This is a genomic window from Microcoleus sp. S1D4, assembly GCF_036700765.1.
Lineage (GTDB): Bacteria > Cyanobacteriota > Cyanobacteriia > Cyanobacteriales > Microcoleaceae > Microcoleus.
In genome coordinates this window covers 1-57,315 of sequence record NZ_JAUBPP010000009.1, presented here as the reverse complement: position 1 = coordinate 57,315, position 57,315 = coordinate 1, and the positions used below count along the sequence as shown (strand labels likewise).

The 57,315-nt window shown below is 45.3% G+C and carries 56 protein-coding genes and 1 pseudogene (1 of these 57 only partly in view); 26 read left to right on the top strand and 31 right to left on the bottom strand.

The features are described from left to right. On the bottom strand, positions 1–237 hold the 5' end (the start) of the coding sequence (locus QT998_RS11605; RefSeq protein ID WP_333117522.1) for a metal ABC transporter solute-binding protein, Zn/Mn family. Its footprint begins 786 nt before the window's first position; 237 of the gene's 1,023 nt are visible here — the first part of the coding sequence; the start codon lies at positions 235–237; its stop codon lies beyond the left edge, outside the window. Positions 238–326: 89 nt separating this feature from the next. On the opposite strand from QT998_RS11605, the gene QT998_RS11600 reads away from it, so the two are divergent. Beyond that, positions 327–1,046, top strand: coding sequence for a metal ABC transporter ATP-binding protein (locus tag QT998_RS11600; protein ID WP_333117524.1), 720 nt, complete (start codon positions 327–329; stop codon positions 1,044–1,046). Between the two features lie 134 nt (positions 1,047–1,180). Further along, the gene (locus QT998_RS11595; protein WP_333117525.1) at positions 1,181–2,020 is read left to right on the top strand and encodes a metal ABC transporter permease; all 840 of its coding nucleotides are present in this window, start codon (positions 1,181–1,183) and stop codon (positions 2,018–2,020) included. 460 nt (positions 2,021–2,480) lie between these two features. Here QT998_RS11595 and QT998_RS11590 read toward each other — a convergent pair whose 3' ends face one another. From QT998_RS11590 to QT998_RS11565, 6 genes are all read right to left on the bottom strand, one after another. Then, positions 2,481–4,400, bottom strand: a complete 1,920-nt coding sequence (locus QT998_RS11590) for a globin domain-containing protein (RefSeq protein WP_333117527.1) — start codon at positions 4,398–4,400, stop codon at positions 2,481–2,483. Positions 4,401–4,533: 133 nt separating this feature from the next. Beyond that, positions 4,534–4,695 (bottom strand): hypothetical protein, encoded by a 162-nt coding sequence (locus QT998_RS11585; protein ID WP_333091412.1) that lies wholly within the window; start codon positions 4,693–4,695, stop codon positions 4,534–4,536. A 554-nt stretch (positions 4,696–5,249) separates the two neighbouring features. Beyond that, entirely contained in the window at positions 5,250–5,819 is a 570-nt protein-coding gene (locus tag QT998_RS11580; protein ID WP_333218006.1) for a hypothetical protein, read from the bottom strand. Between the two features lie 183 nt (positions 5,820–6,002). Further along, a complete protein-coding gene (locus QT998_RS11575) occupies positions 6,003–6,335 on the bottom strand; it encodes a hypothetical protein (protein WP_333195062.1) in 333 nt (110 codons plus the stop codon). Positions 6,336–6,762: 427 nt separating this feature from the next. Then, positions 6,763–7,047 carry a mechanosensitive ion channel family protein gene (locus QT998_RS11570; RefSeq protein WP_333091408.1) on the bottom strand — a complete coding sequence of 95 codons (285 nt, stop codon included), beginning with the start codon at positions 7,045–7,047 and terminating at the stop codon, positions 6,763–6,765. A gap of 210 nt (positions 7,048–7,257) precedes the next feature. After that, a complete protein-coding gene (locus tag QT998_RS11565) occupies positions 7,258–9,348 on the bottom strand; it encodes a histidine phosphatase family protein (RefSeq protein ID WP_333117529.1) in 2,091 nt (696 codons plus the stop codon). A gap of 707 nt (positions 9,349–10,055) precedes the next feature. Here QT998_RS11565 and QT998_RS11560 point away from each other — a divergent pair. The 4 genes from QT998_RS11560 to QT998_RS11545 all read left to right on the top strand — a co-directional run bounded on the left by QT998_RS11560 (position 10,056) and on the right by QT998_RS11545 (position 14,393). Further along, a complete protein-coding gene (locus tag QT998_RS11560) occupies positions 10,056–12,533 on the top strand; it encodes an ATP-dependent Clp protease ATP-binding subunit (RefSeq protein ID WP_194069564.1) in 2,478 nt (825 codons plus the stop codon). Between the two features lie 477 nt (positions 12,534–13,010). After that, a complete protein-coding gene (gene lepB, locus QT998_RS11555) occupies positions 13,011–13,604 on the top strand; it encodes a signal peptidase I (RefSeq protein WP_194069566.1) in 594 nt (197 codons plus the stop codon). A 111-nt stretch (positions 13,605–13,715) separates the two neighbouring features. Next, positions 13,716–13,841 carry a hypothetical protein gene (locus QT998_RS11550; RefSeq protein ID WP_333117531.1) on the top strand — a complete coding sequence of 42 codons (126 nt, stop codon included), beginning with the start codon at positions 13,716–13,718 and terminating at the stop codon, positions 13,839–13,841. Between the two features lie 228 nt (positions 13,842–14,069). After that, positions 14,070–14,393: a DUF1825 family protein gene (locus QT998_RS11545; protein WP_194065282.1), complete on the top strand. Its 324-nt coding sequence runs from the start codon at positions 14,070–14,072 to the stop codon at positions 14,391–14,393. A 247-nt stretch (positions 14,394–14,640) separates the two neighbouring features. On the opposite strand, the gene QT998_RS11540 is transcribed toward QT998_RS11545, so the two are convergent. Further along, on the bottom strand, positions 14,641–16,560 hold the full coding sequence (locus QT998_RS11540) for a transglycosylase domain-containing protein (RefSeq protein ID WP_333091402.1): 1,920 nt from the start codon (positions 16,558–16,560) through the stop codon (positions 14,641–14,643). A 334-nt stretch (positions 16,561–16,894) separates the two neighbouring features. Here QT998_RS11540 and tyrS point away from each other — a divergent pair, with 334 nt between their 5' ends. From tyrS to QT998_RS11525, 3 genes are read left to right on the top strand one after another with little or no spacing between them, the layout of a single operon-like run. Further along, entirely contained in the window at positions 16,895–18,106 is a 1,212-nt protein-coding gene (gene tyrS / locus QT998_RS11535; protein WP_333117533.1) for a tyrosine--tRNA ligase, read from the top strand. Positions 18,107–18,148: 42 nt separating this feature from the next. Then, a complete protein-coding gene (pyrF, locus tag QT998_RS11530) occupies positions 18,149–18,859 on the top strand; it encodes an orotidine-5'-phosphate decarboxylase (protein WP_333117535.1) in 711 nt (236 codons plus the stop codon). Positions 18,860–18,865: 6 nt separating this feature from the next. Beyond that, positions 18,866–19,450 (top strand): hypothetical protein, encoded by a 585-nt coding sequence (locus tag QT998_RS11525; protein ID WP_333117537.1) that lies wholly within the window; start codon positions 18,866–18,868, stop codon positions 19,448–19,450. A 107-nt stretch (positions 19,451–19,557) separates the two neighbouring features. On the opposite strand, the gene QT998_RS11520 is transcribed toward QT998_RS11525, so the two are convergent. Continuing rightward, positions 19,558–20,235, bottom strand: coding sequence for a uracil-DNA glycosylase (locus QT998_RS11520; protein ID WP_333091394.1), 678 nt, complete (start codon positions 20,233–20,235; stop codon positions 19,558–19,560). A gap of 260 nt (positions 20,236–20,495) precedes the next feature. Between QT998_RS11520 and QT998_RS11515 the strand changes: the two genes are divergently transcribed. Continuing rightward, positions 20,496–21,167: a phosphoribosyltransferase gene (locus tag QT998_RS11515; protein ID WP_333091393.1), complete on the top strand. Its 672-nt coding sequence runs from the start codon at positions 20,496–20,498 to the stop codon at positions 21,165–21,167. Positions 21,168–21,243: 76 nt separating this feature from the next. Beyond that, complete coding sequence (locus QT998_RS11510) at positions 21,244–21,504, top strand: hypothetical protein (RefSeq protein ID WP_333117539.1); 261 nt, start codon at positions 21,244–21,246, stop codon at positions 21,502–21,504. 123 nt (positions 21,505–21,627) lie between these two features. Here the strand turns inward: QT998_RS11510 and QT998_RS11505 are convergent, their stop codons facing one another. Both QT998_RS11505 and QT998_RS11500 read right to left on the bottom strand, forming a co-directional pair. Continuing rightward, a complete protein-coding gene (locus QT998_RS11505; protein ID WP_194068767.1) occupies positions 21,628–21,999 on the bottom strand; it encodes a VOC family protein in 372 nt (123 codons plus the stop codon). Between the two features lie 54 nt (positions 22,000–22,053). Further along, positions 22,054–22,674: a histidine phosphatase family protein gene (locus tag QT998_RS11500; protein ID WP_194068766.1), complete on the bottom strand. Its 621-nt coding sequence runs from the start codon at positions 22,672–22,674 to the stop codon at positions 22,054–22,056. Positions 22,675–22,729: 55 nt separating this feature from the next. On the opposite strand from QT998_RS11500, the gene QT998_RS11495 reads away from it, so the two are divergent. Next, positions 22,730–23,194: a hypothetical protein gene (locus tag QT998_RS11495; RefSeq protein ID WP_194068764.1), complete on the top strand. Its 465-nt coding sequence runs from the start codon at positions 22,730–22,732 to the stop codon at positions 23,192–23,194. 319 nt (positions 23,195–23,513) lie between these two features. Here QT998_RS11495 and QT998_RS11490 read toward each other — a convergent pair whose 3' ends face one another. Beyond that, complete coding sequence (locus tag QT998_RS11490) at positions 23,514–23,840, bottom strand: hypothetical protein (RefSeq protein WP_194068762.1); 327 nt, start codon at positions 23,838–23,840, stop codon at positions 23,514–23,516. A 191-nt stretch (positions 23,841–24,031) separates the two neighbouring features. On the opposite strand from QT998_RS11490, the gene QT998_RS11485 reads away from it, so the two are divergent. The 4 genes from QT998_RS11485 to QT998_RS11470 all read left to right on the top strand — a co-directional run bounded on the left by QT998_RS11485 (position 24,032) and on the right by QT998_RS11470 (position 26,265). Further along, entirely contained in the window at positions 24,032–24,193 is a 162-nt protein-coding gene (locus QT998_RS11485; protein WP_194068761.1) for a hypothetical protein, read from the top strand. 130 nt (positions 24,194–24,323) lie between these two features. After that, a complete protein-coding gene (locus QT998_RS11480; RefSeq protein WP_194011298.1) occupies positions 24,324–24,605 on the top strand; it encodes a hypothetical protein in 282 nt (93 codons plus the stop codon). 350 nt (positions 24,606–24,955) lie between these two features. Beyond that, positions 24,956–25,792: a PHP domain-containing protein gene (locus QT998_RS11475; protein ID WP_333117541.1), complete on the top strand. Its 837-nt coding sequence runs from the start codon at positions 24,956–24,958 to the stop codon at positions 25,790–25,792. Positions 25,793–26,055: 263 nt separating this feature from the next. Beyond that, entirely contained in the window at positions 26,056–26,265 is a 210-nt protein-coding gene (locus QT998_RS11470; RefSeq protein WP_106149015.1) for a CsbD family protein, read from the top strand. A gap of 423 nt (positions 26,266–26,688) precedes the next feature. On the opposite strand, the gene xseB is transcribed toward QT998_RS11470, so the two are convergent. Continuing rightward, the gene (xseB, locus tag QT998_RS11465) at positions 26,689–26,916 is read right to left on the bottom strand and encodes an exodeoxyribonuclease VII small subunit (protein WP_106149016.1); all 228 of its coding nucleotides are present in this window, start codon (positions 26,914–26,916) and stop codon (positions 26,689–26,691) included. Positions 26,917–26,921: 5 nt separating this feature from the next. Then, on the bottom strand, positions 26,922–28,082 hold the full coding sequence (xseA, locus tag QT998_RS11460) for an exodeoxyribonuclease VII large subunit (RefSeq protein ID WP_333117543.1): 1,161 nt from the start codon (positions 28,080–28,082) through the stop codon (positions 26,922–26,924). Between the two features lie 106 nt (positions 28,083–28,188). Between xseA and QT998_RS11455 the strand changes: the two genes are divergently transcribed. Next, positions 28,189–28,923: a hypothetical protein gene (locus tag QT998_RS11455; RefSeq protein ID WP_228042135.1), complete on the top strand. Its 735-nt coding sequence runs from the start codon at positions 28,189–28,191 to the stop codon at positions 28,921–28,923. Between the two features lie 140 nt (positions 28,924–29,063). Here the strand turns inward: QT998_RS11455 and gmk are convergent, their stop codons facing one another. The 4 genes from gmk to QT998_RS11435 all read right to left on the bottom strand — a co-directional run bounded on the left by gmk (position 29,064) and on the right by QT998_RS11435 (position 33,994). Beyond that, the gene (gene gmk, locus QT998_RS11450; protein WP_194011294.1) at positions 29,064–29,627 is read right to left on the bottom strand and encodes a guanylate kinase; all 564 of its coding nucleotides are present in this window, start codon (positions 29,625–29,627) and stop codon (positions 29,064–29,066) included. Positions 29,628–29,705: 78 nt separating this feature from the next. Continuing rightward, positions 29,706–29,972: an extracellular matrix/biofilm regulator RemA gene (gene remA, locus QT998_RS11445; protein WP_194011293.1), complete on the bottom strand. Its 267-nt coding sequence runs from the start codon at positions 29,970–29,972 to the stop codon at positions 29,706–29,708. 755 nt (positions 29,973–30,727) lie between these two features. Further along, positions 30,728–32,830, bottom strand: a complete 2,103-nt coding sequence (locus QT998_RS11440) for a M3 family metallopeptidase (RefSeq protein WP_333091380.1) — start codon at positions 32,828–32,830, stop codon at positions 30,728–30,730. A 288-nt stretch (positions 32,831–33,118) separates the two neighbouring features. Further along, positions 33,119–33,994, bottom strand: coding sequence for a hypothetical protein (locus tag QT998_RS11435; RefSeq protein WP_333091378.1), 876 nt, complete (start codon positions 33,992–33,994; stop codon positions 33,119–33,121). A gap of 376 nt (positions 33,995–34,370) precedes the next feature. Here QT998_RS11435 and QT998_RS11430 point away from each other — a divergent pair, with 376 nt between their 5' ends. Then, positions 34,371–34,505, top strand: a complete 135-nt coding sequence (locus QT998_RS11430) for a hypothetical protein (protein ID WP_255512998.1) — start codon at positions 34,371–34,373, stop codon at positions 34,503–34,505. 100 nt (positions 34,506–34,605) lie between these two features. On the opposite strand, the gene QT998_RS11425 is transcribed toward QT998_RS11430, so the two are convergent. Further along, the gene (locus QT998_RS11425) at positions 34,606–34,899 is read right to left on the bottom strand and encodes a TIGR03792 family protein (protein WP_333091375.1); all 294 of its coding nucleotides are present in this window, start codon (positions 34,897–34,899) and stop codon (positions 34,606–34,608) included. 41 nt (positions 34,900–34,940) lie between these two features. Here QT998_RS11425 and QT998_RS11420 point away from each other — a divergent pair, with 41 nt between their 5' ends. Further along, a complete protein-coding gene (locus tag QT998_RS11420) occupies positions 34,941–35,075 on the top strand; it encodes a hypothetical protein (protein ID WP_333117545.1) in 135 nt (44 codons plus the stop codon). Positions 35,076–35,279: 204 nt separating this feature from the next. Here the strand turns inward: QT998_RS11420 and QT998_RS11415 are convergent, their stop codons facing one another. The 4 genes from QT998_RS11415 to QT998_RS11400 all read right to left on the bottom strand — a co-directional run bounded on the left by QT998_RS11415 (position 35,280) and on the right by QT998_RS11400 (position 40,814). Next, entirely contained in the window at positions 35,280–37,490 is a 2,211-nt protein-coding gene (locus tag QT998_RS11415; RefSeq protein ID WP_333117547.1) for a PAS domain-containing sensor histidine kinase, read from the bottom strand. A gap of 396 nt (positions 37,491–37,886) precedes the next feature. After that, entirely contained in the window at positions 37,887–39,095 is a 1,209-nt protein-coding gene (locus tag QT998_RS11410) for an AAA family ATPase (RefSeq protein WP_333091371.1), read from the bottom strand. A gap of 70 nt (positions 39,096–39,165) precedes the next feature. Continuing rightward, a complete protein-coding gene (locus QT998_RS11405) occupies positions 39,166–39,711 on the bottom strand; it encodes an RNA 2'-phosphotransferase (RefSeq protein ID WP_333091370.1) in 546 nt (181 codons plus the stop codon). A 419-nt stretch (positions 39,712–40,130) separates the two neighbouring features. Continuing rightward, positions 40,131–40,814, bottom strand: a complete 684-nt coding sequence (locus QT998_RS11400) for a class I SAM-dependent methyltransferase (RefSeq protein ID WP_333117549.1) — start codon at positions 40,812–40,814, stop codon at positions 40,131–40,133. Positions 40,815–41,262: 448 nt separating this feature from the next. On the opposite strand from QT998_RS11400, the gene QT998_RS11395 reads away from it, so the two are divergent. Next, positions 41,263–44,085: a diguanylate cyclase gene (locus tag QT998_RS11395; protein WP_333117551.1), complete on the top strand. Its 2,823-nt coding sequence runs from the start codon at positions 41,263–41,265 to the stop codon at positions 44,083–44,085. 295 nt (positions 44,086–44,380) lie between these two features. Here the strand turns inward: QT998_RS11395 and QT998_RS27485 are convergent, their stop codons facing one another. The 3 genes and pseudogenes from QT998_RS27485 to QT998_RS11390 all read right to left on the bottom strand — a co-directional run bounded on the left by QT998_RS27485 (position 44,381) and on the right by QT998_RS11390 (position 46,282). Continuing rightward, positions 44,381–44,539 (bottom strand): transposase, encoded by a 159-nt coding sequence (locus tag QT998_RS27485; RefSeq protein ID WP_442921559.1) that lies wholly within the window; start codon positions 44,537–44,539, stop codon positions 44,381–44,383. Between the two features lie 305 nt (positions 44,540–44,844). Next, positions 44,845–45,099 (bottom strand): annotated as a pseudogene (locus tag QT998_RS27480) (transposase). 964 nt (positions 45,100–46,063) lie between these two features. Then, positions 46,064–46,282, bottom strand: a complete 219-nt coding sequence (locus QT998_RS11390) for a helix-turn-helix domain-containing protein (protein WP_194070913.1) — start codon at positions 46,280–46,282, stop codon at positions 46,064–46,066. A gap of 281 nt (positions 46,283–46,563) precedes the next feature. Here QT998_RS11390 and QT998_RS11385 point away from each other — a divergent pair, with 281 nt between their 5' ends. Next, a complete protein-coding gene (locus QT998_RS11385; RefSeq protein WP_194011320.1) occupies positions 46,564–47,034 on the top strand; it encodes a hypothetical protein in 471 nt (156 codons plus the stop codon). A gap of 166 nt (positions 47,035–47,200) precedes the next feature. Here QT998_RS11385 and QT998_RS11380 read toward each other — a convergent pair whose 3' ends face one another. Continuing rightward, complete coding sequence (locus QT998_RS11380; protein WP_333091365.1) at positions 47,201–48,589, bottom strand: UDP-glucose dehydrogenase family protein; 1,389 nt, start codon at positions 48,587–48,589, stop codon at positions 47,201–47,203. Positions 48,590–48,621: 32 nt separating this feature from the next. On the opposite strand from QT998_RS11380, the gene QT998_RS11375 reads away from it, so the two are divergent. Next, the gene (locus tag QT998_RS11375) at positions 48,622–48,816 is read left to right on the top strand and encodes a hypothetical protein (protein ID WP_333117555.1); all 195 of its coding nucleotides are present in this window, start codon (positions 48,622–48,624) and stop codon (positions 48,814–48,816) included. A 104-nt stretch (positions 48,817–48,920) separates the two neighbouring features. Here the strand turns inward: QT998_RS11375 and QT998_RS11370 are convergent, their stop codons facing one another. The 3 genes from QT998_RS11370 to lepA form a co-directional block, all read right to left on the bottom strand. After that, positions 48,921–49,859, bottom strand: a complete 939-nt coding sequence (locus QT998_RS11370) for a UDP-glucuronic acid decarboxylase family protein (protein ID WP_333091362.1) — start codon at positions 49,857–49,859, stop codon at positions 48,921–48,923. Between the two features lie 403 nt (positions 49,860–50,262). Then, positions 50,263–50,439, bottom strand: a complete 177-nt coding sequence (locus QT998_RS11365; RefSeq protein WP_333091361.1) for a hypothetical protein — start codon at positions 50,437–50,439, stop codon at positions 50,263–50,265. Positions 50,440–50,557: 118 nt separating this feature from the next. Then, positions 50,558–52,372, bottom strand: coding sequence for a translation elongation factor 4 (lepA, locus tag QT998_RS11360; RefSeq protein WP_333091360.1), 1,815 nt, complete (start codon positions 52,370–52,372; stop codon positions 50,558–50,560). On the opposite strand from lepA, the gene QT998_RS11355 reads away from it, so the two are divergent. Further along, positions 52,347–52,709 (top strand): hypothetical protein, encoded by a 363-nt coding sequence (locus QT998_RS11355; protein WP_333091359.1) that lies wholly within the window; start codon positions 52,347–52,349, stop codon positions 52,707–52,709. The genes lepA and QT998_RS11355 overlap by 26 nt on opposite strands. A 25-nt stretch (positions 52,710–52,734) precedes the next feature. Next, positions 52,735–52,962, top strand: a complete 228-nt coding sequence (locus QT998_RS11350) for a hypothetical protein (protein WP_194011332.1) — start codon at positions 52,735–52,737, stop codon at positions 52,960–52,962. 573 nt (positions 52,963–53,535) lie between these two features. On the opposite strand, the gene QT998_RS11345 is transcribed toward QT998_RS11350, so the two are convergent. Next, on the bottom strand, positions 53,536–53,859 hold the full coding sequence (locus QT998_RS11345) for a hypothetical protein (protein ID WP_333117557.1): 324 nt from the start codon (positions 53,857–53,859) through the stop codon (positions 53,536–53,538). 109 nt (positions 53,860–53,968) lie between these two features. On the opposite strand from QT998_RS11345, the gene QT998_RS11340 reads away from it, so the two are divergent. Together QT998_RS11340 and QT998_RS11335 are read left to right on the top strand one after the other, a co-directional pair. Beyond that, a complete protein-coding gene (locus tag QT998_RS11340) occupies positions 53,969–55,864 on the top strand; it encodes an ATP-binding protein (protein ID WP_194070920.1) in 1,896 nt (631 codons plus the stop codon). Positions 55,865–56,880: 1,016 nt separating this feature from the next. Continuing rightward, positions 56,881–57,228 carry a GAF domain-containing protein gene (locus QT998_RS11335; protein WP_228050361.1) on the top strand — a complete coding sequence of 116 codons (348 nt, stop codon included), beginning with the start codon at positions 56,881–56,883 and terminating at the stop codon, positions 57,226–57,228. Positions 57,229–57,315: the final 87 nt, after the last annotated feature.

Here is a 57,315-nt window from a genome sequence, read left to right as displayed (position 1 = left end):
GGGGTCTTCTCCGGGCTTGATGAGACAGGTGGTGTCGATCGAACTTTGGGCTATTTCCTTGGTTATATCGCAGATAACGCCAGTGGTGGCGACGACTTTCGGCAAGTTGACGTCTTTACTTTGGGGGGTGGAATTGCTGGCTTGGGGGCCCAAACTGCACCCAACCAGCCCGAAACCCATTGCCAAAACCGCCACACTGCACAATCTGCGGGTTTTTCCGGTCAATTTTTGTAACATTTTTAGCTCTGGAATGATAATCGTTATTACTTTTAGAGTTATCCTATTCTAGTAGCTACGAACAAGAATCGTTCTCAAAATCTGGAATTATGTTAGAAGTGCAAGATTTGGCTGTGAATTATCGAGGAATTTCGGCCCTCAACAGCGTGAATTTCGAGTTAGAACCCGGACAGTTAACGGGGGTGTTCGGCCCCAACGGCGCGGGGAAAAGCACGATGGTGAAAGCGATGCTGGGATTGATCCCGACCTGTCGGGGTTTGGTAAAATATCAGGGGCGGTTGTTGAAGGAACAGTTGTCGCGGGTGGCTTATGTGCCGCAGCGATCGCAAATTGACTGGGATTATCCGATTACTGTGCAAAATGCGGTGATGATGGCGCGGACTGTCCAGACTGGTTGGTTTCGCAGTTTCTCGAAGCAGTCGCAGGAATTGGTGAAAACTGCTTTGCTGCGAGTGGGAATGTGGGATTTGCGCGATCGGCAAATTGGCGAACTCTCCGGGGGACAGCAGCAGCGGATTTTCTTAGCAAGGGCGATCGCCCAACAAGCCGATTTATTCTTCTTCGACGAACCATTTAATGCGATCGACAAAGCAACAGAAGAAATTATTTTCGATATTTTTGCCGAACTCAAAGCCGAAAATAAAACATTGCTAGTAATCAGTCACGATTTAGGCGAAACCTTAAAACAATACGATAATTTATTGTTACTCAACAAACGATTAATTGCCGCTGGTTCCAGCCGGGAAGTCCTCACCGCAACCAATATTCAAAAAGCCTATGGATACGATTTCAGCTTAGTTGCAGCGTGAGACAAAGGGGAAGTCCCTTCTTCCTTCTTCCTTGGTGTCCTAGCGCTGACGCGCGGCTTCGCCTAAAGCGTCTTCGCGGTTCAATCATCTTCCATCATCCGTTAAATCCGTTGCCGAACTTCCTTCTTCTATAAATGTTAAATTTGCTGATTGAGCCATTAAAATTCGAGTTCATGCGAAACGCGATCGCCGTCGGCATTTTGCTAGGAATACTCTGCGCCGTAGTCGGCTCCTACTTAATTGTACAACAAATGGGAATGATGGTAGACATGATCGCCCATTCAGTATTAGCAGGATTGCCCGTTGCTTTTTCTTTAGGATTCAATATTTCCATCGGCGCTTTTATATCGGGAATTATCAGCGCCGTAATCATGGCGTGGATTCAATCGCAATCGCGCATAAAAATTGATGCTATCATGGCATTAATTTTGTCTACATTTCTAGCAATTAGCGTCACCTTAATTAGCATACTACGAACAACAAAACTAGACTTAGACGGATTTTTGTTCGGGAATATCTTATCAGTTGCACCCGCTGACGTGCAGCAGACTTTTATCATAACTATGATAATTTTGGCGGCGGTTAAAATCTTTTACAAAGAACTTCTATTCTATACCTTTGACCCTTTGGGAGCGCAAGCGTCAGGTTTGCCCGTAAACTGGATTTACCTGGGGATGATTTCGGCGATTACCCTGACAATTGTCGCGAGTTTGCAAACTGTGGGGGCGCTGTTAGTAATTTCGCTATTAATCGGGCCGGGAATTACGGCGTATTTGTTGGTAAAAGAGTTACATTTAATGATGGGATTGGGAGCGCTTATTGGAATTGTAGCTAGCGTGGCTGGGATGTATTTTAGCTATTATTTGAATATGCCGTCTGGTGCGGCAATTGTATTAGTTGTGTTTGGATTATTTTTGGTTGCTTTGGTGTTCAGTCCCAGTCAAGGAATTTTGACGAGAAAGAAAGGATCATAGTCCGATTTTAGATTTTAGAATTAATTATGACTAAAACTCTTGTATAAATCTTGGATTGATAGGTTAACCGTAGATGTATAGCCTTTTTCAGAAAGATGAGGTACTATGTGGCATAGGGCATAGGGCATACCTCACGACGCTTGATAACCGCTATAATACCAATTCCGGTTGCACTCATACATGATGTTAACAGTCAACAGTGAATTTAGGCGTTGCTGATTTACGGTATGAAAGGCTAAATATGCAAGTTATAGAAACCAGAATCCACAAAACTTCTGAATGGGAGCATCTCACTTTTGCGGCCCAGCTAACAATTGGAGGTAGGAGACAGGAGACAGGAGGAAAGAGGAAGAAAGAAGGAGTCAAAAGAAGTATTTTTACAAATATGAGATGCTCCCAGGGGTCGTCACCATTTTACTAGAAAAGCAGACCTCAAAGTCATAAAAAAGTTGGCATCAATTTATTCATTTGTGACCCCATCTTCCAGAGAATTATACTTCGATCCATCAGGCATAATAGCACCTATGAGCAAAGCACCACTCAGGTCAGAAATACTAACTTTAGCACCTTTTAGATTTGCACCACTTAGGTAGGTACTATTCAGATTAGCACCACTCAAACTCGCATTTCTCAAATTGACACCGCTCATATTTGCGTTACTCAAGTCCGCACAAATTAAATTAGCGCCACTGAGGTTGGCATTACTGAGATTAACCTGACTCAAGCGAGCAAAACTCAGGTTGGCATCACTGAGATTAGCACCCGCAAGTTTAGCTTGACTGAGGTTAGCATTATCGAGGTTGGCATGGCTCAAATTTGCATTACTGAGATCCGTCTTACTCAAATTGGCTGCACTCAGATTGGCCTGAGAGAGATTAATAGCTATTAACTCTGCATCAGGAGAATCCAAACCTCTCAGAGAAACACCATCTGAGTTCAAATCTTGGAGTGCCAGAATTCTTGCATAGCTAACTTTTACGCTGTGTGCTGCATCAACTGTACTCCAAGCTTGGTAGTGAAATTGCTTCCGGCGATCGGGAGCTTCCTTAATGAATAAAACTAAAGCAACGACAAGACTGAGAGCATCAGCACTCTCCAAAATCTCTGCCAGCAGAGAATTTTCCGCCGCGTTTACATAAATTATGATGAACAAAACGGCTGAAACGCTAGCCACTAACCAGGCGGGTTGTGTCCAAAAATTATCAATGAATTTTCCTAAAATTCCTTTAAGAACTTCACCCAATCGCTGAACCAATGATTGACCCTGAAATTGCTGATAACTATCAGTTATTTTCAAGAGTATTTTTTGGATAATTTCACCATCCAACTGAATTGGTACTAAAGGCTTTTTCTGTTCCTCGGTTGGCGGCGCGATCGGCTTAGATTCGTTCAGTAATTGTGTCTTTGATTCTTTTGGCTGATTGTGGGTGACATCTTTTTCATGTGGGACAACCTTTGGTGTAGAAACTGCACCTGCGCCTTTTAACATCAAATCAGTAATTGCTCTGTAGGCATCTGTCCACGCCAGCTTTACTTCGGGAGTCCAATCTTGCTGGAGAGACTGCTCAAAAGCCATCAGCAGTGCTTCTCCAACTGGACCATAATATTTAGGAATTACCCCATAGCCGATGTGTCTGCCTCCCAAGGCGTTCAGAACTGGGCCTAAAGCCTCGGGAGAGCGGAGATTTTCTACTACCAATACCAAAGCATTTATGAGCTTCTTCTGTTGTTTTTCAATAGCGATATTGGCAAACAGCGGTTTAAATTCTGGGTGAGCGATGAAGAGGTTTTCGTAGAAGTTAGCGGCAAATTCATCAGCACGAGGTTTGATTTTCTCGAAACTGCTTTCCAGTATATCTACGGCAAATTTTGGCTCTTTTTCTGGAATTAATTCTAGTTGGTGATTAGCTGGTACAGTCACCGATTTTTCTGGAATTACCTCTGTTTCTAATTTAACTTTTTCAGGTGAAGAAACTACACCTGCGCCTTTTAACATCAAATCAGTAATTGCTCTGTAGGCATCTGTCCACGCCAGCTTTACTTCGGGAGTCCAATTTTGCTGGAGAGACTGCTCAAAAGCACTCAGTAGTGCTTCTCCAACTGGACTGTAATATTTAGGAATTACTCCATAACCGATGTGTCTGCCTCCCAAGGCATTTAGAACAGGCTCCAAAGCTTCTGGAGAGCGGAGATTTTCTACTACTAAAACCAGAGCCTTAATCAGCTTCTTCTTTTGCTTTTCCATATCAGTTGTAGCAAACAGCGGTTTCAACTCTGGGTGAGTTGTAAACAATTTTTCGTAGAAGGTAGCGGCAAATTCATCAGCACGAGGTTTGATTTTTTCGAAACTTTGCTCTAAAAGTTCAACATTTAAAGACATATTTTTCTTTCTCTCTTGAAAGTTGACGATCCCTTGTCTAAAGACAGGGTTTTTTAACTATCCGGCTGTGATGAATGCTTTTGATAGAGTGTTTGGAACCTGACAGTTTCTTGGCTGACCCCAGGGCCAGATATTACAAACTCAAATTTTCCAACTCTTGCGACAGGGCAGCCATAAAGTCTTCTGCATCCTTGATGCCCATCTCCCCTAAAGCTTTCCACTCCTCGGTACTGTAATCTAAATCGAGTCCCATCACGTCTTGCGTCCAATAAGGCAAATTAGATGGGTTTTCCATTAGCTCACAGGTGATCCTTAAGATTTCTGTTCCGGTTGTATTTTTTCTAACCTTTGTCGCCAAACAAAAGGAGAGTAACTTCGCCAAATTACTTTCGGGTGGCATGGATATTAGAAATGCCATATTTTGTGCTAGTACAAACTTGTCTAACTTCATTGGGATATTTTCCTTTTTCTAGTTTTAAGGTACTCACGTAAGTATTTTTTGGGTTCTCTCGTAGTTTCGGTTTTGAGCAAATAAATTAACGGGGTTTTCCGCCTAAATGCAGCGGTTTAAGGCGTAATTTTCAGATTTGCCAAATTCCACTCAAATTACAGATAACGCCATAGAAACCATAGCATAGGACAGGGCAGCGATCGCAAACGTAACGAATGATGTTGTACTGTAACGAACCTGGTCGATCGCCCATAACTTCTGCCGGGAACCAACCTATTTTTTGAGAGTCGGCTTCAGTAATGAAACCGATGCGATCCACCTCGTATTTGCAATATACATTTTGGCAGTTTTTGACCCTTCTTTTCTCAAGCTTTGTGAGAAAAAAAGGGTCTAGAACCCTAAAGTTCGTCCAGCTTCAGATCGTCAATATAAAGCAAGAAGAAACCGCCAAACACTGATAGTACAGCACGCAAAAATGGTTGCATCGGAATTTTGTAAAAGAAACCCCAGACACCGCACCAACATAAGATGATGGCAATGAGAGTATAAATAGTAGACAAGCTGGGATACTTATTTTTGAAGTTATGAAATACTTTCTCCCTAAAATTCATAGCCTCGAAAGGTTTTTCTGAAGGAGTTTTTCTCCCAAATAGCAACTCCTTCAAGGATAGGTCGTCTAAGAGAAGCATTATCAGGCCAAGCGCTAACAAACTAAGATAGTGCAGAATAACTTCAGGAGAAAATTCAGGGGCGCGTGTTTCTAACAAATTTTCTCCACCAGCCCATGAGTCAACTATAGTGAAAGAGCCAGTCCAGATAGCAATGATGTTGAAAAAAACGTAGAAAATGTGAAAATTGGGATATTTTTCCTTGAGGACACCGAAAAACTTCTGTCGCCTGCCGGAACGACGAGAATGCTTTTTTTGCAAGTCTTCAACGGCGGCTTGAACGGGTTTTTGAGGTTGCATATTAGGTTCCATGATTGCTCCTTTGTAAGTAAAGATTTAAGATGTTGCCGAAGGTAATATTCAAGTGAAATTAGAGAGCGTCTCAAATGGTTATAATGGTTATTCCGTACTTGTAGTGAAAAACAGCCTATTAGTAATTTGAGTTAAGCATAAGCTTAGTTGATCGCTAGGCGTGACATTGCCTTAACTGAGTGACTTCAGCCACTCGTGAAGGGCATCAGTTGTCAAGCCAAGCTGCAAAGTTTCTGCAACTGTTTCCATTGCTTTGATTTCTTCGGGTTTAAGTTGCCGATCGGCTAAAGCTACCCGTCCCATCAACTCAAAAATTTCTTGACGACTAAATAAATTGAGCGCTCCAAGATTAGCCAGGTCTAAGGCTTGCGCTAAAATGGTCTTGAACTCTTCCCACCAAGGCAGATATTCCCATTGCGGTACAAACTCTGCTTTGTGTGTGCGGATCTTTATCAGAAAAAATTGTTGACAGATCCTACAAATCTCGTCCTGGACCGCACCCAATATCTAAAATTGATGTCGGCGAGCGTTGGAGGTAGCGATCGGACATACGTTTAGATACCTCAGCGTTGCAATCTTTATACACTTGTTCATAAAATGCAGGATCGCGATACAACATATTCTGAATAAATGCAGCCTGATTCAGTTCTTACTTAAACGGTTGCTCATCGGTCGGTAACATCATTTAATCCTGGATTTGTGAATAACGCTGGAAAATTTACATGATTCTTAGTCACCCCGACTCCTATCGACAAGAGACAAAGTTAATAAGCTCGGTATGCTTGCAGATAATCATAGCAGGGATATTGACAAATATAGCAACCGCCTTGGGGGTTATGGCATAAACTGGAAGTAGTCCCTTTTGCTGCAAGCGATCGCTGTCCGATCTTTCAACTATCGCATTTAATTTGAGAGACCAACCTACCAGATGTCAATCTCTAAGGCTTTCCGAAACCGCTCCTGCTTTCCGATACACGGACGTTTCCGAAACGAGATGGGAAATTTTGCCATTACTATCATCTTCTCGTCCGATTTCAATACCTTTGGGAATAGCAGCAAGTTTGATGCCTTCAGAGTCGAACCGTCCCTGAATCATGCGGATAACGTCTGAGTGAACTGTCCAAAAATCTTCTTTTTTCACCCACCCATCTGCCTTCAAACTGATGTAATAGTCTTCAATGCTCCACAGTTGGGTGCTGGGGGCCGGCTCTGCCAAAACGCCAAAACGCCAAAACTTTGGGGTGCGATTTCAGAATTTCTACGAGCAATTGCTCCACCTTCGCGAGGTTTTCTTCAAAGTCAATATCGAAATTGACGAAAAGTGGCTCAAATGAATCTATAAATTGCTCCTCTATTGAACTTGGAGCTGACAGAATTTACAAAAATTATGTCAGCTCCATTAGTATCAATTCCGGGCGATCGCCACTTATGCTCCAACTGGGGATGCAGTAGCAGAGACGACGTTCAGGTTAGCAACCAACCCATAGGTTGATACGTACTCTTCTAATTCTGCTAAATCGACAGTGCCATTGCCATCGCTGTCAAGAATGTTGAACAGATAATCAGTGACGTAGCTTCTGACTTCTTCAGAGCTACGTTCGCCTGTTGTCATATCTTCTATTAGCCCTAACAACTCCGTAATTTCGGCTCGATCGAGCGACTTACTTCCATCCGTATCTAATTGCAGGAACAGCTTTTTGATATCTTCTGTTGCCACTCTCGAAGAACGCAGTGTTTCTCTCAGTATGTCATTGCCAAATGAATTCATGAACAATATCTGTTCGATGAGTGGGATGCAGAAAAAGCCCAGCGAGGCCCAAAAAACTGCATACTTCACCTCCGAAGTAGTTGCACTAACACCGATAAAAAGAGCTGCCCAAAGGAAAAAGTTTGGGTTCACAAGCAAGATATAAGCATCGCGAGCTTCTGCCTTACTTAGCTTGCCCTTTGTAAACACTGAGGTTAATGTAGCTACTACCCGCATCGAGACAAAGACCAAAGTTGCAATTGCCAGTTGTTGCAGACAAGCTAGCGATCGCGCTGTATCCGTTGAGGAAAATATATCGCTGAGGAATGTTGCCGGAGTAAACTGAAACCCGGTTGCCAAAGCCATTAATGCAACAGCCAGCACACCGATAAATTTCCAGTTTTTACTGTGGTGGTTTGATTCTACAGGAGATTTGTCGCGCCAAAACTGGGCGATCGCTCCCGGTATTGCCAGACCTAAAATTAAAATGATGCCGAAAAAGATCAGGCTGTCAACGTTAATGGGTAAATTGGCAACCTTCAATGTAGCCAGAAGCGCCAGTGGAGCAACGATTGATAGCGTTCTTGACAAGAGAGCCGACGGATAAAGATTACCGCCCCAAAGCACCGATAAAACTGGGGAAGTCAGGGCTGGCGGAACCATCCAAAACAGCACCCACAAAACTTTGTACAAATCGGCTTCGCTCTGATATAAAAATCCAGAAAATATTAAAAATAGACCAACTGCCCATCTCACTGCCATCCACCCGTAAACTAGATACTTCACAGTTGAAGTTACTTTGCGTTTACTGGCGGCAAAGTCAATGTCCAGGTAGGTATAAAATGTTGAAGCGGCAAGACACGCAACAATTATCGATCGAAATAGCGCTGACGGAATCCCTCCAGCTCCGCCACTGATTGCCCCTACCAAACTTCCCAGTAAGAAGGCGGTGGCATAGATCAAAATCGCCCACATAATTGAAAGATCGTTGATCTCTTTCCGCAGGGAAGCAGCACTGCCGGATTCCTTATCGCGAAACTTGACGAGATCGACACCGCTGAGAGCTTTACCGTTGGGGAGTTTCAGGTGTTTGTAAGCTGTAGGGGGTAAGCCGCTTAAATAAAGTGCTAGAGGCTCCAGTACATATTGGTGGCACACTACTAGAACTGTTTCTCCCCGTTCCAAGTGCGGTACAACTTTGTCCTCGTAGAAACGGGCAGCGCGAAAGTAAACTTGGGCAATCTTTTCGCCAGCCGGAGGTGCTTCGTTGTGCGAGTGCAACATTTCCTCGAAGCCTTCGTAGCCCAGGGCTAGACGCAGCAAATTTAGGTTGCGACCCGCAAAAATGCCAAAGGATTTTTCGCTAATGCGGTGGTCTATCTGAACGGGGATATCGGGCGACTTTAGTGCCTGACTTTCAGCAAGGGCGATTTCACAGGTTTGCCGCGCCCGTCTCATGTGAGAGACATATACTGCGTCAAACTTTGTACCTTTTTTCTTGAGGTCAACACCTGCTTGACGCGCTTGCAATCTACCAAATCCTGTCAGGTCAACATCCAAAACTCCTGCAAAAATGTTGCGTTCGTTACTGGTACTTTCACCGTGCCGAATAAAGTAGACACGTCCTAGCTCTTCTGCATTGAATTCTGTATTGAATTCTGTTTTTGAAGCGGCGGAAGTAGTGGCGGTTACATTCTGGGATGTACCTGGAACTTTGATCGATCCATTTTCGGTACTTTGTACCTGGTCATCTAACTTTCTAGTATTCACAATTTACTTTACTACCCCTTAAACAGGATTTAGATTGTTTTGTAAAGTTGAAGTTTCCGACTTTCAAGTCAGATATGCTAACGACAAAAAGCACTCTGCTACGAAAGCAAGGTCTTTGACCGTGCTGAGTATAGTCTGAGCTAAACCTTTGGGAGTGTAGCAACACTCACTAATTGATGCAGGAGCGATCGCACAACACACAACATCAAGACTAGCCTAATTCCCAACGGATCTGGGGCAAAATTTTAGATAAAGAAAGCCCAGCTCGCCCTCGCCCTCCCAACCAACAAATTCTTGAGATAGGCTGTTACTTAAGGATGTGTTTAGGGGATCGATCGCCCATCTAACTAATAACTTTTGTAAAAAAAACGGCCCGACACTTTGAGAAATATCAATTTTGCACCTGCGCGAGACCAAAAAAGATTGTGCTAGAATCCTCAATACATAGTCAGTCGTAGGTTGGGCGCGGGCCGAGGAGAGCAATCTTCTTGCAGTCTAGGGGAGGTTGTAGGTCAGCCACCATTTGGGTCTTCCCAGTTGAAAGCCACCCTGCAACATGAGCCTAGAATCTGCAACCGCAGCCGCCGAGTGCGGCCCAGCGGTGCGAGTGTCGCGCTAGAATTGGCATTACGAGTTAACACTCGAACAAAAACGCTCGTTGTGCGAGCGTGACCTCAAAACGGGCACATAGCAGGTGGGAATAAACCATGTTTGAACGCTTCACAGAAAAAGCAATAAAAGTAATCATGTTGGCCCAGGAAGAAGCTCGCCGCCTGGGTCACAACTTCGTAGGGACAGAACAGATCCTTCTGGGTCTGATCGGAGAAGGAACCGGAGTGGCGGCAAAAGTCCTCAAATCAATGGGAGTTAATCTCAAAGATGCTCGGATTGAGGTCGAAAAAATCATCGGGCGCGGTTCGGGCTTCGTAGCAGTCGAAATTCCGTTCACCCCTCGCGCCAAGCGGGTTCTAGAACTGTCCCTCGAAGAAGCCCGCCAACTCGGACACAACTACATCGGCACCGAACACCTGCTGCTAGGCTTGATTCGCGAAGGTGAAGGAGTCGCGGCCAGAGTCCTGGAAAATCTGGGAGTAGACTTGTCGAAAGTCCGCACCCAAGTGATTAGGATGCTGGGAGAAACCGCAGAAGTCGCAGCCACTGGCGGGGGCGCTCGCACCAAAACGCCAACCCTCGACGAATTTGGCTCGAACCTGACTCAAATGGCCGTCGATGGTAAGCTTGACCCGGTAGTCGGTCGGCAAAAAGAAATCGAACGGGTAATTCAAATCCTCGGTCGCCGCACCAAAAATAACCCGGTGCTCATCGGGGAACCCGGAGTCGGTAAAACTGCGATCGCCGAAGGTCTGGCCCAGCGCATCGCTAACAACGATATCCCAGACATCCTCGAAGAAAAGCGGGTAGTCACTCTCGACATCGGCCTGCTGGTCGCCGGTACAAAATACCGGGGTGAATTCGAGGAACGTCTCAAAAAAATCATGGATGAAATCCGCACAGCCGGTAACGTGATTTTGGTGATTGACGAAGTGCACACTTTGATCGGTGCAGGTGCGGCAGAAGGGGCGATCGACGCAGCGAACATTCTCAAGCCAGCTTTGGCTAGAGGCGAACTCCAGTGTATCGGCGCTACAACCCTCGATGAGTACCGCAAGCACATCGAGCGCGATGCAGCCCTAGAGCGGCGCTTCCAACCGGTGATGGTCGGCGAACCTACCGTTGACGAGACGATCGAGATTCTCTTCGGTTTGCGGGAACGCTACGAACAGCACCACAAGCTGAAAATCTTGGACACCGCCTTAGAAGCAGCAGCCAAACTCTCTCACCGTTACATCTCCGACCGCTTCCTCCCAGACAAAGCAATTGACTTGGTAGACGAAGCAGGTTCCAGAGTACGCCTGATCAATTCTCAACTTCCCCCCGCAGCTAAAGAACTTGACAAGGAACTCCGCCAAGTCCTGAAAGATAAAGACGAAGCGGTGCGTTCTCAAGACTTTGACAAAGCTGGGGAATTGCGCGATCGAGAAATGACCATCAAAGCCGAAATTCGCGCTATTTCCCAAGCCAAAAAAACCGACTCGGCGGCCCGTGGCGACACCGACCCATCGCCAGTAGTTACCGAAGAAGATATCGCTCAAATCGTCGCAAGCTGGACGGGCGTCCCGGTCAACAAACTGACCGAATCCGAATCCGAAAAGCTGCTGCACATGGAAGATACCTTGCACCAGCGCTTGATCGGCCAGGAAGAAGCAGTGAAAGCCGTTTCCCGCGCCATCCGTCGCGCTCGCGTTGGCTTGAAAAATCCCAATCGCCCGATCGCCAGTTTCATCTTCTCCGGGCCCACAGGCGTCGGTAAAACCGAACTCACCAAAGCCCTTGCTTCCTATTTCTTCGGTTCCGAAGAAGCCATGATCCGGCTGGATATGTCCGAATACATGGAACGTCACACCGTCTCCAAACTCATCGGTTCTCCACCCGGGTACGTCGGCTACAACGAAGGCGGCCAACTCACAGAAGCAGTCCGCCGCCGTCCTTACACCGTCGTGCTGTTCGACGAAATCGAAAAAGCCCACCCCGATGTCTTCAATATGCTCCTGCAAATATTGGAAGACGGCCGCTTAACCGATGCCAAAGGTCGCACCGTGGACTTCAAAAACACGCTGCTGATCATGACTTCTAACATCGGTTCTAAGGTCATCGAAAAAGGCGGCGGCGGCCTCGGTTTCGAGTTCAGCGACAACCAAGCCGATGCTAATTACAACCGCATTCGCTCCTTGGTTAACGAAGAACTCAAGAACTACTTCCGCCCAGAATTCCTCAACAGACTTGACGAAATTATCGTCTTCCGTCAGTTGAACAGGGAAGAAGTCAAGGAAATCGCCGTCATCATGCTTAAAGAAGTGTTCGGCCGCTTGACAGAACAAGGAATCACGATGGAAGTGACCGAGAAATTCAAAGAACGGCTGATAGAAGAAGGCTACAACCCCAGCTACGGAGCCCGACCCCTGCGCCGCGCCATCATGCGGTTGTTGGAAGACAGCTTGGCCGAGGAAATTCTTTCCGGTCGCATCAAAGACGGCGACATCGCCCTTGTGGATGTGGGCGATGACGGGATTGTCAAGGTGCTGCAAGGTCAAAAGCGGGAATTGCTACCCCAAGGCGCTGAGTAAGATTGAGTGGAGTGCGGCGAGTAAAGTTGTGAAATAACCAATCTCGCAGTTGCAAATAACTCCAAATCTTCACGTAAAAAAAGGTAGAGAATTAAAATTCTCTACCTTTTTTATGAGTTAATATCAAGAGGATACTTATTATATCGGGTACGGTCGATTGACAACTATAAAATTGGTTCGTAGTGCAGACTAAATTCCACACGCGCGATCCGTTGTTGTTGTGCTAATCGACAGGACATGATATTACGTCAATATTTGATGAATAAGGAAACCACAGACAAACGCAAATAAACGCAGATAATTGTAAGATAGTTTGCATTTGTTGCAATTCCAGTCTAATAATTAACAGCGATATATTTCAAAGGTAAGCTGTAGAGCATTTAAATTGAATATTCGAGGTGATTGTTTCTGGAAATACAATTTGAAGGTCTCTACAACTTATTAGATAATTTGTGGCAATTATATAGCGAGGACTCAATGACATCGGAAAAAAAGAATTTAGCTACAGAAGTAGCAGAAGTGCAGGCTGAAACCTGGTGGCAAAAAGCCTGGAAGTCGCAGCGAGAAAATCTACAAATCGTAATTATTGCTTTGGGTTTAGCAATATTGATTCGAGCGCTGGTGGCGGAACCGCGCTTCATACCGTCAGATTCTATGATACCAACTCTGCACGTGGGCGATCGCGTCGTGGTCGAAAAAATCTCCTACTACCTCGAACCTCCAAAAACTGGCGACATCGTAGTATTTGTCCCGCCGGAAAAGTTGCAAGAACAAGGCTTTACCCAAGACCAAGCATTTATCAAAAGGGTAATTGGTTTACCTGGTCAAACCGTCGCTGTTAAAAAAGGTTTAGTTTACCTCAACGACAAACCCCTCGTCGAAAAATATATTGCCGAACCTCCTAAATACCAGTGGGGGCCTTATCGCGTCCCTGAAAATCAATACTTTGTGATGGGAGATAACCGTAACAACAGCAACGACTCTAGCCGATGGGGATTTTTACCTCAGCAGAATATCATCGGCCGCGCTGTAGTGCGGTTTTGGCCACTAGAACGTATCGGACAAGTTTGAAGTCATTAGTCATTAGTCATTAGTCATTAGTCATTAGTCATTAGTCATTAGTCATTGGTCATTGGTCATTAGTCAACAGTCATTAGTCATTGGTCATTGGTCATGAGGAAGATGGAAGATGGAAGATGGAAGATGGAAGCTCAGCCAACGAACAAGGTACGGGATTTAACGGATGAATGTTGGGGGAATTGGGAATTGGGAATTGGGAATTGGGAATTGGGAATTGGTAATGGGTAATTCTCCCCCTCTCCCAGTCTCCCAGTCTCCCAGTCTCCCAGTCTCCCAGTCTCCCAGTCTCCCAGTCTCCCAGTCTCCCAGTCTCCCCCGTCTGCTGTACGGAAATTTCTACTGATTCTTGTGCCTTGAGGGGTAGGGACTTCCTCCGGCAACTGATAAAATAGTATAAAAAGCAGCGGGATTTTTCGTCTAGATCAAAATTAGTTCATATTAAAAATTAGGAAAGCTATGGGATTTTTTGATTCAGAAATTGTTCAGCAAGAAGCCAAGCTGTTGTTTGAAGACTATCAATCTCTCATCCAACTAGGCGGGAATTACGGCAAATTCGATCGCGAAGGCAAGAAAATGTTTATCGCGCAGATGGAATCCATGATGGAGCGCTACCGGATTTTTATGAAGCGCTTCGAGCTGTCTGAGGACTTCATGGCTCAGATGACTGTAGAGCAGTTAAAAACACAGCTCAATCAATTTGGCATCACGCCCCAGCAGATGTTTGAGCAAATGAACTCAACGCTGGAGCGGATGAAATCTGAGCTGGAAAAACAATCATAGAAAGATGGAAGTTCGGTAACGAGCAATGTACGGGATGTAACGGATGTAACGGATGTAACGGATGTAAGTCCGTCGGAAGATGGAAGATGGAAGATGTAAGAAGGAAGAAGGGAGAATGCTTATAGACCTAGTTTTTGACTCATGTTCAACGGTCAACTGCCAACGGTCAACTGCCAACGGTCAACTGCCAACTACCAACTGCCAACTACCAACTGCCAACTACCAACTACCAACTGCCAACTAATAATTAAGGCCGCTCAAAAGCTGACGCAGGTTTAAAACTTTCTGCGGGAACGCCTTGCAAAGCTTGGCTCATAAAATCTCGCCAAACAGGGGCAACAATCCCACCGCCCGTAGCACCGTAGCTCATCGGTGCGTAATTGTCGTTGCCCATCCAGACTGCAACCGACAACTGCGGCACGTAACCCACAAACCAGATATCCCGTTCTGAGGAAGTTGTACCAGTTTTCCCAGCAGCCGGACGCCCGAGTTGGGCGGCCCTTGCGGTTCCGTTGTTAATCACCCCTTGCAGAGCGCTGTTGACAGATGCTGCGGCCCAGGCGTTGAGAACTGGTTTTGGTTTGGGTGTATTGTCGAGCAAGACGTTGCCGCTGCTGTCAGTGACTTGGACGATAAACGTGGTGTCAGAATGCCAGCCGTTGTTGGCGAAGGTAGCAAAAGCTCCGGCCATTTCTAAGGGAGTCAAGTCAACGGCACCTAGCGGCAAAGAAATCACCGGTTCCATCGGACTTCTGATGCCGAGTGTCCGGCAAATCTCAATGACTTTATTCAATCCTACTTCTTGGCCGAGCTTGACGGCGGGAACGTTGAGCGATGATTCCAAAGCTCTGCGGATGCTGACGGCACCGGAGAAGCCGCCGCCGTAGTTTTGAGGGTAGTAGTAGCCGTCGCCGTCGCGGTAGCCGACAGGGGAGTCGTAGACAATTGAATCGGGGGTGTATTTGCCGCTAGCAAAGGCAGCGTAGTAGACAAAAGGTTTAAAAGAAGATCCGGGCTGGCGGCGTGCTTGAATGGCGCGGTTGAACTGACTCTTTTCGTAATCGACGCCGCCAACCATTGCTTTGACGAAGTGGGTGCGGGGATCGACGGCGGCTAGGGCAATTTGACCTTCCTCGCGGCTGTAAAAAAGTCCTTGGTAAGAAAGTCTATCGTGCCACGCTTTGACGGTTTCTTCGGCTATGCGCTGCATTTTGAGGTCGATCGTGGTTTGAACGCGCATTCCTCCCTTGACGACTGCATCTCGCCCGAAACGCCTGGTCAGTTCCTGGACTACGGCTTGCGTGACGTAAGGAACTTTAGAGCCGCCAAAGGAGGTAATTTTGCCGAGCTTAATTTTTTGCGATCGGGCGGTATCGGCTTCCGCCGCCGTAATCCATTTGAGATCTTTCATCCGGTTTAAAACCGTTTCCTGCCGTTCTTTTGACAACTTGTAATTGACAAAAGGACTGTATTCTTCTGGGGCGGAAATTAAGCCGGCGAGCATGGCTGCTTCTGCAAGGGTCAAATTATTGGCTGACTTGTTGAAATAGCTTCGAGAGGCTGTCTCTACGCCGTATAAGTTGTGACCTAAGTAGATTTGATTCAGGTATAGTTGCAGAATTTGGTCTTTGTTGAGAATTTGCTCCAAGCGGATGGACATTACCGCTTCAGCTATCTTGCGACTAAATTTTGACTGGGGAGAGAGAAACAAGTTTTTGACTAGCTGCATTGTCATAGTCGAGCCGCCTTCAACGGTTCTACCTTTCTCTAGGTTGACTATGAGAGCTCGGGCTATGCCGCCGGGGTTGATGCCTTTGTGGGTGAAGAAGTTGCTATCTTCGATCGCCATTACAGCTCGTTTCAAGTTCGGAGAGATTTGGTCGAGGGGTACGACATCCCGGTTAGCTTCGTCGTGGATGCTGGCTAGGGGCTTACCGTTGATGTCGTAAATGTGGGTAGTTTCTGTAGGAGAGTAGGTTTGCAAGATGCGAACATCTGGCAAATTACGGAAACTGATCGCTAGGCCAACCAGTCCGCCAGCGACTACGGAACTGGCTAGCATTGTGATGCTGAGTATGGTTCCGGCGGTCACTTTGCTGACTGACTGAACAAACTCGAATACAGGGGCTGAGTTTTCCGTATGTTTGCGGACTGCGTTAGTTGACACGTGGATTTCACTTCCTCACTCGATTTTGGGCTTAAGATTTGTAATTTTAGATGCGAACTCTGGAGGCTGTCAGTCGATTTTAGATTTTAGATTTTAGATTTTAGATTTACTTGCTGCAGATGAATTTGGGGGTTTGAACTCTTTGTCTAAAATTTGGGGTTCGCCGCTACTGTTGTCGGGGGCTTGGTAGGTGTTTTTGGGCGGGGTTAGCCAAGAAAAGCTGGGTCGCTTTGGGATTATGGTAGCTTGATAAGTGTGTTTGTATGCGTGAATCAGTGAGTTTAACTGATTCCGCTAAGACCGGCAAAATATTATGGTTTCCGATCGCTCCCCTATGATAACTCCTAACCTTTCAGCGCTTTACCGCGGCATCAGCGAGATTTTTCCCGATCGACCTGATTCTAGCAACCCTGACGAAAATCTGGCCCAATTGCTGGCAAAAGTCGATCGCCCGTTGCGAGTCAAACTCGGAATTGACCCCACAGGGAGCGAAATTCACCTGGGACACAGCATTTGCGTCCGCAAGCTGAGAGCTTTTCAGGACGCAGGACATACAGCGGTACTGCTCATCGGAGATTTTACCGCAAGAATTGGCGATCCGACAGGGAAATCTGAAGTTCGATCGCAGTTGACAGAGGAACAAGTGGCGGAAAATGCCAAGACTTATTTAGACCAAGTGCGTCCGATTCTCGATTTTGACACGCCCGGACGCTTGGAAATTCGCTATAACTCCGAGTGGTTGTCCAAATTGGACTTGGCGAAGATTTTGGAACTGCTGGGGACGATGACAGTGCAGCAGATGCTCGCTAAAGAGGGATTTGACAACAGGATACAGCAGGAAAATGCGATTTACCTGCACGAGTTTCTGTACCCGCTAATGCAGGGTTACGATTCCGTGGCTTTGGAAGCGGATGTGGAGTTGGGGGGAACTGACCAAAAGTTTAATATTGCGGTGGGAAGAGATTTGCAGCGGCATTTTGGGATGAAACCGCAGTTTGGTTTGCTGATGCCGATTTTGCTGGGGACTGACGGCGTACAGAAGATGTCGAAATCCTTGGGCAATTATGTAGGTTTGTCGGAAGACCCGCTGACGATGTATTCTAAGTTGGAGAAAATTGCTGATAGTTCGATCGTCCAGTATTTTGAACTCTTGACAAATTTGCCGCTTGATGAGTTGCCCGAAAATCCGCGCGAAAAACAGAAACTTTTAGCTGTGGAGGTGGTAAGTCAGTATTGGGGGAAAGCAGCGGGCGATCGGGCCCAACAAGATGCGATCGCGCTAATCAAAGGTGCGGCGGGACAAGCTGATGCTGTGGCCGAGTTTTCCTTGGCAAACGTGCAGTTTCCGGCTAAGTTGTTTTATATCCTTAGTGCTAGCGGGCTTTGTAAAAGCAGCGGTGAGGCGCGGAAGTTGATGCAGGGCGGTGGAGTGAAGTTGGAGGGCGACAAAGTTTCGGATGTTAACTTTACCTTTGAATCACCTGCAGAATTATGCGGTAAAGTTTTGCAAGTTGGGAAGAATAAGTTTGTGCGATTGGTGTCTTGAATCTCTTTTTTGACCGCAGATGAATACTGAAGATGAACGCTGATGAACGCTGATAATCGAATTATTGTTGCTTTGGATGTTTCGAGTCAAGAAGAGGCGATCGCCCTTCTGGACAAACTCCCCGATGTATCTTTCTGGAAAGTCGGTTTAGAGCTATTTGTGAGCTCCGGGCCTGGGATTTTGGAAATTTTAAAACAGCGGGAAAAGCGGATTTTTCTCGATTTGAAGTTTCACGATATCCCGAATACTGTGGCTGGTGCTTGTCGGGCTGCTGCTAAGTATAATGTGGATTTATTGACTATCCATTCTACTTGCGGTAAAGATGCTTTGAAAGCGGCACAGTTGGCTTTGACTGAAGGGGCGGCGACTGTGGATAAACCGAGTCCTAAGTTGATTGCAATTACGCTGTTAACAAGTTTGAATTCCAGACAGTTGGCTTTTGAGTTGAAAATACCTTTGGAGTTGCCGGAATATGCTTTACACATGGCATTGTTGGCTAAGGAAACGGGTTTAGCTGGTGCTGTTTGTTCTCCGCAAGAAGTGGAACAGTTAAGAATGAGTTGCGGGGATGATTTTCTGTTAGTTTGTCCCGGTGTGCGTCCGAAATGGGCTGATGGAGGCGATCAAAAGCGATCGATGACTCCAAAAGCGGCATTTAAAGCAGGTGCAGATTATCTGGTGATTGGGCGGCCAATTACTGCTTCCGACGATCCGGTGGCGGCTTTTGCGCGTATTTGTGAAGAGATTAGATAAACACAGATGATCGCAGATCAAATCCCATCAGCGTTCATCTGTGTTTATCTGCTGATATCTGCGGTTGCAACCCCGACTTTGGCAGTTAATTTTGTGACAAATCATGCTAACAGTATAAATGCCAGTCGGTATGGTTTGTTAGCGCGATCGCCCTGTCCCGCTGATTTAGAAACTTTGGTCGATCGCCTGTTGCAAGATTTGCCGAGTTATGCTAATCGCGTAATTGTACGATCGTACTTTTCTCCTAACACTTCTACACCGCCCGGTTACGTGTCCCGTCAAATAATTGTAGCAGGTCGCCCGGAGTTTCAACCGCTACCTTTAAATTTTGAAGATGCGCTTCCTGAAAATACCAATCAAGCTTTTATTACTACTTTAGAAACGCAGTATCTGGGGGGAAAGCGAGTCGAAATTCAGCAATATCACTGGCTGTTTTTAGCTAAAACCCCGAAGGGTTGGGAATTAGTAAAAATTGTTTCTCGGTTTGGTACAGCGGCGGATGTTAGCCCGTTGTTAGCGCCAGAGGGGGAGACAAGCGCAATTGCTGAGGCGATTCGTTTGTGGTTGCGAGATTGTCCTGCAAAGCCATAACTTGAGTTTCAAGCAAAGGGGGCGGGTTTTTGAGATTGTGGGTAAATATCAGAGATTGTTGGTGAAACCCGCCCTTATCAATCAACAACAAAAATTTATTGCTATTGCTATTTTAATTCATCCAATTTAGCCTTTATAGCCTGCATATCTTGCCACATAAACCATTTCGGACTTTCCGGTTCGCGGGAAGGATTTCGTAACAAGTATGAGGGGTGGAAAATCGGCATACACAGCCGTCCTTCCCATTGAATCCATTGACCTCTGATTTTACTAATTGGCCGCTTGTCGCTTAACAATCCTTTGAGGGCTGTTGCACCGGTTAATAAAATGATTTTGGGATCTAAAATGCGAATTTGTTCGAGCAAGTATGGTTTGCAAGCTTCGATTTCTTTGGCTGTGGGAGGGCGGTTTTTGGGTGGGCGACATTTGATGACGTTGGCTATGAATACGTCGGTTTCTGCACTCAATTCTACGGATTCTAAAATCTTATCTAGTAGTTTGCCCGATCGCCCGACGAAGGGCAATCCGGTTTCATCTTCGTTTTGTCCGGGCGCTTCTCCCACAATCAAAATTGAGGCTTGAGGATTGCCGCGCCCGATGACGGCGTGAGTGCGGGTGTTGCCCAATTCGCAGCGGTGACAGCGGTTGCAGTGCTCGCCGATTTGTTCCATATTCTGATAAGTACCCGGAGGAATGGGAATTTTGGCATTTACTGGGATTGAGTCGTTTTGGAAGGCGGCACTTTGATTGCTGTCAAAAAGACTGAGTTGCAAGTCGCTGGACATATATTTTACAATTACAGAGATTTTGTTGAGTCTAGAGTTTATAGTTTAGATCGGGTTTTGTGATTTGAGATTGGCTAGATGCTTTTATGCGATGCGATCGGGCACAATTTCAATTTAACACTCGCAAATCTCACAGGACTAGCGACACAGAAACCCGGTTTTTTGGAAAAATATTGGTTTAGCCACGAAGTATCTGCGAATAAACCGAGTTTCTGACTCGTAAATTTCACATTTTTTGTTGAGTTCGTACAGGCAGAAATATGTTGTCTAACCCGTTTTTTGACGATCGCGCCGATGCAGGCGAAAAACTGGCTGCTGCTGTTGAAAACGAGCTCGGCAAGTTGAATTTAACGGCACAAAATGCTGTGAAACCGATTGTTTATGCCTTGCCGCGCGGGGGTTTGCCCGTTGCTGTGCCGATTGCACGTCGCTTGGGCTGTCCTTTGGATGTGGTTGTTGCGAAGAAAATTACTCGCCCAGATAATTTAGAATTGGCGATCGGCGCTGCAACTGCTGACGGCCATCTTCTCTGGCAAAATCAAAAACAGCCAAGTTTACGCTGGCAAAAATCAGCACTCCAGCAAGCTGAAAATAGCGCTCAATCTCTGCTGGCAGATTTGGCTTCGGGACGACCAAATGTCAGCGCGGCGGGGGCTTTGGCGATTTTGGTGGACGATGGCATTGCTACGGGGATGACGGTGGCTGTGGCGGCGCAGGCTCTGCAGTCGCAGCAACCGGCTGCTTTGTGGATTTGTTCGCCCGTGGCCCCCCATGATTTGATGAGATTTTTGGCGCAAATAGGCGATAAGTCGATTATTCTGGAGACTCCTCACCCTTTTTACAGTGTCAGTCGCTTTTACGCGCAGTTTCCGCAGGTGGAGACGGCGGAGGCTTTGGGCTGTTTGCAGGGACAGATTGAGTGGCGATCGTAGGTTAAGCTAGAAGGCTAAATCTAAAAGCTCGATCGCTAGCTAACACATGAGACCTTGGGAATATTGGTTGAACACTGTGATTCTCTCTACTCAGCACAATCCGCCTCGGTTTGTTGAGTTGGTGATGTTGACTTTGGCGATGATTTTGTTGGGGCTGTGGAGTGTAACGTTGCAGTGGCAGTATTTAACGCTTTCTTTGAGTTATATAATTGGTTCGTCTTTCTCAATTTTGGTGCGGGAATATATGGGCCCGCAACCTCAATTTCAATTAACTCATTTGACTGCTTTGCTATTATTAATTATTAGTTTTTATAGCTTTGCTGAAATGATTAGATAGTTGATATTTTTTTTGAACTAACCGCCAAGACGCTTTAGGCTTTCGCCGCGCGTCAGCGCTAGGATGCAAAGGAAGAGGAGAGATGATCGAGAGTTCACTAATTATTCGCGATTATCCTATATTCTAATGCGGTTGATGCAAAATTATGCGGTTGCCGGCGGGATCGAAAGCATAGATTTCTAAACCGTGTGAGGCTTTGATAATTTCTCCGGCAGGCGGATATCCTAATGCCCAAATTCGGGCGATCGCAGTTTCGATATCGCTGACTTCCAAACACAAACTCATGCCTGTTTTTGCTCGATTTGCAAATTCCGATTTGTGGAAATCTTTGGGTTTGAATATGCCGAGTCTTAAGCCGGGAAGTTGAAATTCGGCATAGGTATTGGGAATGTAAGGATTTGGTTCTATGTCGAGAAATTTGGTGTAGAATTTGACCAGAACTTCGTTGTCGAGGTCTGCTAAAGTTACTAGGGCGGCGCTGTATTGGAAAGTCATGTAAATTAGATGGATAACTGGTAATTAACAAGGAAAAATGGCAACAAAAAAAATCTAAAATCCTCCAATTCGTCCCACTATTTGAATTTTGCCTCGTGCATTGCCTTTGAGAATCACAGCTTCGCCACTTTGGGGTACAATATCTGTTATCGCTGTAATATTGACTTGATGCGTTACCATAATAATAGCACCTTTTGTGTTGCGATTATCAACAATTAATTTGCGAATTGTTGTTGTTTGTCTGGCTTCTTGGCTGCTGTCGCTAAAGAACGAGTTGAGGGCTGGTAATGGCTCGACTTTGCCTAAATTTATCAGTTTTGCGGTTTCCAAACACCGGCACCACTGACTCGATACAACTCTAACAATTTTGATGTTGCGCTTGCGAAATTCGGCTCCAATTTGCTGGGCTTGGGTTCTTCCTTGTCCTGATAAATTGCGCTGGCTGGAACAGTCGCCTAACTTAAAGTTAGCAGGATCTCCGGTGCCTGGGGCGATCGCGTGTCGCATTACCACCACCAACCCTGTATCTCCCCGCTGCAATAATTGCCATCCCGCTTGAGTTTGGGCTTTGGTTGCTGCGTCAGAAGTGGCAGTTTGAGTCATTATCGCGATCGACAATACTAAAGCTAGGGAACCGAAAAACCATTGACCGTTGCGGTAAATCTGTGCTGCCATTGTTCCAGAACTTAGAAATTATCTTATCATATTGTAATACAACAAATATTTCTCTATGGAACTCACAAATTTTATTGCTCTGTCTGTCATTGTTGTCGCTGCGCTGGGGATTGGCATAGGAACAATGACTTGGGCTTACTTCGGTAAGGGCAGCATTTCTGTACTGTTTAAAGAACCAATTTTAAACTCGCCAGAATTTCCAGATACTGACGCAGGTAGCAAAGCTGCGGTTTATTTTCAAGCAGGAATTGAGGCTTATAAATTGGGAAATTACCGCAAAGCTGAAGATAAATTTACTAGCGCCATACAACAGGTGGCAACGGCAGAAGTTTACCACAATCGCGGTTTGATTTTTGCGAATTTGCGATCGGACGGCGAAGCGGTGGCAGATTTGATCCGTGCCAGCGAATTATACCAACAGCAGGGGAATATCCCCGCGATCGACACGATCAAACAAAATCTTGCCGCTTTGAAGCAACGCAAATTAGAACGAGAAAAACAAAAATCTGTAGCGACATAAATTGCGGGAATTACGCAGAAACCCGGTTTTTTACAAAAATATTCAATTGTGCTTGGCTCGTTACTAGGCAGAACCTGGTAACGAGTAACAAAATATTCGATTGTGGCTTTAACTCTCGGTAATAAATCCGGTTTATTCGGTATTGACGCGCAAGTTTTAAATTAGTGGGTGGAGCCATTCTAATGAAACAAAACCTATATTTTGGGTCTGAAAAACCCGGTTTCGCGATGTATCGCGTTCGATTCAAAATGTTGAGAAGAAACCGAGTTTGACAGAATTGTTAATTTCTAACATCAAGAGGTAACATTCTCGCGAAAGGCTAAATTTTTCTGGCATCTTCGATTTGGTCGATTTGAGAAATTAGCATTTCTCGGCTAGATGCTACAACTCGATAATTAGTAATTGGATCGTAAGCTTCCCACTCTTGAGTGACTTCGCTATCTTGCCACAAAAACCATTCCCGGTAAATTTCGCCGTCGTCAATGTCGCCGCACAAATTAAGCCAATCATCTCCTCCCAGACTCTCAAAATCTCCTCCTACTAAGTCAATCCAAGCCGCTACGATACAAGATTCTATAGCACTATTATCAAAAGTAACTGCCGGAGATTCAACAGAGGTTTCGGGATAGCAAAGTGTGGATTTCATACGCTGTACCTGAATGTTATGTTATTAATTTATAAAAAAATCCTTAATGGTAGGGATCGCACAATGCCACTATCGGAACCTCCACAGTTTGTACCTCAAAAAATCTCGATCGCTAAAACGCTCAAGTGTTGATGGTGTATAACTTTACGGCGCTTTGGGTGAAGGGGCTGCAGAGGCTAATTTGAGCCAATTTGCTAACTAGCACAGCACAAAGCACGCGCTGCGAAGCTATCCGGTGGGGAATCGCCCGAAGATTTCTGGCAAAGGCGATCGCCCGACCCGAAGCGCAGACAGCACGATTGGTAACTGTATACTTGGTAGGTTGGGGAGTTTCCGTACAGTTTTTGTGGTAAAATTAGCTGTTACCAGACTTTCGCAACCACAGCGCGGCGTTCTCAAAAGCTAAGGACGGTGGTGCGATCGCAACTTTTGATTTATTGTTAATTTGACGAAAGGCCCGATCGACCGCTAGGGGAAAAAATTATGGAAGCAACCAACCAAGACAGAATTATCACTCTGACACTCAACTATACCAACGGCAAACAGCAAGAGTTCGAGTTCATTTCGTCAGCAGAAAGGGTAGGAGAGCAAGCAAATTTAGGTACTCGCCTGCACAAATTCTTGACTGCCGATCCAATAATTATCGAATTAGCAGATAAACTTGTAGTTATCCCTATTCACAACATAGAAAGTCTTGAAATATCGCCGATTCCTTCCAAATTGCCAGATGGTGTCTTTCACTCAATGCGAGAAATCCAGAAATAGTTAAGCTGTTGAGCCTGCAAATTTGAATGTTATGGCGGGCTTACCCACTTACATAGAGTAGAGTTTTAATCAACAGAAATATCCCAGTTAGATGATGTTCGTCGATTAACCTAATATTAGTTCGCAGTGCCGAATGCGATTCTGCAGCATGAAAGCGGAATGCGAGTCCGCACTACAAACCGTTTTTGTGATGACGATCGACTGGATACGATCTTAAAGAGGCGGGAATTTATTACAACCAGCTAAATTTAAATTAAAATAATTTATTGTATTGTTTGAAGTGAGGATATATGTTCGATGAATGATGAGAATAATTGCAGGTTTCGCAGAGTTTTATTTACCATAAAAAAATGCTAGAACTCCACTGTCACACAACTTATTCCGACGGTACTCTCACCCCAGCCGAACTCGTAGCAGCCGCCGCTTCTTCGGGGGTTCGCGCCTTGGCCGTCACCGATCACGATACGATGTCGGGTTGGGATGAAGCCTTCGCCGCCGCTGCTTTGCACGGTATCGAAATAGTCCCCGGACTCGAACTCAGTACAGTCCACAACGGTCGATCGCTGCACATTCTAGGTTTTTATCCCGATGCAAATAAGTTGCGCGTTCCTTTGAACGATCGCATAGAAGGAAGATTGAGGCGATCGCAGGAAATGGTAGAAAAATTAGCAGCACTGGGATATGCGATCGAACTACCAACAACATCCCCAGGAATGGCACCGGGAAGGCCTCACATTGCCTCGGCGCTGGTAAAAGCTGGTCACGCCAAATCATCGCGGGAAGCCTTCGATCGCTGGCTGCGAGACGACGGCCCCGCCTACGTGCATTACGAGAAATTCTCCATCGCCGAAGGGATAGATTTACTCAAGAGTTGCGGCGCAGTACCGGTGTGGGCGCACCCTTATTTATTTCGCGGCGGCGCTGTTGAAGAAGTGTTGAAAGAATTAGTAGATGCGGGTTTAATGGGAGTCGAAGTATACCATCCCAGCCACAGTTCCAGCCAAATGAAAAACTTGAAAGATTTGTGTCTGGAATACGGTTTGCTGGTAACTGGCGGCAGCGATTATCACGGCCCAGAACCCGAAAGAAATGAAAGAAAAGGTATTGAAACTACCCAATTGAATATGCTGCACATACCGTTAGACTTGCTGGAACCGATTAAGGTTGCTGCGGCGAGTTTGAAGTAATAACTGTAGGCTGCGTCAGTTTAAACCGGAGCAGATGGGAATAATCAAGTCATTATAACGCACCTTATAAGACCTCGCGATCGTTCTGTAGGGTGCGTCAGTTTATATAGCGAGTCAATCGAAATAATTAAGTCATTATGACGCACCCTACTAAAAACAGCTCGCCATCAAACCCAACATAAATTAATGTGAAGTTAGGGAGGGATTTCAGTTGAGCTAATGTTAGGATAGCAATAACGTTTAACTACCCAGCGGAGCTGATTATGAGTGTAGAAGACAGGGCAAAGGCGATCGGCAAAAACGTAGAAGGCAAAGCTCAGGAAATTTTCGGAAACATCACCGGGAACAAAAAAGACCAAGCTGAAGGCCAAGCAAAACAAGCGGAATCCGCCGCCCGCCACGCAGCAGAAGATGCTAAAGATGCTGTGAAAAATATCGCAGATAAAGCTAAAAGAGCGATCGACAAATTGTAAGCTGTCGGGCATCTAGATTGTATTTTTGGGGCAGGCTTTCTGGTCTACCCCACAAGAATTTTTATCAAACTTGAATGTCCTTCGACTCCGCTTAGTAACCGTAAGATCGTGTCCTAACAAGTTTTCTGAACTTAGGTATAGCCTTTCTGTGCTCTCATAGGAGGTACTATCCGGGATAGGGCATACCTCACTTTTGTGAGAACCGCTATCTCAGTATCGCAAACATGGTGTTGTAAAACTACAAAATCTTATAGTAATTATATCGTTTCCGCTGGCATCGGAATGATTTAACCTTATTAGAACACAGAGTACACAGAGTCCGAGAATATATATCTGAATCATTCCGATGCAACCGGATTTGATATTACTTATCCAATAACGAATCAACATATTTCATCCACATTTATCGGCGTTCGCCTGCGCTTAAAAGTCTGGTTCTTTGGCTAAAAGCTCGATCGCCAATTCCATCCGATCCTTCCCCCGCGCTAGAAAACCTTCGCACTCCTGCAAACACTCGACAGCCACCGCAAACTGCTCGAAAACCTCCTCTAGTGGCAATTCTCCAGATTCCACCCGATCGATAATCGCTTCTATGCGATCGACCGTTTCCTCATAATTCCAGTCAGACTGGCGCAACTTCGACTTAACCATAGCATTTATTCTGCATCCAGCACTTCTACAATCTTAACTTTCAGCACCCCCCGACTCAACCTCACGGTCAATTCGTCTCCCAATTCTAAACCGCCAGTTTCGCGGACAATCCTACCGTCAGCTTGCATTACCGCCGCATAACCCCTTTCCAAAACCGCCGCCGGATTTAGGGCTGCTAACTTTTCTTGCAATATTTCCAGTTTACCAGTTGCTTGCCGCAAAGTTCGCGATGTCGCAGGCAACCGTTTTAGTCGGTTTTGTAACTGTTGCAAATGTTCTGATTCTGTCTGAAATCTGGCTTTGACAACACTTGCTAAATTCAGCATTCTTTGCTGGTGTTCCGAGTAAATATCTGCTAAAATTGGTACGGCTTGGGCCGCTGCGGCTGTCGGAGTGTGAGCTCGTTTATCTGCTACTAAATCGGCGAGAGATTCGTCTCTTTCGTGTCCGATTCCTGTAATAATTGGAATTGCACAATTGGCGATCGCCCTGACAACTCTTTCATCATTAAAACAAGCCAAATCCTCCGCAGAACCGCCGCCCCGCGCTAAAATGATCGCATCGGCCCTACCGTCCAATTCTACACGCGCGATCGCCCTAGCAATTGCAGCCGGAGCCAAATCTCCCTGCACCAAAGTCGGCGACAGCAACACCCGCAAACCCGGATATCTCTGCGCTAGAGTGCGCTGAATGTCCCCCCACGCAGCAGCGCTATCCGATGTCACCACCGCCACAATTTGCGGGTGTGCCGGAATCGGGCGCTTTCTGGCGGGATCGAAGAAACCCTCAGCTTCCAAGCGCGATCGCAATTGCTGCAACCGCAAAGCATCCAATCCTTCCCCAGCCGGTAGCGATTGCACAACTGTCAACTGATACTCGCCGCGATTTTTGTAAACCCGGATGCTTCCAAAAACCAGCAATTGCTCACCTTTTACGGGTAACTTCAATAATTTTTGCCGCTGAGAATTCCACGCCACGCAGCGAATCGCAGCGCTTTTGTCACTGTCGCAGAGAGTGAAAAAGCAGCCGCTGGCGTGCTGCGAAACGTTGGACACCTCGCCGATCAGCCAAACCGATCGCAGGTGGCGATCGCCCTCCAGCAACTCTTGCAGGTATGATGTTAGTCCGCCCACCGACAACGTTGTCTCAGGAAAAATTGAATTCATCTAACAATTTGAGATTTTAGATTCTAGATTTTAGATTTAGGCTACTATATTTAAGGTAATTTGTGCGGGTTGATTTGGCGATCGTATATTAGTTGTAAATAAATTAATGATATCAGATGTCATGACTTCGATGAATGTGCTGCGGCAAGAGGCTGCGGCGATCGGCATTACCGATGCCGAAGCGAGAAAATATGGCGATCTCCGCCATAAAAGAACTTGGTCTTTGGCGATCGAACATCATCTCTCGATGCAAGATTTTGCCGTTGGCGAAGCCCTCGAAGAGGATCGCGCAGAATCCGATTCTTCCCGCGCCATCAAAGACTCTCAGCCCCTTGAGTTCAAAGACTGCGGTATTCAGCTAACGGCGAATCTGGGCGAATCTCCATTCAAAATTGAGAACCGCACATCACCTCTGGCCTCGCCACCACAGTCAGGAAGCGCGATCGGACAGCCCAACAATTCCGACCGCCTCAGCCACCAAAACCGAGGCTTTAAACAAGTAGTTCAAAACCACATTAAAGCCTTAACAATTGCCTCAACATCCCGTACAATTCAGATCAATTCACAAGTCAGCAATTGGGTTTGTCCTGAGTGCTATCCAGAGGTTGAATCGGGTTGTCACCTGTGCGCCGGAGAAGGCTATATAAGCGATATTGCAGCTATTGGCTGGACACTAGCTTATATGGAAATGTTGGGCTGTTCTGCTCGCGAAATAGAACCTCTGCGAAACTTTTCCTCTTCCTTTAATATTCTGGAAATTAATTTAAAAATTTGTGTTGCTGTCAAAAAAAGTACCGAAGTTTTAGCGCGTACAGAAAAATGGGTAATTGGTAATTGGTAATTGGTAATTGGTAATTGGTAATTGGTAATTGGTAATTGGTAATATAGCCTTTTTCATAAACTCGATGAGGTACTATGCGGCATAGGCCCAACCGGCAAAACCGGGCATACCTCACCACGCTTGATAACCGCTATATCAAATCATTTCCTATCGCTGACAAACAATACGGATTCTAGTCCTTTTAAAGCAAATTCTAAATCGTCATTAACAACCTGAAAATCGAATTCTCCCGCCGCTTCAATTTCCTCCTTGGCCCGCAGCAATCTCCGGGCGATCGCACTTTCAGAATCTTGACCCCGACTCCGCAGCCGCCGTTCCAATTCTTCCCAAGAAGGAGGTAAAATAAAAAGTCGCAAAGCCTCTGGAAACTTATTTCTAATTTGCCTTGCTCCTTCGAGTTCAATTTCTAAGATTACCCATTTTCCCTCACCAATGCCCTGTGTTAGAGCAAAATAGGGAGTACCGTAAAGATTGCCGGCAAACTCTGCCCATTCTGCTAACTCGTCAGCCTCAACCATTTGTTCAAAACGGCTGCGGCTGACAAAATAGTAGTGTTTTCCCTCAATTTCTCCCTCGCGCGGTGTACGAGTTGTGACGGATACCGAAAGACATAATTCGGGATGGCGATTGAGGAGCGATCGGACTAAGGTGCCTTTCCCCACACCGCTAGGCCCAGTCAGAACAATTAATTTACCGGATTTCATTTTTAGAATAGAAACTCGTAACAATTTAAGCTTTCGGTTACTGTATACTGTAAGTGCTCAAATTGCAACTGATAAACATCAATCATCCCGAACTTGACTGTCTTTACCGATCGCAAAACGATTAGCCACCGTTTCCGGCTGAATCGCCGAGAGGATGACATGACTCGAATCTGTAATAATTACCGCCCTCGTGCGGCGGCCGTAGGTAGCATCAACCAATTGTCCGCGCTCCCGCGCATCAGTAATTATACGCTTAATTGGTGCCGATTCGGGACTGACAATGGCAATCACTCGGTTAGCCGACACAATATTACCAAAACCGATATTAATTAATTGAATATCCATGAAAATCTTAAATTTTGGGTGAACGAGTAACCATCAATCTTTACTTATTATCATATATATCAAAGTTTTTTGACAATACAATTTTTGAATTTTTACCTGCTTTCTTTCTATTTTTTGAGTCGCCGTCCCACCGTCTTTATCAAAACTTTAAAAAACTAGCGCTGTTAACCGCTTATATTAAAGATTTGGTAAAATCCAGGTTTTTTAGTTGCCAATAAAAGCCTTAGCTGTATCGAAAAAACAGCCCGTAAATATTGCAAAATATAAAGTTAACTTCTAGTTGATGGAAATTAAGTATAATCACTGATAGATTACAGCAAATATTTGGAAAGGGCAGTTTATACTGAAAGTATTAACACTGATGCTGCTTTGATGAGCCTTCAACCTAAGCTAAAGTCGGCTGGCGATTTCTCAAGAGGGATAGCTGCGCCTCTAAATTGCATATTGAAATTGTCGAAAGGAGTGTGGGGTGTCGGGTGTAGGGTTGGAGCTTTCGGAGCGTGCAAATTAAATGCCGGTTAGCTGATGAAGTCCTGACTACAAACCTTTGAATTCAGGAAAAAACCGGGATTAATCCAGATACATTCACCCGTATTAATCCCGGTTTTTATATCGTTTCCGGCTGCATCGAAATAATAAAATCGAGTCAGCAGTTAACACTCAACCATTCAGTTTTTCGACCGCGAGTCAACAGTCAACAGTCAACAGTCAACAATCACCTGACGGTACAACCAGGATTGATATTCCACAGTCGATTAAGCCGCAACTAAACCGCTGTGTCTTAACAAAGCCTTAGTGCTAGGTTCGCGCCCCCGGAAAGTTTTAAACACTTCCATCGGGTGCAAACTGCCGCCCAATCCCAACACAGTCTCGCGGAAGCGTTTACCCGTAGAGGCGATCGCATCTTCATCTTCCAAACCAGCCTCCTCAAACGCCGCAAAAGCATCAGCGCTGAGAACTTCCGCCCATTTATAACTGTAATAGCCCGCCGCATAACCGCCCGCAAAAATGTGTCCGAAAGCGCACAAAAATGCGTCTTCTTTCAGAGGAGGTAAAACAGTCGTAGTTTTAGCGATGCGATTGCGGACATCCGCCACAGTTTCGCTACCGCCCGACTGGTAGCGGTGGTGCAATTCGATATCGATACTGCTAAAATGTACTTGTCTGAGCATGACGCTACCGCTCATGTAGTGGCGCGCTGCTAGCAGTTTTTGGTAATAGTGTTCCGGTAAAGTTTCCCCGGTTTGGTAATGCTTTGCCATCCCGAACAAAGTAGCCCGATCGTAACACCAATTTTCCATAAATTGACTGGGCAATTCCACCGCATCCCACTCAACATTATTGATTCCAGAAGCCCCCGCATAGTCCACCGTTGTCAGCATATGCTGCAAACCGTGACCGAATTCGTGAAACAAAGTTTCGACTTCCAGAAAAGTCATTAAACTCGGTTTTCCGTCCACCGGAGGACTTTGGTTGCACACCAAATAAGCCACCGGCAACCGCGTGATGGTTTTTCCCGCTTCCACAAATTTAGCGCGCACCACGCAATCGTTCATCCAAGCACCGCCGCGCTTTTCTTCTGGGCGACTGTAGGGGTCTAAATAGAAATTGGCGATCGTATTTCCGGCTTCATCATCTATTTGGAAATAGCGCACATCTTTGTGCCACACAGGAGCTTGACCGTCCGCCGCCGTTACTGTCACGCCAAACAGCCGCTTTACTAATCCAAATAAGCCATCCAATACCTGTGGCAGAGCAAAATAAGGGCGCAATTCTTCTGCACTAAAAGCAAACTTTTCTTCCCGCTGCCGTTCCGACCAAAAACCCATATCCCAGTGCTTCAAATCCCCGGATTCCGGCGCACCTTTGGCCGCCGCAAACGCTTTTAACTCTTCTAAATCTTTGACAGCAGCACTGTAACTAGCTTGGCGCAATTCTTCTAACAAAGCTTCGACTGCCGCAACGTCGGGAGCCATTTTGGTCGCCAGACTCAATTCGGCATAACTGTTAAAGCCGAGCAAGGCTGCTTTTTCCTGGCGCAGTGCTAAAATGCGATCGGTCAAAGGCCAGTTATTCAACTCTCCACTGCTGGCTCTGCTGATAAAAGCTTTGTACAACTTTTCGCGCAACTCGCGGCGAGTGCTGTGCTGCATGAAAGGGCCGTAACTGGGGAAGTCTAAAGTAATCCGCCAAGGGCCGTTTTCGGCATCGGCATTTTCTGCACCGGCACTGCGAGCGGCTTGGGCTGCTAAACTCAACAAACTCGGCGGTAAACCGTCAATTTCCTCTTTGTTTGTGAGGGTGATGCTGAAAGCTTTGGTAGCGTCGAGGACGTGATTGGAAAATTGAGTAGTAATTTCGGCCAATTCTAATTGAATGGCATTAAAACGCTCTTTTTGTTCGCCTTCTAAACCCACGCCGGAGAGTTGTGCATCTCGGAGAGCGGCTTCGACAATTCGCTGTTGAGCTGACTCTAAGTTGTCCCAATTTTTGTTGGCCCGCAGCGCTTTAAAAGCTTCGTAAAGCGGTTTGCTTTGACTGACTTTGCTCCAAAATTTTACTACTTCCGGCTGCACTGTTTCGTGGGCCGATCGCAATTCCGGGCTATTTTTCACCCCCATCAAATGTCCGACAATGCTCCAGCTCCAATTTAAGCGCTCTCCAAGCTGTTGTAAGGGTTCTACTAAACCGCTCCAAGTCGGTTCTACAGAGGCTTCTAAGGCAGCTAGCGAGCCTTCTAGCTCGGTCAGCAGTTCGGTAATGGCTGGGATTACGTGCTCTGGGGCGATCGCGTCAAAGGTCGGCAATCCTTGGCCAATTAGTAATGGGTTATCAGGAATATTTACGGTTGCAGTCATTTAATTTTATTGTAAGAGGCTGAAAACAGGTGAACTAGACAGATTCGCTTTTAATTTTGTAACACAATTGTCGAAAAATTTGGACTCCAGCCGGGAGATGGGGAGAAGAGGAGAGTGGGAGAGTGGGAGAGGGGGAGAGGGGGAGAGGGGGAGAATTAGGAAAATCTTCCTTATATTCTCCCGACTCCCGACAACTAACAACTGCTTTCCTCTCAACTAACAACTAACAACTGCTTTCCTAACAACTGCTTTCCTAACAACTGCTAACTGTCAACAGTCAACGGCCAACTAACTTTCTTGCGTATGCTGCAACTGCTTTACTACCGAGATTAAACGCTTGAGGTGAGGTTTCACAACTTCTTGTTGCTCGTGTTCCAAACGGTAGATTTGAGCTTGGACTGCAGACAAATCGGGAGTCGATTGGTGCGGGGTAGATTGCAGTTGGCTTTGCAGATTTGCCATAACTTTCTGGATTTCCAAGAATCGACTATTTACTGCTTCCCATTCGTCTTGGGTGATAGCAGTTTCTGTCAAGCATTTTGTTGCGGTTTGCAGTTTCTCTATCGCGTCTTCCACGGCTTCGAGATTTGCAGGTTGGCCAACGGATAAATCTTGCAGTTGTTGGCTTACTTGCTCGCGGACATTGAGCACGGCAGATGCTACGATTTCTTGCAAAGAAGCTACCGATTCTCCCAAACTCAGCAACTGCATCTCAATGTCTAGAGACTCGTCAAAGCCTTCTGTTCTAGGTAATGCAGCCATTTGCTGGCGCAGCGTTGCAATATCTCCTGACAACTGCTTCCGCAATTTTACAATTACCGTCACCGCCGTTTTTTCGACTTTATTTACCGAGTTTTGGACGCTGGCTAGTTCGGAATTTTGGTGAACCCGCACTTGTTGCTCGAATCGATATCGGTTAGCAACATTCAGCGACAAAGCCAAAGTGAGGGGCGCTACTCCGTAAAAAGCTTGACCCGACAGTGCTACCGCCAGGGAACCGACTCCAGAGGCCGCCAGAGAGGCGTATTCTGCTAGTTCCAGCCAGTGTCTTTGAGGAAAACTTGGCCTTAAGTGGTTTCTAGCAGAGGGGTTTGGCTTCCGCACGGCTCTTTGGGTCATAGTATTTTCTCGTTGTTGGTAAGGTTGCGAGACTGGGTGAAGCATTGATTTATATCCTTTTTTCAGTTATATGTTTTAGATTATTTCGTGACACTCTTCTATTTTTACCTTATTGAGTAGGTTAAGGATAACTGGTATATTATTATGTATTTGGGATACCTAGGCGCGATCGCCCGCCATTGGGGCTGTTAAACGGTAAAACCCAGCGCGCCCTCTATTTTACAGGAGGCGGGTGCGATCTGGTTTGGGTGATCGACCATCGCTACAAAAGCCAGTCGATTTTTAGATTTGAGATGAAAAATGCCACCTCATGAGGGCGATCGGAGTTTTGAGCCGTTCTGAAGTTGCATTTTTGTTCCTGCATTGGTATAATATATTCTTGCTCAATTTCCCGGAACCAATTTACAGCAAAAATTGACCGATGAACTCAGAAAAACCAGAAATTGGCGATCGGCTAAAGTCTATTTTCAGTATCGCAATCTTTATCATTCTCGTACTCGCAGTCGGCTTTTTAAGCGTGAATTTTATTTTAGCTCTCTATGCAAAATTTGCTTAAAATAACCACCATCTTGGAGAATTGAGAATAGGAAATTATTCCATTTTCCATCCGTTACATCCGCTGCCACCCCTACATTGTTCCCCGCCGAACTTCGGAACTAAGCCAAGAAGTGGGGAACTTGATATTCGCGACTTTCGGCGATCGCAATTTGCAAATCGCCCATTTGGGCATCCAACTCCTCGATTGTGCTTTGTGACACCGACTTCCACTTCTCCCTAGTTTCCCAGCGGATCAACATCACCACCTCATTTTCCACCGCATCCACCCAAATTTCCTTACCCAAAAAACCGGGGAAATTTTTTAGTCCTGCTGTCCAAACTTCTTCATCTCGCAGGATAAACTGCTCCCACTTTTCGGGAGGTACTTTAAATTTCAGCCACTCAATTACCATATTATTTTTCCCTTATAAATCAACCGATTTTAGATTTTAGTATGGACTATACCGTCACACGGGGCGCTTATGGAGCATCTCCGGCTTTGAAGAAAAAGATGTTTTATGGAGTTAGCCAGCGGTGCAATAGACTTGAGTTGCAGAAGTCTTTTCTCAATCCAGAAACCGCAGATTAAAGGCAGATGCAACACTGATTGACGCAGATGATTTTAGGGTATTTTCCGATTTATGCAATTGCTAGTCTATTGCCAAAAATCGGGGAACAGCACTATTAAATGCCAAACCCAGATTCTCCAAATGGTTAAATATGAGTTACGCCCAGAAATCTTTGACGCACTATTTATAACCGGTACAATAAGTCCAGCTTTGGGTTAGGCAAATTAATCGTTACCGATCGCAATTTTAACGATTAACTCAGTTCCCTGTCCCGGACGAGAAACACACTGCAACTGGCCGCCATGCTTTTCTACTACTAAATGCTGCGATATTGCCAGACCCAAACCTGTGCTCGTCTCTGGACATTTAGTGGTAAATAAAGGATCAAAGATGCAGTCGAGAACTTCTTCCGTCATCCCTGGGCCGTTGTCGCTAATTGCGATCGCAACTTCGCTTGAACTTACCAAAAACGTCCGAATCCGAATTTCGGGATTGAATATTTCAGTTTCCGAACCGCCCGCAGACAACAAAGACTGACTTTGAATTGTACCACACCTTTGCGGATTTCTTCCTCCTTCTTCCAAAGCGTCGATCGCATTTGTCAACAAGTGCATGAACACTTGATTTAACTGTCCCGGATAGCACCGGATTCGCGGCAAATCCGCATATTCCTTAACTAGAGAAATTCCCGGTCGTCCGCCTTTAGCTTGCAGACGATTTTGCAAAATTAGTACAGTGCTGTCCAAACCTTCGTGGATATCTACAGGCTTCATTTGGGCTGCGTCAGTACGCGAGAACAACCGGAGCGATCGCACAACATCCCGAATCCTTTGGGAACCTACTTTCATTGAATTTAGCAGTTTTGGCAAGTCTTTTTTGATGAAATCTAAGTCTAAGTCTTCCATCCAATCTTGAATTTCTGCCACCGGATCGGGATAATGCTTTTGGTAAAGCTCAATCGACTTCAAGAGTTCTTGAATATAGCCCGTGGCGTGGCTGACATTCCCGGAAATAAAACTCACTGGATTGTTTATTTCGTGCGCTATTCCTGCTACCAACTGCCCCAGACTAGACATCTTTTCAGTTTGGATCAGTTGAGTTTGAGTTCGCTGCAAAACTAACAAAGTTTGCTCTAATTTCGCCGCTTGCTGTCGCAGGCGTTCTTCCGACTCTTGCAAAGCGAATAGAGATTGTTTGCTTTCTGTAATGTCCAATCCCACAAATACCGCCGCCGTATTTTTATGATATTTTTGAGCGACTATTAAATAAGTTTTATCTTCTCCTCTGATGTTTGTTATTACTTCTTGAGATGTCTTCTTTTGGGGACTGGCAAAAAAATCGTATACTAAATCGTTAAATTTAGGGCTTGTATCTAAAAAACCAACTTTCTGACCAGAAAATATTTCAGCCGGCATTTGGTAAGCAGTAGCTAAATGTCGATTTACTCCCAAGTAACGCAAATCGGAACTTACCCAAGAAACTAATCCGGGTACGGCATCCAAGACAGCTTGAAGTTGCTCTTTTGCTTCTAAAAGCGCTGATTCGGCTGCGATACGAGCCGAAATGTCTCTGGCGATCGCGCAGCAGTATTCACAACCGCCGTATTCTAAATAATTGACTTTAACTTCGACGGGAAAACAGGCACCATTTCGGGTTTTGTAAGTGGCTTTAAAAGTGAAGTTGCTTTGCTGTTTGAGTTTCTCCCAGAGTTCCGGCCAATCCGATACTGAAAACTGCGAATCGATGTCGCTAACTGTCAGGTTTAGCAGTTCCGATTCCGAGTAACCAAACAGATTACAAGCGGCTTTGTTCGCGTAGCAAATTTGACCTTCGGCACTTGTGAAAAAAACTGTATCTGCAGCATTTTCTAGGGCAATTGGAGTTAGTTTTCGTTTAATTTCTAACTGCGGGGTTTTGACATTTGAGGTTAATTTATGGTAGCAATTTTTTGGGGCGAGTTCCTCAGCTATCTTTTCGGCAAACAGGAGCAAACCCCCGATCGCACCAGAGCAATTTTTCCAGGGCAAAAATACCCATTTTACCCGTCCGCTGCCACAGCCTTCGATTTGTTCTGCTTCACATACGGGCGATCGTCCTGTCACAAACTCGCTGTATTCCAAAACTCCAGTCAAACAAGCTCGAGCATTTTGTTGCCAATATTCCGGGAGATTCGGGAACAGTTCCCAATGAGAGCGGCCGATCGCCTCACCGCAGCCGATCGCGCCATCTGTTTCCCAGCGACTAGAAACCGACAGGTAGCGCATTTCACAATCTACCATTGCTACGGAGTCGGCGGAGCGCTCCACCAACCGCCGAAATCGCTCTTTACTCTCCAATACGTCTGCCTCTGGGGTTGCTGGTGGGCGATCGAAATTTTCCCGTCGGCAGACCTTCCCAGCCTCCGACTTTGTTGCTGAACTGGCGAGTGTTTGCACGGTTTCGGATTTCCTCCATAACTGTCAGTCAATTTGAGTTTTGAATTTTGAGATTTTGGATAAACTCCACAGATGAATCACTGGAGCTTGAACTTGCTTCTAAAATTTGGGATGCCGCGACAGCCCTGCCGCAGCCTGTATCGTTTTTAGGACGGTCAAGTTAGAAAAATTCTGTTTTTGATTAAAAATGCTGTTTCCCTGATTTGCTCTCTCGGGTGATACCCTTGGAGGGTATCACCCATCATTCATATCATTTTTCACGAAATGTGTCTATAGGTACTCAAAAAAATTTTACCTTAATTTTTCAATTCTGAAGATTTCTTCAGAATTGTGAGGTTTGGTAATAAGTCCAGCTCGTGCAATTATTTAATTTTTTTGTCAGTATTTTGTATTAAATTACACAAATTTTTGCGTAAATTCACTGGTAAAATCCACTCTCCCCTTCCGCAACATTGCAGGATCAAATCTTTCAGTTGTATTGCAAGTCATCAACACTACGAGTTTTTGCTGAAATTGAATGCCGTGTTCATCCATAACACTTTGATACAAAGTTCCATCCAGCAAACTCAAAATATGTTCAGTTTTGTTAGTGCGTTGGGCCGCATCGGTCGATCGATCTTGAGCCAAATTATCAGCCTCGTTAATAATGATACAAATCCGCTCCAAATAACTCGGCGGCACAAAATTTTCCACAGCATCGTGATCTAAAATAAAAATCACATAACCCAGCGGCACCAAAATCTCCTTTGCTACCGCTTGCGTCCAAGCAGTTTTGCCAGTCCCCGGTTCACCGCTAACCAAAACAGCCAACTGATTTTGGTCGAGAATTGCCTGCTGAACCGTATCCGTAAAACTTTGAACATCCGCAGAAAAAGTCCGAATAGGGAACTGACTGTGAACCTGTCCCACGCGGCTTTTGTACCCGCTCAAAATCACCGCCAAATTGTAAGTAGCCTTGCTAACGAGCGGCGCAATATCTTTACAAATCAGAGTGTAGCAGCGTCTTCCCCTATCGTAGCTGTCAATTTGCAGCCAACAGCCCCATCGCTCCCAATAAGCATAAACAGTACCCAAAACTTCCAAGCGTTCCCAGCTTACAAACCGCTCCGGCGGATAAGAAAAATGCCGCTCCCTACAAGACTGAGTAATCGCATCCGGTTTCCCCAACAAATCCAGAACTTTGAAAACAGTAGTCTCCTGGAGTTTGTTCAGAACGTAGTCGATGGGAATGCTAGCGCGGCTAACCAATTGCACCACCGGAGTTTCAGTAACTAAAACGTCTTTGGAGCGGTAATCCGGGTAAACTGGCTGCGGAGTAATGTAATCCCAAAATTCATCAATTTCGTAGCGAGTATTTTCCGAGAATACATTTAAGATATTTGCCCACCAGGTATATTGATGCCGCCCCATTGCGTCGGCAATATCGCTAGCTGCATCCAAAGTTTTTTGAGCTAATTCTACCGGATCGCTAGATGCTAAATGCAGCAGGTGTTCCAAATCAAATTGACGGTAGAGAGGTCGCCAGCCAGAGCCGAGCAACCCTCGATTTTGAGGATTATTTTGAGTAAAATTGTTTTGGCGATCGCTCATATCTTCAGCACTCACTTATTGCAACTCCTACTTACTTTTATTTTAAAAGCTTCCGCGCCCATCTTCCACAAAAATACTAGATTTATCAATTGACTTTGAGATAATTCGGAGGCACAAAATCTACTAACCAAACTTGGTTATCCGAGCAGTAAAATGTACAGCCGTCAAGCTGCATTGCTGCGGCATCTACAGCAAAGACTGCCGGGATGCCGTGTCGGGCACCTACTTTACGCGCTGTCTGAATATCCGCCGACAAATGAACGTGATGGCGCGACATTTTCCTAATTCCTTGACTGAGAATAGACTCGACCGCAGTGCTACCTGTTCCGTGATACAAAATATCTGGGGAAACAGCAGGTTCTAACTGCAAGTCAACCTCTACGCTGTGTCCTTGATTGGCACGAATTAGAGTGCCTGTGGAGTCGAAGGAAAAGCGCTGTTTGTCATTTTCTGCGACTACTTGTTTGAGTTCTGCAAGCTGAAGGGGGAAGTTATTCTTTTGGCACGCATCGAGGAGTTCGCTCACCGGAACCCAGCCGCCCGGCCCGAGTTGAATGCCAATGCGCGAGGGCGCGTGGCGCAGGTGTCTGCTGAGATATTTGCTGATTTTGAGCGATCGCGAATCGTGCATAATTTTACTTGATTTATTGAGTAATTTTCTGGATCTATCTGGTTTATTTAATCTGTTAGTGTTGCGAAAGAGATTGAGCGAACAAAAGCGTATTGACTCTCGTCTTAGATCCTTGGTATTTCTAGTTTATACGCGAATCTTTATCTTCCTAAATCCTCCTTAATCAAGAGATTTTGATTGCATTTCCGGTTCCATCCTTAAGAAGGGGGCTAGTTTGTAGGGTGCGTCTCGGCACACCGATTGACTAAGTTTCAGCGTTTGAATTCTGAACCAAAGCTTCCGATTAACGTTCCAATTTTTCAAATTTCAAGCAAGCAAAATTCTTTGACGCAGCTTGGTTTCAAAATTACCATAATCAAAATTAGTAACAAAAGTTACTCATACTCTCAACCGATGTGCCGAGGCGCACCCTACAAAAACTACTTTCGGACAACTCCGCCAAAAATAGCAAAATTTAGATAGCGCCAGTGACAGGCTGCGTCGGCAAAACCTGCTTCTGCAAGCCACTTTGTTTGCTCTTCCACAGAGGAAGGAATATCTTCTTTTAAATAGTTTTGAAACCAGGCTGTATCGTCTTCTCCGCTGGCTTTCATGTACTGTCGCCACAAGTTTTCGTATTGCTCGGTCAGCTTGGGAGTAGCACCTGTCACAATGTCTCGAATTAGCAAGATTCCCTCTGGATTCATTGACTGGAAAAGCTGGTGAAATAGCTGTTGTTTCCCGGCGCTGTCTAGGTGGTGGATTGCTAACCCTGAAACTACCAAATCGTAACCGCTGCCGAAATCATCTTCTGCGAAATTTCCCTGCTGCAATGTCAGGCGTTTTCCGAAAGCGGACAAGTTAGTTTGACAAATTTTCAGCATATTTTCCGCCATGTCAAAGGCTAGGACTTTTGCTTGAGGAAATGCTTGCAAAATCAGAGCCGACAGTATGCCAGTCCCCGCGCCTAAATCCAGAACTTGTATGTTAGCATTGGTTTCAAAAGGTATTAACTGCAGTATTAAATCGTGTTGCTCGCGATAGTGCGGAATGAGGCGGGGAATTAAACCGTCATAATCAAATGCTCTTTGTTCAAATTCCTCGCGTACATAGTTTAAATTCATAGACAATTTTTCTCTACCTGTTAATACTTGAGTGCGTTAATGCCGTTGGTCTGGTCTTTTGTTCGGATATACTACATTTGATAATACATAATATTTACAGGACTGTCAAGATTTAGAAGAAAATAATTTAACAGAAGTTCCCGACGATCGCCAGACACGGATTTTGTTGGCTTTTTCTCTGCCAGTTCTTTGAGAAATGTTAAGCTCCGAGATCGATATGCTTGAGTAAAGGTGAGGCAGAATGCGGGAAACCCACAAGCCTCGGGAAGAAGAAATTTTAAGGTAGATGCGACAGGCAAATTGTGAGAAAAAAGTTGAGAATTGTTACAAATGGCCCGATTCGGTAAAAATCGAGAAAATATGCCCTCAGATTGACAAAATTTTGCCCAACAATCAATAAAATCTGAAGTGACTGCTTATTGGATGTGCGGACGGCCGAATTTTAATCATGAACAGATACAAAATATTGCACCCATTTGTGGGGAAAAAAACAGTGATAATGAATCAGGATGTGAGTAGATTAGCTGTCAGCCGTCAGGGTAAAATAGAAGCAATGGAAATCCAACAGCGGAGCAAGAATAAGACCGATCGCCAGCAACCAAACGCGCCCGATCGCCCAAACCAAAATTATATGACAAAAGAAGTAGAGTTGTCGCTACAAGAATGTTTAGATTTTAAAGGAGCGATCGACCGCTCGGCACTGGCGGTTAGGACAAACGCCCGAGGAATTATCAACTACGTCAGCGATCGAGTTTGTAGCATATCTAACTATTCGCGCGCTGAACTGATCGGTCGCCATTTCGGAATTCTCTACTCGGAATATAAGTCTTCGGAATTGATCAAAAATTTGCGGTCAACTGTTGCCCAAAGTGAAGTTTGGCAAGGAGAAATTAAGAACCAAGCTAAGAATGGCAGCGATTATTGGGTTTATGCAGCAGTAGTTCCGCTGTTGGATTTTCAGGGAAAACCCTGTCAGTATTTGGCGATCGGATTCGACATCACCGATCGCAAAGCTGTTGAAGCAGCCCAAGTCCAAGCCCACCGGGCAAAAGACGAATTTTTGGCAGTCGCCTCCCACGAACTGCGATCGCCCCTGAGCGCGATTTTGGGATGGGTACAGCTAGCCCGATCGCGCAAGTTAAACGAAGCCACTACCAGCCGCGCTTTGGAAATCATCGAGCGCAACGCCAGACTGCAGAACCTGCAAATAGATAATCTCCTGGATCTTTCGCGGCTGCTGCGCGGAAAAATACACCTCAACGTCGGCAGGGTTCACCTCCCGTCTGTCGTGGAATCGGCGATCGACACCCTCAGCCCCGCCGCCGAAGCCAAAAACATCCGCATTGAAACAGATTTTGACCCCGCTGTCACCTACATTTTGGGAGATGCAGAACGCTTGCAGCAAGTAGTCTGGAATTTACTTGCTAACGCCATCAAATTTACCCCGGATTCCGCCCCCGGTCTAGTCCAAATACAGATCGAGTCTACTGTGTCGGGCGCGCTGATTCGCGTCAGCGACAGCGGTTGCGGGATTGACCCCAAATATCTGCCGTACATCTTTGACTACTTCCGCCCCACAGATAGCTTCCAAACCAAGGAACAAAACCGGCTCGGCTTGGGACTCTCCATTGTGCGGCAGTTGGTGGAACTGCACGGGGGAAATGTTTGTGGCCAGAGTCCCGGAATCGGACAGGGGGCTACATTTGAGGTGCAGCTACCGGTGCCGAACAGCAACAATGCGATCGCTCACAATGCTGCGCTGGGCGCAATGGAAAGTATATCTGGACAGGGTTCCAAACCCTTAGCGGGAAAGCAAGTGTTGGTGGTTGAAAGCAGCGCCGAGATCCGCGAATGTATGAAAACTGGTCTGGAAGCATTTGGAGCTAAGGTAACGGCGGTGGCTAGCGCCGGCGAAGCGATCGCCGAGTTGGAACAGTCGCGGCCAGACGTGTTGGTGAGCGATATGGCGGTGTCGGAAGCCGACGGCTGCGATTTGATCCGTCGCGTCAGAGCAATGGAAATGTCCCAGCACAGGGAACTGCTGCCGGCGTTGGCGCTCACGGAAGACCTGGGGGATGACGATGGATCGGCGCTCTCTGCGGGGTTTCAGAGGTATTTGTCGAAGCCTGTGTCCCCGCATCAGTTGGTGAGCGCGATCGTCCAATTGGCTGGACAGAATGGATTTAGCTGCCAAGATTGTGGCGCGGGAAATGTCCGGGCGATCGCGCCTCCGTCCTCGCCGCCGGATTCTAAGAATTTTGACCGCACAATTTATCCAAATAAATCAACAAATAATAGACAAGAATTACCCCTGTTGCTCGTAGTAGAAGATAACAATTTTTTACTAGATTACCTTCAAAATTTATTAATGCCGTACTATCGAGTTGCCGTGGCTGTGGATGGAATTGAAGGTTTAGAAAAAGCTAAACAATTGCGCCCAAATTTGATTTTGAGCGACCAAATCATGCCCCGACAAAATGGACTCGATCTGCTCAAGGAGATTCGGAATACGCCAGAATTGAATTCGACTCCGGTAATCTTTTTGACAGCGCGATCGGGGATGGAAGCTCGGATCGAAAGTTTGGATGCGGGTGCTGACGATTATATTGCAAAGCCTTTTGACGAGAGGGAATTGCTGGCGAGGGTAAGAAATTTGCTCAGAACCCACGCAGCCGAACAGCAATTAACGGTGCTCAATCGTCAGTTGCTGCAGCAAAAACGGCAGTTAGAAACGGTGAATAGATCCTTGCAATATTTGGCAACTTACGACAGTTTGACTGAAGTAAGAAACCGTCGCTTTTTTAATGACTATCTCGATACGGAATGGCGACGTTTGGCGAGGGAAGAAGCACCGCTGTCTTTGATTATGTGCGATATCGATTATTTCAAACTTTATAACGATACTTACGGGCACCAAGCGGGGGATGAATGTTTGCGACAGGTGGCTGCGGTTCTCCAGCGTTCGGTAAAGCGATCGGCTGATTTAGTTGCGCGTTACGGTGGAGAAGAATTTGCCATAGTTTTGCCGAATACGGATATTGATGGTGCCGCTTGCGTAGCTGAAATTATCAACCAACAGGTGAGAGATTTAGAGATACTTCACGCCAAGTCTAGTGTCAGCGAATACGTGACGCTGAGTTTGGGTGTGGCTTGCTGCATTCCAGCACCGATGTCGCAGCCGGGGGCGTTAATTGCGATCGCCGATGAGGCGCTTTATCGGGCGAAAGCTGCAGGGCGCGATCGGGTTTCGGTTGCCACATTTGAAGCATAATAGTTATTAGAGTTGGGCTGCATAAATATTCGCTCTGTCAACCGCAGATTTCCAGCGGATTAACACCGATGGACGCAGATAATTCAATTTTGTCTGCGATTGAGTGCAGGGGGAACGCATTTTATTGAACACTGTTCATCAGTGGTGACTATATTTTGAGATAAATTCACCGTTCTTAGAAGCTATAGACACGCTTTGTAATGACTTTTTAGATAAAATAGGAACTGATTAATGGTGGTTTTTACTGGCTCTTTCTTCCTTCCTTCCTTCCTTCCTTACTATGCCAAATTAACAATTAAAATGCCCAGGACAGCAAACATCTATTTTTGTAGTTTTTAAAATTTCTAAAGCCATATGCATAACGCTTTATTAACTTAAGCTTGTTGTTAATGCCCTCAACAAAACTACTTGTCGTCCTATTATTAAAGTAAGCATTTATCTTCCGTAAAGCCAATTGGTAATAGTCTTCACACTATCAGGAAAATATTGTTTGGCTCTTTGATGCCCGATCCCAATCCTCAACAATCCGCTCAACCAATTTGTTCTTTTCTTTTCAAATATTTGTCTGAAATTTTCTTTTAATTTTGCATTTATGCCATATTAAAACAAATTTCTTGATCTCCATTAATTTGATATTTTGCTTTTCATTTAAATCGTCTTCATTTTTTAATAATGAATATTTACTGTCGTTTATTCTCTCTAATGCTTGTTGACATTCTGCTGTTTTTGGGGAGAATTTTGATTTTTTAGTTAAATCTATTATTGCCTTTTTTCGCGCTTTATTTGTGTGTCTAACTCCTTGTTAACTTGTACCATTACATAAAATCTATCCGCTACTACTTGAGTATTTGGCATAAGTTTTTGTTCTAGGGTTTGGTAACATTCCCACAAATCTATACTCACTTCTTATATTTGTTCTAAAACCTCTGAATACCATGAATTAATGACTGGCTCTATTTCAGCTTGTGTTCTTCCTTTGACAATTGTAATTAATTTAGATGTTTCTAAATCGATTAATACGGTACAGTAATTTCCTTGACCTTTGATTGAAGCTATTTCATCAATTCCTAGTTTTTTTTAATTTGATGGTTTTGATGATAATTTTTATAAAGCATTTGACAACATTCTTTCTATTTCTTCTGTTGTGACTACTCGTTGTTTTGCTGCACTGTGAATATCACTCGACAACACTGACTTGATTGTTGTATTTGCTAGTCGTTTTGTATAAGTTCTTTGGTTGTTCATAAAGTCCAATTTTTCGCTAAATGGTTGGCCACATTTTTTATATTTAAACTGTCGCCTGTTTATTTCTAAAAATAGAGGCTGCTCTCCCCACGATAAATCTTTTACTACATATCGATGATTTTGATGTAATCTATTACTTTTTGTCCGCAATGATGACAATGACTTTCTCTATAGATTGACTCCACCTGTAATATTATTCTAATTCCTGTTAGTTGACTTATTTGAGTTACTTTAATTCCTTGTATATTCAGAAGTTCTGTTAGAACTTTAGTACCCTTTTTTGTGGTCATGACTGTAATTCGCTCTCAAAAACTCTTGTGGCTCTTTGAGAATTAACAATTAAACTAGCCCTGCAGGTCAAGCTTGACAAGGACTTGATTTACTTTTCTATATATTTGTTCAGATATTTTCACTTGTTTAGCTATTGATTTAGCATAGTAAGTAAGGAAGAACCTAAAAATGAATCATCTGAAAAACCCGCACCCACCCACAAGTAATTAAAATGTACGATTAATTAATTGGGTAAGATGTTGATATGAATTGATCGTGTGCTGGGGGCCAATTTGTGAGATTTTACGTGGATTTGTGAGATGTCGGCGAGCCATCCCCGACAAGTTTTTGGGATGTTTTTATGGTAGGCAAACGGCACTGTATATTCCTAATTAGGGGACTGTTGTTTATCCGATTTAAAACTGCTACAATCTCTACCAAATGCTCGATCGCCCAACAGCACCTATTTTTCCATGATTTCCACAAAATCTTCAATCATCACATCAAAGGTGCGAGCCAACTTGTAGACTGCCGCAAAATCAACCATCGCCATGCCCTGAGATCGGGCATAATTGCTAATCGTACTGTAGCCCACGCCCGATCGCTCCGCAACCTCCTTGAGCGTCCATCCCTTCTCGGCGGCCAACTCTCTAACCCGCAACCTGACTAAGCCTTTGCTCATATTCAGTATTTACAAAATTTTGGATTTAGTATATTGTATCAAAAGGCGATCGGTCAGTCAGTCAATTTTAGATTTTAGATTGATTTCACACAGGAATCTACGATCGGGAACAAGCATCTAAAATTTGGGGCTGTTAGCTGCGGGAGTCGGGGCTTGTATCCATTTTGTGGCTGAGTCAGCGAAACTAAAGTCGATCGCCAGTTAAAATTAATTCCGACAGATAATTTCTGTCACTCGCACCTAACAGATAGATTTACCTACCACTAGGATACGCAGCTACAATGATATCAGACAATCAGTTAAGATCGTTAGCGATCGGCACATCAAAAATTATTCACAAATCGTCAGTCGTCAATCCGCGATCGAGATTTGTCACCGAAGAAACAGTAGCGCTTTTATTCAACATCACACCAGACCAAATTTACCGGATCGAATGCTGTCACAACATGGTGTACGTACACGCCAAAGGCCTCAGTAGATTCGTCAGCTACGCCGATTTCCCCCCAATCTTAGAAGTAAAACCAGCCTGCGCTCAAGATTTTCTCGGATGGTACAAACGCTGGAAACGCACCCAAGCACCAGAATTTTGGACTAAATTTTATACGTACAACTTCAAAGCCGCTGTTTCAGTTGACAGCTTGCTGGAATGGGGTAAATTAGTCGCTACAGTTAAATCGGTAATTTCAGCCTCAGCACTGCAACAACTACGCGATGTTTACGCTCAAGAAAAAACATTAATGGAAAGTTTCTAAAGCAGGCGCGTCGAGTAAACCCGCGATTGTTCGACACCTTTGATTTCTGTAGGGGCGGTGTCAAGAGTGCCCGCCCTCTTCTATTGTTCTCTTGCGGATCTTCGAGTAAATGTAAGGTGCGCTGCGGCGCCCCCTACAGGATTTAGATGATCCTCAAAACTCTTTCTTACCTTCCAATTCCCACATATTGGAAACCAGCCGCTTCTAAAACCTTCTTATCTAAGAAATTGCGGCCATCAATCATCACCGCATGATCCATCAACTTCGCCATTTTTTCATAATCTAAACTGCGAAACTGTTCCCAATCAGTCACCAACACCAAAGCATCGCAACCGTCAGCCAATCTTTCGGGATCTGTTTCTACCAAAACTCCCGACAAACCGTGACGCATTCCAGTCTGAGAAACAATCGGATCGTAAGCTTTAACTTTCGCTCCCAATCGGTTCAAATTGTCGATTAAATTCAGCGAAGGAGCATCCCGCAAATCGTCAGTATCCGGCTTAAAAGTCAAACCCAAAAGTCCGACTGTTTTACCTTTAAGAATCTTCAAAACTTGCTGCAATTTCTCAATAGCAATCAAGCGCTGGCGTTCGTTAACTTCCACCGCCGCCCTGAGCAAATGTGCCTCGTAGCCGTAATCCTCAGCAGTGTGAACTAAAGCTGAAACATCTTTGGGGAAACAAGAACCGCCCCAACCGATGCCGGCTTGCAGAAACTTGCCGCCAATTCGCGAATCTAAACCGATACCTTTGGCTACTTGGGTAACATCTGCACCAACGCGATCGCAAATATTAGCTACTTCATTAATAAAGCTAATCTTCGTAGCCAAAAAAGCATTAGCTGCGTACTTAATCATCTCCGCCGAACTGATATCTGTTGTCACGACAGGTACTGCCGCCAATGACTGATTTTCGGCAAACTTGCGATCGACAATCGGCTTGTACAACTCTAGCATCATATCAATAGCTCGCTGAGAGTTGCTGCCGAGAACAATGCGATCGGGATTAAACGTATCGTGAACAGCGCAGCCCTCCCGCAAAAACTCTGGATTGCTAACCACATCAAATTGCACGCCAGTTTTTGCTGCTACTTCCTCACCAGTAGCCCCATCACCGCTTTGAGGTTTTTGACGTTCAGCCAAACCATCTAATACAATCCTCCGCACCCAATCCCCCGAACCGATGGGCACCGTGGATTTATTGACAAGCACTTTGTAATCGCCGTCGAGGTGAGCTCCAATGCCGCGCGCCACCGCTTCTACGTAGCGAGTATCGCTTTCCCCCGTAGGCAAAGGAGGGGTTCCCACGGCAATGAATAAAATGTCCCCGTGAGCCACTCCTGCTGCTAAATCTGAAGTAAATTCTAGGTTGCCAGATTGAGAGGCAGAGTGCATTAATTCAGACAGTCCGGGTTCAAAAATTGGCGACTGTCCAGACTTCATTAATTTAACTTTTTCTTCGTTGTTGTCTACGCAAATAACGTGATGTCCGATGTGTGCTAAGCAAGTGCCGGTAACTAAGCCGACGTATCCTGTACCGATGACGCAAACACGCATATAAATGTCCTCAAAGTTAGTGAATTAATCAGATGGAAATGAAGGAAGAAGGAAGAAGGAAGAAGGAAGAAGGAAGAGATAAGAAGGAAGAAGGAAGAAGGAAGTTCGGCAACGAGCAATGTACGGGATGTAACGGATGTAACGGATGTAACGGATGTAAGTCCGTCGGAAGAAGGACGAAGGAAGAAGGAAGAGATAAGAAGGAAGAGATAAGAAGGAAGAGATAAGTAGAAAATTCTTGTACCCTATATTTTCATCTTCCCCTCTCCCCCTCTCCCCCTCTTCCCCTCTCCCCCTCTCCCCCTCTTCCCCTCTTCCCCTCTCCCTATCTCTACTGTTGGTTTCCCTCGATGCGATCGCGAAAATCTTTCACAGTCAATTCTAAACCTCGATCCAGGGGCACGGTTGGCTCCCACCCCAACCAAGTTTTAGCACGAGTAATATCCGGTTGTCGCTGTTTTGGATCGTCTTCCGGCAGAGGTTTGAAGATAATTTCTGCCCCTGGATTAATCATGTTTTGAATTTTTTGTGCCAACTCCAAGATAGTGTATTCGCCTGGATTCCCCAAATTCATCGGCCCAATTTTGTCGCTATTCATCAAGCGAATAAATCCTTCTACCAAATCAGAAACGTAGCAAAAACTCCGGGTTTGGGAACCGTCGCCATAAACAGTCAGCGGCTGATTTCGTAAAGCTTGAGCAATAAAATTGCTGACAACTCTGCCGTCATTTTCCAACATCCGGGGGCCGTAGGTATTGAAGATTCGCACAACTCGAATGTCTACCCCATTTTGACGGTGGTAATCAAAAGATAAGGTTTCAGCTACTCGTTTGCCTTCGTCATAACAACTGCGAATTCCGATACAATTAACGTTGCCGCGATAATCTTCTGTTTGTGGATGTACGTCAGGATCTCCGTACACTTCGGAAGTGGAAGCGAGAAAGAATCTTGCTTTTACCCGTTTGGCCAATCCCAACATATTCATCGTGCCGATGACGTTTGTTTTAATTGTCTTGACAGGATTGTACTGATAGTGTATAGGGGAAGCTGGACAGGCGAGATGGTAAATCTGATCTACCTCTAACCGAATCGGTTCGGTGATGTCGTGGCGGATCAGCTCAAAGTAGGGGTTGTCCAGCCATTTGAGGATATTGCGTTTAGTCCCGGTGTAAAAGTTATCCAGGCAGACTACTTCGTCTCCTTGGGCCATTAAGCGATCGATTAGGTGGGAACCGAGGAAACCCGCACCGCCTGTAACTAAAATTCTCATTGTGGAAACTGCCGTTCTGTTTAGGGGGTAGGACTGTGGTACAAAAATTCAGTCGATCGAATGAAACTTGCTAACAGAATAACAAAATTGCGATCGCCTATGTAAACACTTATGCGTCTCTTTCATCAAATCTTTAATTAACTTAGCATTTTCAAATATATTGAACAAAGTGCTATAATTCGCAAATGTCAGCTAGCAATTTTTATTAAAGCTTGAATATTTTCGGGAAAATACTGTTGACAATAAATCAGTTTTAAGTTATTGATTATTGGTTGTTTGTTATGCGATCGCTTCTGTGTGTAGTTATCTAAGGACTTACGCATAAATACCCAAAAAACCGGGTTTTTGACGACTGTTAAAGCGTCAAATCAAGTATTTCCGTAAACAACCGGGTTTCTCAAGGCTAAAAAGCAGTGTCGCTGTCGGCTCTTGGTGGAATCTCAGCAGCGGTTAAAGTCACGATTTTACCGTCACGCCAGATTCTAATTGATTGTCCTAGTCTGCGATGTTTTTCAATTGCTTGAGCGATGGCTGCTTTGACACCTGCGTCAATGCGATGGGAGCATCTGGTGTTTGGCAAAAAGCATTTTTTTATTGAGCGTGCGAGTTCTTAATATCGCACTATAAATTCAAAACTGAGATGCTCCCGTTGGGAACAGGCCCGACGGCCTGTCCCCAACAAAATACCTACATACAAACTACGAATCGCGATCGAGCTTCAGCACAGCCATAAAAGCCTCCTGTGGCACATCCACAGTACCAACAGACTTCATCCGCTTCTTACCCTTCGCCTGCTTTTGCAGCAGCTTCTTCTTCCGCGAAATATCGCCGCCGTAACACTTCGCCAACACATCCTTCCGCAAAGCCGGAATATGTTCCGAAGCAATCACCTTAGCACCAATTGTTGCTTGAATCGGCACCTTAAACTGATGGCGCGGAATCAACTCCTTGAGTTTTTCCGTCAAACCGCGGCCCACATTATAAGCCTTATCCCGGTGCACAATCATCGCCAAAGCATCAACCGGATCGCCATTAATTAAAATGTCCAACTTCACCAACGGATTTTCGCGATAACCGATGATGTGATACTCCATACTCGCATAACCGCGCGATCGCGATTTCATCTGATCGAAAAAGTCCGTCACCACCTCCGCCAAAGGCAACTCATAAACCAGCGTAGTCCGCCCCTGACTCAGATACTTCATATCCATAAAAATGCCCCGCCGATTTTGAGACAACTCCATCAGCGTCCCCACATAGTTTTCCGGCGACAGCATTTCTACCCGCACATAAGGTTCCTCAATCTTCTCCCGATACTGAGGATCTGGCAAGTGACTCGGATTGTCAATTGTTAACACTTCTCCTTTAATTGTTGTGACTTGATAAACCACAGAAGGAGCCGTAACAATCAAATCCAAATTGTATTCTCTCTCCAGTCTTTCCTGCACAATTTCCATGTGCAGCAAACCCAAGAAACCGCAGCGAAAACCAAATCCCATCGCGCTTGAAGTTTCCGGTTCGTAGGAAAGCGCCGCATCGTTGAGTTCGAGTTTTTCTAAAGCTTCCCGCAAGTCGGGAAATTGGTCAGCATCGATCGGGAACAAGCCGCAAAAAACCATCGGCTTAGCCTCCGTATAACCGGGCCAAGGCTCCGGTGCAGGCTTCTTGACCAAAGTAATCGTATCCCCGACGCGAGCATCAGCTACTGCCTTAATTGCCGCACCCAGATAACCAACTTCCCCCGCGTGCAGTTCGTCTACTTGAACTTGAGTCGGTGAAAGGATTCCTAATTCATCGATGACATATTCCTTCCCCGAAACCATCAACAAAACCCGATCGCCCTTTTTAACACTTCCGTCCATCACCCGGAAATACACAATTACCCCGCGATAAGCATCGTAATAACTGTCAAAAATTAGCGCCCTCAGCGGTTTATCAACAGTATCCTGCGGCGGCGGCACCTTTTCGACGATCGCCTCCAAAATCTCATCAATACCAATTCCTTCCTTAGCAGAAGCCTCAATCGCCCCGCTACAGTCCAGACCGATAATTTCTTCAATTTCCCCTTTTACCCGTTCCGGTTCCGCCCCCGGCAGGTCAATTTTATTTAAAACCGGAATAATTTCCAAATTATTTCCCAAGGCAAGATAGACATTTGCCAAGGTTTGTGCTTCTACGCCTTGAGATGCGTCAACCACCAGCAGCGCCCCTTCGCAAGCAGCCAGCGATCGCGAAACCTCATAGGAGAAGTCTACGTGTCCGGGAGTGTCGATCAGATTGAGCACGTACTCCTGACCGTCCTTGGCAGTATAATTCATCCGAGCCGCTTGCAGCTTGATCGTAATGCCGCGTTCGCGTTCGAGATCCATATTGTCTAAAAACTGCTCCTTCATCTGCCGTGCCTGCACAGTCCCAGTTTGCTGCAACAGGCGATCGGCCAAAGTGGATTTTCCGTGGTCGATGTGAGCAATAATCGAAAAATTACGAATGCGAGATACAGGAACGTTAGTCATAAAACCTATCGGCAAAATATTGACTTTTGTTGTATTGTACAGAAAGCTGTTGAACGGTTGGGGAAAAGCCGATCGCCAACATCCCCTCTCAAACCTCCAATCCAGTCAGGTTGCTCTACTCCCGGGCCTTCGCCACCTCAAAAACATTGGTGAGAACAAGCTGGCGGTTGACAACAACCAGATAATTTGGTCAAATTATGGAAGCGGGACGGTCAGGGTGTACAAAATACAGGTTTTGATCCGCTGCGAATCTCTACTAGGAGTAACGCATCACTTCCTTCAAAACACTTCCTTCACAACAAAAAAGCGTAAATTCCTAGAAGGAATTGAAACTTAAGAATTAAAACTAGGATTTTTTAACTATGAGCGAGTCAAGTATATCCTCCCACAGTTCATCAGAAAAAGTGGAACTGTCCATCCATATCGATCCTGAACTGCTAGACCAAATTAAGCACTTGACCAATGACCCCAACAAAGTAATTGAAACAGCAATCAAGCAGTGGCTCAGAGGCGAACGCCGCGAAGACGATCGCGCTATGAGCTTGCGCCGCAACCCCCCAATCCCGCCCCGCGGTGAGTGGAACGACTGAGTTTCTCTCGCCCGAGACAGCGCCCGCAAATCTGCTGGCTGTGAAATTAGATCTCGCCCGCCCAAAATCAGGCTTCGAGAACCGGCAGATTTTGCCGCGAAAGCTAGAGGTTTTTCCGAACTCGCGCCGGCCAACTCACAACCTCGGAAGTTTTCTTTTTTATGAAGCAAAAAATGCGCGATCGATTCCCCGGCTTGATTTGTTCGCACCCTCAAATTTTGGCGTAATTTTCCAACTATATCGTTAATCCGTGCGCGCTACTAATTCCTAAATCTTAATTTTTATAGTTGAATTACCCAAAACTGCCGATCGCAAATAATTTTGAGTTTTGAGTTGAGTTAGAAATAAAAAAATATTATTGGTAAACTCATTAATAATATCATGTCAGGTCTACGATCGCAACAAAAATGGTTCGTAGTACGTCTGGGAGTCCGTAACCAGAAAACGGACGGTCGTCCGCACTATGAACCAATTTTAGCTCGGTCAATCGACAGGACACGATATAACTCAAAACGCAATGGAATCAGCCTAAAAAATTTGTAAATTGTGAGTTGCCAGCTATGAATCATTAATTTAAAAACCAACATTTTTGTATTGGCTCGATATAGCAAACGCGCCCGAAAAATAGGAGGTTTTGCCATTACTAAAACACGATAGGAAGATTGCTTTTTCATTCTTCCTATCTGTTACATCCGTTAAATCCAAAACAAGCGAATTCATCTTCCATCTTCCGACTTCCATCGGACTGAAATCCCTGACATCCGTTACACAATCCGTTGCCGAACTTCCTTCTTTCTTCTTCCATAACTCACAACTTAACGATCGAAGCCCAAAACAATTTTGAGTCTTGAGTTTTAAACGATCGCCACCGCCCTGACGGTTAGGACATTCTCGCATTGCACTTTCCCCATGCGATCGATTGCAACAGAAGTCTGCCTTCTGCCTTCTGCTTCTTGCTATAAAAACTCAATACTCAAAAATCCGAATTACTTTTATCCCTAATCTGATGGACTCTAACACGGATTTCCGGCGATCGAGCCTCGCCTCTACAGCCTTTTTTGAAGAGTTAGGGGCAGAATTAGTATTTACCCAAGACGCAACGGGTCGATATCTATCTTTTTACTGGCAAAAAGCCGAACAGTACAACCTCAGTGCAGAACAAATTGTCGATCGCCCCCTCAGCGAAACCCTGCAACCAATCACCCCCGCACCTTATCTCGATCTGCTGCAGCGGGCGATTGAAACCCTTGTACCGCAACGGTTCAGCTATCCATTTTGTCACGCCGGACAATATTTTCTGTTCGATTTGACAGTCACTCCGGCGATCGACTCAAACGGTAAAGCTGCAAAAGTCTTAGTTATGGGAAGGCTGCTGTCTGACAAACCCGCAGAATTGTCGGCAGATGCCCCAGAATTCATCCCAGATCCAGCATTGTCATCTACCCCGGACGATCGCGAACAAATGCTGTATTCAGCGAATCGCATCGGTATCAGCCTCCCTTCCTACTCGGAAATCGACCGCAAAATTATCTCCGAAATCGCTAAAAATCTGCATAAAACCCTCGATTTAGAGACAATTTTGCAGCAAATAGCTAACAGTTTTGGTCAAATTTTAAATGCAAGTCGCTGCATCATCTGCTCCTCCCACAAACAAAGTGAAATAATCGAATTTTCGCCATACATAGCCTCAGAAAATCAACACAATTTTCCAGTCTGTACCCCCGAATTACAAGAATTAATTGCCAGCGATTGCTCGCCCCCGCTTTCGAGAAATCAAATCGACAGTCTCCAATCGAAAACTTTTAAAGTAGTAGCTGAGTACCGGCAAGAACCTTACTCTTCGATGCTCGGATTAGAACTCCGCGCCGCCGAACAGCCTGGGTGGATTCAAACTTTAGCCACTTTAAAACCCGTAGCAGTCGATTACGCCTCCCCCGTCGCCGATCCGTTCGATCGCCATTCCGCGCTCGTAGCAGCTACTTCCTATGAAGAACAACCCAATGCCCTGATATGTTTGCACCGCTGCGGCAGTTCCCCTTCTTGGAGTCCAATCGAGCTCGAATTCGCCCGCGAGTTAGTCGCTCAAGTCGGCAGCGCGATCGCCCACGCTACACTTTACCAAGAATTAGAACAAGCCCGCGCCGAAGCCGTCGCTCTTTCTCAACTTAAAAGTCAATTTCTTGCCAATACTTCCCACGAACTCCGCACGCCCCTCAACGGCATCCTCGGCTTCCTGAAACTGCTTCTAGACGGCATGGCCGATGACCCCGAAGAAGCACACCAATTTATCGAAGAAGCTTATCGATCGGCCTTACACTTATTCAATGTGATTAACGATATTTTGGATATCGCTAAAATCGAAGCCGGCAAAATGGAGTTAGACTTCGCTCCCGTCAAACTCGGCGAACTGTTGCAGCAAGTTGAGAATTTTACACAAGTTCAAGTGCAGCAAAAGCGATTGCAATTTCAAATTCAAATCCCCGCAGCCGAGGACGAAATTGTGGTATACGGCAACTACCAACGCCTGCTTCAGGTAATATTGAATCTCAGCGGCAACGCAATTAAATTTACCCGAGAAGGGGGAATTCGCATCAGTGTCGAAGTTATCAAAAAAAAGGTAACTTTTTACAACCAGCAGTTTCCCGGAATGGTGAAAATCCGAGTTGCTGATACTGGAATTGGGGTTTCTCTCGACAAACAAGATAAATTATTTGAGTCGTTTTTTCAAGTGGACGGCGATCGCACCAGGCAATACGGCGGCACTGGTTTAGGATTGGCTATTTCTCAAAGACTAATAGAAGCAATGGGGGGTAAAGTAAATTTTTACAGTATGGGGGAAGGACTAGGTTCGACTGTTACTTTTACTGTGCCGCTTTATCAAGAACCACTCTTTAAAAATTAACTAGGGGCAATCGGCACATTGAAGGAAGAAAGAAGTTCAGCGTAATCGAAGTATACAATATTTAACGGAGGTAATCGATAGGAAGAATCAGGAATAAGCAAGAAGGATTTATAGTCTTGGATACAAAACCTTTATCTGTAGGATAGGCAATAGCAAACTTACGGATATTTAACAAGTTTCAAGGATGGATCTTGAGGGAATTAAGAATCAGGAATCAGGAATAGGAAACAAGTAAAATATAGCTATTCGTGCATGGTTTATATCAAATCATCTCTTCATCGGAATAGTAAATTCACTGTGAACAGTGAACAGTGAACATCATGTATGAGTACAACCGGAATTAATATTACTTCCGTCTCCTCAATAAAAGTTATCGATATTAGGTGATTTTATCGCACACAAACTATATTGCCAACAGCAGTATTAATTTTTACTTTATCCGCAGTCAAACTCCCTCATATCAAATCCTCTTTTCATCGGAATAGTAAATTCACAGTCAACAGTCAAGAGTTAACAGTCAAGAGTTAACAGTCAAGAGTTAACAGTTAACATCATAACGAGTGCAACCGGAATTGATATCATTTGGTGTTTTGGACTCAGATCGATCGCCCCCGTCGATGAGGGGTCTCACCCAGAATTTCCATCACCCGAATCCGATGGGTACGGCTCAAAGCTCCTCTGTGTCAGTCTCCATGAGGATTTACACAGCCGAATATACCCCTCAAATAGCCCACCTTACAAAAACTTAATGTCAACCTATAGGACTGATTAAGGTTGCCAATCCTCTAATGCAAACGACCATCGAGAAAACTTGGCACTCCAAATTGTATGTGAGAATCATAAAGACCCTGTAAAGCAACTGAGACTAGGTAGTAATCTTTAACTGCCTGTGTCAAAATTTGAGTGTAATTACGTAAGTCCCAAGTAGGACAGCCGGAGTCGGGCAAATTCAGTAAATTCCTGCTCTATGGGTGCAGTGGTAAACTGGTTGCTAGTCTGGTACAAAAAGGGTTGCTATGAATCAGCAAATATCAGCTCAATCGCAAAAACTTTTACTCCAAATTGGCAGAAAGATTCGTCGAAGCTTGGATCTCGATACTATTTGGCAGCAAACAGTTAACAGTCTGGGACAAACACTAGGCGTCAGCCGTTGCATCATGTGTCCCTACCCAAATTCTAGCCTGCAAGTCAAAGTAGCTACTGAATACTGTCAAGAACCATTTCTACCCATGCTGGGAATGGAAATCTCGCTGACGTCAGCACCTCATTTCATTCAATCTCTAGCCACCCTCGAACCGGTGGTAATAGAGTCCTTTAAACAATACTTCGGACAGTTTTGGAAGAGGGACGCGAGGCTCGCCTAGCTACAAAAGCTATTGGAATCTGAATCAAAAATCAAAAAAAAGGCAATTTTTAGGTTAAGCTCAAAAAACACACGAACTTAAAAAACT

Bases quoted from the DNA above. Each gene is read 5' to 3' on its own strand.
- QT998_RS11545 (WP_194065282.1), top strand. From the start codon at position 14,070: ATGGGATTTTTTGATTCAGAAATTGTTCAGCAAGAAGCCAAGCTGTTG.
- QT998_RS11600 (WP_333117524.1), top strand. From the start codon at position 327: ATGTTAGAAGTGCAAGATTTGGCTGTGAATTATCGAGGAATTTCGGCC.
- QT998_RS11515 (WP_333091393.1), top strand. From the start codon at position 20,496: ATGTTGTCTAACCCGTTTTTTGACGATCGCGCCGATGCAGGCGAAAAA.
- QT998_RS11355 (WP_333091359.1), top strand. From the start codon at position 52,347: ATGCGAGATACAGGAACGTTAGTCATAAAACCTATCGGCAAAATATTG.
- QT998_RS11370 (WP_333091362.1), bottom strand. From the start codon at position 49,859: ATGAGAATTTTAGTTACAGGCGGTGCGGGTTTCCTCGGTTCCCACCTA.
- QT998_RS11425 (WP_333091375.1), bottom strand. From the start codon at position 34,899: ATGGTAATTGAGTGGCTGAAATTTAAAGTACCTCCCGAAAAGTGGGAG.
- QT998_RS11375 (WP_333117555.1), top strand. From the start codon at position 48,622: ATGGAAATGAAGGAAGAAGGAAGAAGGAAGAAGGAAGAAGGAAGAGAT.
- QT998_RS11440 (WP_333091380.1), bottom strand. From the start codon at position 32,830: ATGACTGCAACCGTAAATATTCCTGATAACCCATTACTAATTGGCCAA.
- xseB (WP_106149016.1), bottom strand. From the start codon at position 26,916: ATGGTTAAGTCGAAGTTGCGCCAGTCTGACTGGAATTATGAGGAAACG.
- QT998_RS11500 (WP_194068766.1), bottom strand. From the start codon at position 22,674: ATGGCAGCACAGATTTACCGCAACGGTCAATGGTTTTTCGGTTCCCTA.
- QT998_RS11400 (WP_333117549.1), bottom strand. From the start codon at position 40,814: ATGAATTTAAACTATGTACGCGAGGAATTTGAACAAAGAGCATTTGAT.
- QT998_RS11380 (WP_333091365.1), bottom strand. From the start codon at position 48,589: ATGCGTGTTTGCGTCATCGGTACAGGATACGTCGGCTTAGTTACCGGC.
- remA (WP_194011293.1), bottom strand. From the start codon at position 29,972: ATGGATATTCAATTAATTAATATCGGTTTTGGTAATATTGTGTCGGCT.
- QT998_RS11490 (WP_194068762.1), bottom strand. From the start codon at position 23,840: ATGAAATCCACACTTTGCTATCCCGAAACCTCTGTTGAATCTCCGGCA.
- QT998_RS11520 (WP_333091394.1), bottom strand. From the start codon at position 20,235: ATGTCCAGCGACTTGCAACTCAGTCTTTTTGACAGCAATCAAAGTGCC.
- QT998_RS11335 (WP_228050361.1), top strand. From the start codon at position 56,881: ATGAATCAGCAAATATCAGCTCAATCGCAAAAACTTTTACTCCAAATT.
- QT998_RS11505 (WP_194068767.1), bottom strand. From the start codon at position 21,999: ATGACTTTCCAATACAGCGCCGCCCTAGTAACTTTAGCAGACCTCGAC.
- xseA (WP_333117543.1), bottom strand. From the start codon at position 28,082: ATGAATTCAATTTTTCCTGAGACAACGTTGTCGGTGGGCGGACTAACA.
- QT998_RS11435 (WP_333091378.1), bottom strand. From the start codon at position 33,994: ATGCTTCACCCAGTCTCGCAACCTTACCAACAACGAGAAAATACTATG.
- QT998_RS11550 (WP_333117531.1), top strand. From the start codon at position 13,716: ATGGAAGATGGAAGATGGAAGATGGAAGCTCAGCCAACGAACAAGGTA.
- QT998_RS11395 (WP_333117551.1), top strand. From the start codon at position 41,263: ATGAACAGATACAAAATATTGCACCCATTTGTGGGGAAAAAAACAGTG.
- lepA (WP_333091360.1), bottom strand. From the start codon at position 52,372: ATGACTAACGTTCCTGTATCTCGCATTCGTAATTTTTCGATTATTGCT.
- QT998_RS11470 (WP_106149015.1), top strand. From the start codon at position 26,056: ATGAGTGTAGAAGACAGGGCAAAGGCGATCGGCAAAAACGTAGAAGGC.
- QT998_RS11340 (WP_194070920.1), top strand. From the start codon at position 53,969: ATGGACTCTAACACGGATTTCCGGCGATCGAGCCTCGCCTCTACAGCC.
- QT998_RS11580 (WP_333218006.1), bottom strand. From the start codon at position 5,819: ATGCAACCTCAAAAACCCGTTCAAGCCGCCGTTGAAGACTTGCAAAAA.
- tyrS (WP_333117533.1), top strand. From the start codon at position 16,895: ATGATAACTCCTAACCTTTCAGCGCTTTACCGCGGCATCAGCGAGATT.
- pyrF (WP_333117535.1), top strand. From the start codon at position 18,149: ATGAACGCTGATAATCGAATTATTGTTGCTTTGGATGTTTCGAGTCAA.
- QT998_RS11480 (WP_194011298.1), top strand. From the start codon at position 24,324: ATGGAAGCAACCAACCAAGACAGAATTATCACTCTGACACTCAACTAT.
- QT998_RS11525 (WP_333117537.1), top strand. From the start codon at position 18,866: ATGATCGCAGATCAAATCCCATCAGCGTTCATCTGTGTTTATCTGCTG.
- QT998_RS11350 (WP_194011332.1), top strand. From the start codon at position 52,735: ATGAGCGAGTCAAGTATATCCTCCCACAGTTCATCAGAAAAAGTGGAA.
- QT998_RS11590 (WP_333117527.1), bottom strand. From the start codon at position 4,400: ATGTCTTTAAATGTTGAACTTTTAGAGCAAAGTTTCGAAAAAATCAAA.
- QT998_RS11495 (WP_194068764.1), top strand. From the start codon at position 22,730: ATGGAACTCACAAATTTTATTGCTCTGTCTGTCATTGTTGTCGCTGCG.
- QT998_RS11405 (WP_333091370.1), bottom strand. From the start codon at position 39,711: ATGCACGATTCGCGATCGCTCAAAATCAGCAAATATCTCAGCAGACAC.
- gmk (WP_194011294.1), bottom strand. From the start codon at position 29,627: ATGAAATCCGGTAAATTAATTGTTCTGACTGGGCCTAGCGGTGTGGGG.
- QT998_RS11595 (WP_333117525.1), top strand. From the start codon at position 1,181: ATGTTAAATTTGCTGATTGAGCCATTAAAATTCGAGTTCATGCGAAAC.
- QT998_RS11430 (WP_255512998.1), top strand. From the start codon at position 34,371: ATGAACTCAGAAAAACCAGAAATTGGCGATCGGCTAAAGTCTATTTTC.
- QT998_RS11455 (WP_228042135.1), top strand. From the start codon at position 28,189: ATGATATCAGATGTCATGACTTCGATGAATGTGCTGCGGCAAGAGGCT.
- QT998_RS11420 (WP_333117545.1), top strand. From the start codon at position 34,941: ATGGACTATACCGTCACACGGGGCGCTTATGGAGCATCTCCGGCTTTG.
- QT998_RS11345 (WP_333117557.1), bottom strand. From the start codon at position 53,859: ATGCGAGAATGTCCTAACCGTCAGGGCGGTGGCGATCGTTTAAAACTC.
- QT998_RS11475 (WP_333117541.1), top strand. From the start codon at position 24,956: ATGCTAGAACTCCACTGTCACACAACTTATTCCGACGGTACTCTCACC.
- QT998_RS11560 (WP_194069564.1), top strand. From the start codon at position 10,056: ATGTTTGAACGCTTCACAGAAAAAGCAATAAAAGTAATCATGTTGGCC.
- QT998_RS11385 (WP_194011320.1), top strand. From the start codon at position 46,564: ATGATATCAGACAATCAGTTAAGATCGTTAGCGATCGGCACATCAAAA.
- lepB (WP_194069566.1), top strand. From the start codon at position 13,011: ATGACATCGGAAAAAAAGAATTTAGCTACAGAAGTAGCAGAAGTGCAG.
- QT998_RS11390 (WP_194070913.1), bottom strand. From the start codon at position 46,282: ATGAGCAAAGGCTTAGTCAGGTTGCGGGTTAGAGAGTTGGCCGCCGAG.
- QT998_RS11585 (WP_333091412.1), bottom strand. From the start codon at position 4,695: ATGGAAAACCCATCTAATTTGCCTTATTGGACGCAAGACGTGATGGGA.